At 56.0% G+C, this 46,218-nt stretch carries 49 protein-coding genes (1 of these 49 cut by a window edge); 23 read left to right on the forward strand and 26 right to left on the reverse strand.

Annotated features, from left to right (window positions below):
• A protein-coding gene (miaA, locus tag OZ410_RS12410; protein WP_277708295.1) for a tRNA (adenosine(37)-N6)-dimethylallyltransferase MiaA crosses the window boundary here: on the forward strand, positions 1 to 526 show its 3' portion. It extends 386 nt beyond the left edge of the window; the window shows 526 of its 912 coding nt (coding positions 387-912); its start codon lies off the left edge, out of view; the stop codon is at positions 524 to 526.
• Entirely contained in the window at positions 523 to 1,035 is a 513-nt protein-coding gene (locus OZ410_RS12415; RefSeq protein ID WP_277708296.1) for a gluconokinase, read from the forward strand. The genes miaA and OZ410_RS12415 overlap by 4 nt, the downstream gene beginning before the upstream one ends.
• 41 nt (positions 1,036 to 1,076) lie before the next feature.
• Here OZ410_RS12415 and OZ410_RS12420 read toward each other — a convergent pair whose 3' ends face one another.
• The 13 genes from OZ410_RS12420 to OZ410_RS12480 form a co-directional block, all read right to left on the reverse strand.
• On the reverse strand, positions 1,077 to 1,796 hold the full coding sequence (locus OZ410_RS12420; protein WP_277708297.1) for a response regulator transcription factor: 720 nt from the start codon (positions 1,794 to 1,796) through the stop codon (positions 1,077 to 1,079).
• A 9-nt stretch (positions 1,797 to 1,805) separates the two neighbouring features.
• A complete protein-coding gene (locus OZ410_RS12425) occupies positions 1,806 to 3,386 on the reverse strand; it encodes a sensor histidine kinase (protein WP_277708298.1) in 1,581 nt (526 codons plus the stop codon).
• Positions 3,387 to 3,441: 55 nt separating this feature from the next.
• Positions 3,442 to 4,050 (reverse strand): dephospho-CoA kinase, encoded by a 609-nt coding sequence (gene coaE / locus OZ410_RS12430; protein ID WP_277708299.1) that lies wholly within the window; start codon positions 4,048 to 4,050, stop codon positions 3,442 to 3,444.
• Complete coding sequence (locus OZ410_RS12435) at positions 4,047 to 5,000, reverse strand: CdaR family protein (protein ID WP_277708300.1); 954 nt, start codon at positions 4,998 to 5,000, stop codon at positions 4,047 to 4,049. Before OZ410_RS12435 ends, coaE begins: the two co-directional genes overlap by 4 nt.
• A 3-nt stretch (positions 5,001 to 5,003) precedes the next feature.
• Complete coding sequence (locus OZ410_RS12440) at positions 5,004 to 6,014, reverse strand: glycosyltransferase family 2 protein (RefSeq protein ID WP_338156658.1); 1,011 nt, start codon at positions 6,012 to 6,014, stop codon at positions 5,004 to 5,006.
• Positions 6,015 to 6,083: 69 nt separating this feature from the next.
• On the reverse strand, positions 6,084 to 6,896 hold the full coding sequence (locus tag OZ410_RS12445) for an enoyl-ACP reductase FabI (protein WP_277708302.1): 813 nt from the start codon (positions 6,894 to 6,896) through the stop codon (positions 6,084 to 6,086).
• Positions 6,897 to 6,976: 80 nt separating this feature from the next.
• Positions 6,977 to 8,632: a DNA repair protein RecN gene (gene recN / locus OZ410_RS12450; RefSeq protein ID WP_277708303.1), complete on the reverse strand. Its 1,656-nt coding sequence runs from the start codon at positions 8,630 to 8,632 to the stop codon at positions 6,977 to 6,979.
• Positions 8,633 to 8,687: 55 nt separating this feature from the next.
• Positions 8,688 to 9,602: a type IX secretion system protein PorD gene (gene porD, locus OZ410_RS12455; protein ID WP_277708304.1), complete on the reverse strand. Its 915-nt coding sequence runs from the start codon at positions 9,600 to 9,602 to the stop codon at positions 8,688 to 8,690.
• Positions 9,574 to 10,779: a bifunctional phosphopantothenoylcysteine decarboxylase/phosphopantothenate--cysteine ligase CoaBC gene (gene coaBC / locus OZ410_RS12460; RefSeq protein WP_277708305.1), complete on the reverse strand. Its 1,206-nt coding sequence runs from the start codon at positions 10,777 to 10,779 to the stop codon at positions 9,574 to 9,576. Before coaBC ends, porD begins: the two co-directional genes overlap by 29 nt.
• A 1-nt stretch (position 10,780) precedes the next feature.
• Positions 10,781 to 11,110, reverse strand: coding sequence for a DNA-directed RNA polymerase subunit omega (locus OZ410_RS12465; protein ID WP_277708306.1), 330 nt, complete (start codon positions 11,108 to 11,110; stop codon positions 10,781 to 10,783).
• 2 nt (positions 11,111 to 11,112) lie between these two features.
• Positions 11,113 to 11,955: an outer membrane protein assembly factor BamD gene (locus tag OZ410_RS12470; RefSeq protein ID WP_277708307.1), complete on the reverse strand. Its 843-nt coding sequence runs from the start codon at positions 11,953 to 11,955 to the stop codon at positions 11,113 to 11,115.
• Between the two features lie 95 nt (positions 11,956 to 12,050).
• A complete protein-coding gene (dapA, locus tag OZ410_RS12475) occupies positions 12,051 to 12,953 on the reverse strand; it encodes a 4-hydroxy-tetrahydrodipicolinate synthase (protein WP_277708308.1) in 903 nt (300 codons plus the stop codon).
• Positions 12,950 to 13,486 (reverse strand): DUF6913 domain-containing protein, encoded by a 537-nt coding sequence (locus OZ410_RS12480; protein ID WP_277708309.1) that lies wholly within the window; start codon positions 13,484 to 13,486, stop codon positions 12,950 to 12,952. The genes dapA and OZ410_RS12480 overlap by 4 nt, the downstream gene beginning before the upstream one ends.
• Positions 13,487 to 13,676: 190 nt before the next feature.
• Between OZ410_RS12480 and OZ410_RS12485 the strand changes: the two genes are divergently transcribed.
• From OZ410_RS12485 to OZ410_RS12495, 3 genes are all read left to right on the forward strand, one after another.
• Positions 13,677 to 14,321, forward strand: coding sequence for a 5'-nucleotidase C-terminal domain-containing protein (locus tag OZ410_RS12485; protein ID WP_277708310.1), 645 nt, complete (start codon positions 13,677 to 13,679; stop codon positions 14,319 to 14,321).
• On the forward strand, positions 14,318 to 15,232 hold the full coding sequence (locus tag OZ410_RS12490; protein ID WP_277708311.1) for a metallophosphoesterase: 915 nt from the start codon (positions 14,318 to 14,320) through the stop codon (positions 15,230 to 15,232). Before OZ410_RS12485 ends, OZ410_RS12490 begins: the two co-directional genes overlap by 4 nt.
• 83 nt (positions 15,233 to 15,315) lie before the next feature.
• Positions 15,316 to 17,208: an OmpA family protein gene (locus OZ410_RS12495; RefSeq protein WP_277708312.1), complete on the forward strand. Its 1,893-nt coding sequence runs from the start codon at positions 15,316 to 15,318 to the stop codon at positions 17,206 to 17,208.
• An 8-nt stretch (positions 17,209 to 17,216) separates the two neighbouring features.
• Here OZ410_RS12495 and OZ410_RS12500 read toward each other — a convergent pair whose 3' ends face one another.
• The 3 genes from OZ410_RS12500 to prmC are packed head-to-tail and all read right to left on the reverse strand — an operon-like array spanning position 17,217 to position 20,416.
• Entirely contained in the window at positions 17,217 to 17,519 is a 303-nt protein-coding gene (locus tag OZ410_RS12500; RefSeq protein WP_277708313.1) for a hypothetical protein, read from the reverse strand.
• Positions 17,520 to 17,528: 9 nt separating this feature from the next.
• Complete coding sequence (gene ligA, locus OZ410_RS12505) at positions 17,529 to 19,547, reverse strand: NAD-dependent DNA ligase LigA (RefSeq protein ID WP_277708314.1); 2,019 nt, start codon at positions 19,545 to 19,547, stop codon at positions 17,529 to 17,531.
• A complete protein-coding gene (gene prmC, locus OZ410_RS12510) occupies positions 19,544 to 20,416 on the reverse strand; it encodes a peptide chain release factor N(5)-glutamine methyltransferase (protein ID WP_277708315.1) in 873 nt (290 codons plus the stop codon). Before prmC ends, ligA begins: the two co-directional genes overlap by 4 nt.
• A 76-nt stretch (positions 20,417 to 20,492) precedes the next feature.
• On the opposite strand from prmC, the gene ribD reads away from it, so the two are divergent.
• Genes ribD through OZ410_RS12530 form a run of 4 tightly spaced genes read left to right on the forward strand, consistent with a single transcriptional unit; the run spans position 20,493 to position 23,622 of the window.
• Positions 20,493 to 21,545, forward strand: a complete 1,053-nt coding sequence (gene ribD, locus OZ410_RS12515; protein ID WP_277708316.1) for a bifunctional diaminohydroxyphosphoribosylaminopyrimidine deaminase/5-amino-6-(5-phosphoribosylamino)uracil reductase RibD — start codon at positions 20,493 to 20,495, stop codon at positions 21,543 to 21,545.
• Complete coding sequence (locus tag OZ410_RS12520) at positions 21,538 to 22,140, forward strand: HAD family hydrolase (protein ID WP_277708317.1); 603 nt, start codon at positions 21,538 to 21,540, stop codon at positions 22,138 to 22,140. Before ribD ends, OZ410_RS12520 begins: the two co-directional genes overlap by 8 nt.
• 2 nt (positions 22,141 to 22,142) lie before the next feature.
• Positions 22,143 to 23,000, forward strand: coding sequence for an EamA family transporter (locus tag OZ410_RS12525; RefSeq protein WP_277708319.1), 858 nt, complete (start codon positions 22,143 to 22,145; stop codon positions 22,998 to 23,000).
• Between the two features lies 1 nt (position 23,001).
• Entirely contained in the window at positions 23,002 to 23,622 is a 621-nt protein-coding gene (locus OZ410_RS12530) for an IMPACT family protein (RefSeq protein ID WP_277708320.1), read from the forward strand.
• Here the strand turns inward: OZ410_RS12530 and OZ410_RS12535 are convergent.
• Complete coding sequence (locus tag OZ410_RS12535; RefSeq protein WP_277708321.1) at positions 23,619 to 24,014, reverse strand: acyl-CoA thioesterase; 396 nt, start codon at positions 24,012 to 24,014, stop codon at positions 23,619 to 23,621. The two genes, OZ410_RS12530 and OZ410_RS12535, sit on opposite strands and share 4 nt — an antisense overlap.
• A gap of 203 nt (positions 24,015 to 24,217) precedes the next feature.
• On the opposite strand from OZ410_RS12535, the gene dnaA reads away from it, so the two are divergent.
• Genes dnaA through OZ410_RS12550 form a run of 3 tightly spaced genes read left to right on the forward strand, consistent with a single transcriptional unit; the run spans position 24,218 to position 26,834 of the window.
• Positions 24,218 to 25,642 carry a chromosomal replication initiator protein DnaA gene (gene dnaA / locus OZ410_RS12540; protein ID WP_277708322.1) on the forward strand — a complete coding sequence of 475 codons (1,425 nt, stop codon included), beginning with the start codon at positions 24,218 to 24,220 and terminating at the stop codon, positions 25,640 to 25,642.
• 4 nt (positions 25,643 to 25,646) lie between these two features.
• Positions 25,647 to 26,105, forward strand: coding sequence for a low molecular weight protein-tyrosine-phosphatase (locus OZ410_RS12545; RefSeq protein ID WP_277708323.1), 459 nt, complete (start codon positions 25,647 to 25,649; stop codon positions 26,103 to 26,105).
• A gap of 3 nt (positions 26,106 to 26,108) precedes the next feature.
• Complete coding sequence (locus OZ410_RS12550) at positions 26,109 to 26,834, forward strand: SAM-dependent methyltransferase (RefSeq protein WP_277708324.1); 726 nt, start codon at positions 26,109 to 26,111, stop codon at positions 26,832 to 26,834.
• A gap of 1 nt (position 26,835) precedes the next feature.
• Here the strand turns inward: OZ410_RS12550 and OZ410_RS12555 are convergent, their stop codons facing one another.
• The 4 genes from OZ410_RS12555 to dapF all read right to left on the reverse strand — a co-directional run bounded on the left by OZ410_RS12555 (position 26,836) and on the right by dapF (position 29,961).
• Positions 26,836 to 27,477 (reverse strand): hypothetical protein, encoded by a 642-nt coding sequence (locus OZ410_RS12555; RefSeq protein ID WP_277708325.1) that lies wholly within the window; start codon positions 27,475 to 27,477, stop codon positions 26,836 to 26,838.
• Positions 27,478 to 27,624: 147 nt separating this feature from the next.
• Positions 27,625 to 28,668 carry an endolytic transglycosylase MltG gene (gene mltG / locus OZ410_RS12560; RefSeq protein ID WP_277708326.1) on the reverse strand — a complete coding sequence of 348 codons (1,044 nt, stop codon included), beginning with the start codon at positions 28,666 to 28,668 and terminating at the stop codon, positions 27,625 to 27,627.
• Positions 28,658 to 29,200 (reverse strand): GNAT family N-acetyltransferase, encoded by a 543-nt coding sequence (locus OZ410_RS12565; protein WP_338156659.1) that lies wholly within the window; start codon positions 29,198 to 29,200, stop codon positions 28,658 to 28,660. Before OZ410_RS12565 ends, mltG begins: the two co-directional genes overlap by 11 nt.
• The gene (gene dapF / locus OZ410_RS12570; protein WP_277708327.1) at positions 29,191 to 29,961 is read right to left on the reverse strand and encodes a diaminopimelate epimerase; all 771 of its coding nucleotides are present in this window, start codon (positions 29,959 to 29,961) and stop codon (positions 29,191 to 29,193) included. The genes OZ410_RS12565 and dapF overlap by 10 nt, the downstream gene beginning before the upstream one ends.
• 122 nt (positions 29,962 to 30,083) lie before the next feature.
• Here dapF and OZ410_RS12575 point away from each other — a divergent pair, with 122 nt between their 5' ends.
• From OZ410_RS12575 to rplS, 6 genes are all read left to right on the forward strand, one after another.
• Positions 30,084 to 31,472 carry a trypsin-like peptidase domain-containing protein gene (locus OZ410_RS12575; protein WP_277708328.1) on the forward strand — a complete coding sequence of 463 codons (1,389 nt, stop codon included), beginning with the start codon at positions 30,084 to 30,086 and terminating at the stop codon, positions 31,470 to 31,472.
• Between the two features lie 121 nt (positions 31,473 to 31,593).
• On the forward strand, positions 31,594 to 33,042 hold the full coding sequence (locus tag OZ410_RS12580) for a glyceraldehyde-3-phosphate dehydrogenase (protein WP_277708329.1): 1,449 nt from the start codon (positions 31,594 to 31,596) through the stop codon (positions 33,040 to 33,042).
• Positions 33,043 to 33,176: 134 nt separating this feature from the next.
• Positions 33,177 to 33,785 (forward strand): tRNA (guanine-N1)-methyltransferase, encoded by a 609-nt coding sequence (locus OZ410_RS12585; RefSeq protein ID WP_277708330.1) that lies wholly within the window; start codon positions 33,177 to 33,179, stop codon positions 33,783 to 33,785.
• A gap of 9 nt (positions 33,786 to 33,794) precedes the next feature.
• Entirely contained in the window at positions 33,795 to 34,238 is a 444-nt protein-coding gene (locus OZ410_RS12590) for a GNAT family N-acetyltransferase (RefSeq protein WP_277708331.1), read from the forward strand.
• A gap of 5 nt (positions 34,239 to 34,243) precedes the next feature.
• Positions 34,244 to 34,924 (forward strand): tRNA (guanosine(37)-N1)-methyltransferase TrmD, encoded by a 681-nt coding sequence (gene trmD / locus OZ410_RS12595; protein WP_277708332.1) that lies wholly within the window; start codon positions 34,244 to 34,246, stop codon positions 34,922 to 34,924.
• A gap of 125 nt (positions 34,925 to 35,049) precedes the next feature.
• Positions 35,050 to 35,400, forward strand: coding sequence for a 50S ribosomal protein L19 (rplS, locus tag OZ410_RS12600; protein WP_277708333.1), 351 nt, complete (start codon positions 35,050 to 35,052; stop codon positions 35,398 to 35,400).
• A gap of 127 nt (positions 35,401 to 35,527) precedes the next feature.
• Here the strand turns inward: rplS and rocD are convergent, their stop codons facing one another.
• Positions 35,528 to 36,805, reverse strand: a complete 1,278-nt coding sequence (rocD, locus tag OZ410_RS12605; protein ID WP_277708334.1) for an ornithine--oxo-acid transaminase — start codon at positions 36,803 to 36,805, stop codon at positions 35,528 to 35,530.
• A 169-nt stretch (positions 36,806 to 36,974) separates the two neighbouring features.
• On the opposite strand from rocD, the gene rlmD reads away from it, so the two are divergent.
• Genes rlmD through OZ410_RS12620 form a run of 3 tightly spaced genes read left to right on the forward strand, consistent with a single transcriptional unit; the run spans position 36,975 to position 39,691 of the window.
• Positions 36,975 to 38,390 (forward strand): 23S rRNA (uracil(1939)-C(5))-methyltransferase RlmD, encoded by a 1,416-nt coding sequence (rlmD, locus tag OZ410_RS12610; RefSeq protein WP_277708335.1) that lies wholly within the window; start codon positions 36,975 to 36,977, stop codon positions 38,388 to 38,390.
• 13 nt (positions 38,391 to 38,403) lie between these two features.
• Entirely contained in the window at positions 38,404 to 38,934 is a 531-nt protein-coding gene (locus OZ410_RS12615; RefSeq protein ID WP_277708336.1) for a DUF6452 family protein, read from the forward strand.
• Positions 38,915 to 39,691 carry a DUF6048 family protein gene (locus OZ410_RS12620; RefSeq protein WP_277708337.1) on the forward strand — a complete coding sequence of 259 codons (777 nt, stop codon included), beginning with the start codon at positions 38,915 to 38,917 and terminating at the stop codon, positions 39,689 to 39,691. The genes OZ410_RS12615 and OZ410_RS12620 overlap by 20 nt, the downstream gene beginning before the upstream one ends.
• Here the strand turns inward: OZ410_RS12620 and OZ410_RS12625 are convergent.
• Positions 39,688 to 40,830, reverse strand: coding sequence for a THUMP domain-containing class I SAM-dependent RNA methyltransferase (locus OZ410_RS12625; RefSeq protein ID WP_277708338.1), 1,143 nt, complete (start codon positions 40,828 to 40,830; stop codon positions 39,688 to 39,690). The two genes, OZ410_RS12620 and OZ410_RS12625, sit on opposite strands and share 4 nt — an antisense overlap.
• 73 nt (positions 40,831 to 40,903) lie before the next feature.
• On the opposite strand from OZ410_RS12625, the gene OZ410_RS12630 reads away from it, so the two are divergent.
• On the forward strand, positions 40,904 to 41,587 hold the full coding sequence (locus OZ410_RS12630) for a ZIP family metal transporter (RefSeq protein ID WP_277708339.1): 684 nt from the start codon (positions 40,904 to 40,906) through the stop codon (positions 41,585 to 41,587).
• A gap of 59 nt (positions 41,588 to 41,646) precedes the next feature.
• Positions 41,647 to 42,558, forward strand: coding sequence for a ThuA domain-containing protein (locus tag OZ410_RS12635; protein ID WP_277708341.1), 912 nt, complete (start codon positions 41,647 to 41,649; stop codon positions 42,556 to 42,558).
• Positions 42,559 to 42,560: 2 nt separating this feature from the next.
• Here the strand turns inward: OZ410_RS12635 and trhA are convergent, their stop codons facing one another.
• The 3 genes from trhA to OZ410_RS12650 are packed head-to-tail and all read right to left on the reverse strand — an operon-like array spanning position 42,561 to position 45,907.
• The gene (trhA, locus tag OZ410_RS12640; protein ID WP_277708342.1) at positions 42,561 to 43,190 is read right to left on the reverse strand and encodes a PAQR family membrane homeostasis protein TrhA; all 630 of its coding nucleotides are present in this window, start codon (positions 43,188 to 43,190) and stop codon (positions 42,561 to 42,563) included.
• A 51-nt stretch (positions 43,191 to 43,241) separates the two neighbouring features.
• Positions 43,242 to 44,576 (reverse strand): amidohydrolase family protein, encoded by a 1,335-nt coding sequence (locus OZ410_RS12645; protein WP_277708343.1) that lies wholly within the window; start codon positions 44,574 to 44,576, stop codon positions 43,242 to 43,244.
• Positions 44,573 to 45,907, reverse strand: coding sequence for a hypothetical protein (locus OZ410_RS12650; RefSeq protein WP_277708344.1), 1,335 nt, complete (start codon positions 45,905 to 45,907; stop codon positions 44,573 to 44,575). The genes OZ410_RS12645 and OZ410_RS12650 overlap by 4 nt, the downstream gene beginning before the upstream one ends.
• Positions 45,908 to 46,218: the final 311 nt, after the last annotated feature.

Below are 46,218 nucleotides of genomic sequence, written 5' to 3' on the forward strand. Positions count from 1 at the left end.
GTGGGAGACGCAGGGGCTGGAAGCCCTGCAAAACCTTCTGGCGGAAAAGGACCCGGTATACCACGCCCAGGTAGACCTGCAAAACCCTCATCGCCTGATCCGCGCCCTGGAAGTATGCCTGAGCGGGGATCTACCCTATAGCGGATACCGAGGAAAGGCCACTCCTCCGGATTTTTTCCACCACCTGCCCCTGGCCCTGGAAGCCCCCCGCGAAATGATCTACCGGCGCATTGAAGCCCGGGTGGATGCCATGATGGCAGCGGGCCTGTTGGAGGAAGCCAGGAAACTCTACCCCATGCGCCATCTGAATGCGCTGCAAACCGTGGGGTATCAGGAGCTTTTCCGCCATTTGGAGGGAGAATACGACCTGGATACGGCCGTGGCCGAGGTCAAGAAAAACACACGCCGCTTTGCCAAGCGGCAACTCACCTGGCTGCGACGGGATGCGAACGCCCTCTGGGTACCGTACGACGCAGACCCGGAAGCCGTAATCGGAGCCATTCAATCCCGCCTGGAAACTTTATGAAAACAGCACAAAACCACCCTGGGATATATTGGATAATGGGGGTTTCTGCCTCCGGCAAATCCACCCTGGGCCTGGCCCTGGCGCGCGCCCTGGGCGTCCCTTTTTTCGATGGGGACGACTTCCACCCCCAGGCCAATATCGCTAAAATGTCCGCAGGTATCCCCCTTACCGACTCGGACCGGGCCGGCTGGCTGGATCGGCTGAACCGCCTGGCCCGCGACCACCGGGACAGCGGGGCAGTAATCGTATGCTCGGCTCTGAAAGAGGCCTACCGGCAACGCTTAGCTGAGGGTATCCCGGAAGGTATCCAGCAATGGGTAGTGCTCCATGGTGCCTTTGAAACCCTGCAAAAACGTATCCAGGCCCGCACCGACCATTTCATGCCCCCGGGGTTGTTGCAATCCCAGTTCGACACCCTGGAGCTCCCGTCCTACGGGATTCAACTGGACGTGGCCCTTTCCCCGGATCAAATGCTGCAAAGGGTGCTGGAAACACATCGGGCCGGCTAAAGCCGGCCCGTGGTGCATTGCAATAAGGTAATTTCCAGGTCTCAGGACTTTTCGGAATCCGTTTTCACAACCAGCCGGAAACCCTCTCCGTGGATGTTGAGGATTTCCACATCCTCGTCCCGCTTCAGGTACTTGCGTAATTTCGCGATATACACATCCATACTTCGGGAGGTAAAATAGTTGTCGTCCCGCCAAATCTTGGTCAGGGCCAGTTCCCGGGGCATCAGATCGTTTTCATGCAGGGCCAGCAGGCGCAGCAATTCATTTTCCTTGGGGGAGAGTTTAACCGGCTCCTCTTCTTTGTACTTGAGGAAACGCAGCTTGGAGTTCAGGTGGAAGTGCCCGAATGAGAATTCGAATTGCTTGCTGTCCGCCAGGTTATCCGATGCTTTGCGCTGCAGGATGGCCCGTAGCTTCATCAGCAGCACCTCCGAATCGAAAGGCTTGTTCAGGTAATCGTCTGCCCCGGCCTTGTACCCTTTCAGCACGTCTTCCTTCATCGTTTTGGCGGTGAGGAAGATGATGGGGACATTCTCGTTTTTCTCGCGGATTTCCCGCGCCAGGGTAAAGCCGTCCTTATAGGGCATCATCACATCCAGGATACAGACGTCAAAATGTTCCTTCTTGAATTTTTCGAACCCCTCCATTCCATTTTTGGCCAGGGTTACATCAAAGTCGTTCATGGACAGGTAGTCCTTGAGGACAATCCCGAAATTGGGATCGTCTTCTACGAGTAATATCTTCTTGTTTTCGGTTTCCATATTGCAATTTTAAATTAAGGGGAGCTTTATAAAGAAGGTGCTTCCCTTGCCCTTCTCGCTCTCTGCGTATACCTCTCCCTGATGATCTTCTACTATTTTCTTGACATAAGCCAGCCCCAGCCCATGTCCTTTCACGTTGTGTATGTCTCCGGTATGCTCCCGGTAGAACTTTTCGAAAATGCGCTTCAATACGGCTTTGGACATCCCGGCGCCCTGGTCCTGGATCCGGATCAGGATGGCGTTCTTGGCCATTTCCGTATACACATCAATCTTGGGTGCCTCCGGGGAGTACTTTACGGCATTGTCCAGGATATTGACAATAACGTTCCCCAGGTGCATTTCATTGGCCAGGACATCGCATCGTTCCGCTTCCAAATGGGACTTCACATACCCGCCCCTGTCTTTTACGATAAGTTCCACATGGTCTATGGAGCTACGTATTAGGTCGTGCAAATCCAGGCGTTCCTTACTGATATCCAACTGGTTCTTCTCCAGCTTGGAAATGCGAAGCACATTTTCTACCTGGGCATTCATGCGTTTATTCTCGTCACGGATCATCTGCAGGTACCGATTGGTTTTCTCCACATCCCCAATCACTTTGGGGTTCCGGATGGCCTCCACCGCCAGGTTGATGGTCGCGATAGGCGTCTTGAACTCGTGCGTCATATTGTTGATGAAATCCGACTTAATCTCGGAAATCTGCTTTTGCCGGATCAACTGGTAAATCGCGCTGGCATAGGCAATCATGATGATAAGCGTAAACAACAGGGAGAGACCCGCCATACCCAGCACGGATGCCAGGATAAACTTCTTTTCCCTGGGAAAGGAGAGCAACAGGGCATAGTCTGTATTGCCTTCACTGTCCCGGAATAAGGGGGCTTTATAAAAATTTCCCGCCTCGTACTTGAACCTGCGTGACTTTACCTTGGTGGGCAGGCCGCGGCTGTATACCCCATATTCGTAATCGATGTCCAGGTTGTGCGACTCCAGTTCCCGGCTGATCATCATTTCGATCTCCTCCCGGCTCACGCGTTCGTGGATCGGAAACTTTTCCGCATACTCCCGGTACACGTCGTCGAACATGGCTTTTTCCATGGCTCCCAGCCCGCCTACCTTCTCCCAGCGTTCTATCGGGTTAAGCCGGTAGGCCTTACCGTCCAGGCCAAATTCTTCCCGGTAAAGGGTTTTGGAGCGGCGGCTGGTATAGCTTTTAATGGTGGCCGAGTCCGTTGCCGTACCACTGTCAAAGAACGTGGATGCGATATTGTAATCCTCCTCGAGTATCCCGTGGGAATACACCAGAATTTCATTGGAATTCAAATCCCGGTCGACGAAAAAAATGTCACTCAGGTGGCGGCTCTGTAATTCCCCTATGCTGTCTTTCAGGTTCAGAAAGCGCTCGGAATAATCCTTCATCTCCCGTTCCTCGATCATATCGGAAACGCGGTTCAGGACATCGGTAACCACACTGGAAAACTGCTCTTCCTTGTCCTGCACCGAATTGCGAATCCAGTAGATCTGAACGGCGATAATCCCGATCAGCGACAGGCTCATCAGAATGACGAGCAGAACAAACAATTTTCTATTCATCGATAAGGTAAAAGTAAAAATTTAACATTTAGGCGATGGGGGGTTTAACCAAACCTTAACACTCGCTAAGCCCCGCAGAACCTGATAGTTCCAGCAATTCTCGATGGATTTCCCCGACCTGTTGCCGGGTGTGCGGAAGGGAATCGTTCCGGATTTCAAAATCCGCCAGGGCGCGTTTGCGGGCATCCGGCCACTGGTGTTTCATACGGGAGCGGACCGCTGCTTCCGCTGCTCCATCCCGGGCTACAACCCTTTTGAGGCGCTCCGTTTCCGGGGCGGTAACCAGGATCATTCGGTCCATGTTTTGGTACCCTCCGTTTTCAAACAGAATAGCCGCCTCCTGCAGTACGTAAGGCGAGTCCTGGTCTTCCGACCAGTGGAGAAAGTCCTGTCGCACCGCCGGATGGACCAGGGCGTTTACCGCTTCCAGCAAGGCCTTGTCTTTAAAAATGCGCGATGCCACCCAGGCGCGGTCCAACTGCCCTTCCCGATAGGTTTCCGGCCCCAATAGCCCTATCAGGGCATCCCGGAGCCGGGGATCCGTTTCCATGAGTATTTTAGCACGGGCGTCCGAGTGATAAACCGGGACACCCAGATCCTCAAAGAAGGCGGCCACCGTACTCTTGCCACTGCCAATCCCGCCGGTAAGTCCTACCGTTATCATTCTCTGCGTATAATGAATTCTACGGAAGCCTCCAGCAGGCTGCTGTTGTATACGCCCCCGGGCTGTCGTTCCAGGATCAGTGGCAGGCGGCCGGATTCCGGGTCCGGGCTGCCAAAATCCGCAACCACCCGGAAATCTTCGGGCTGAATCGTATTGAGGGCATCCACCTTTCCCCGGCAAAGGATACCTACGGTGGTGGGAAAGGTTCGGATATCCAGGCGTTCGGGGATATTGATCACTTCAATGGGGACATCCACCACGGTTTCCGAAAACCGGAAAATATTTGCAGATACCACCACTGCTTCACGGGAAAGGCGTGTGTGTTGCAGGTTCCCGGCTACCTCCAGGGGGACCTCCAGGCGAATGGAGTCCCGCACATCCTTCAGCACCACGGGCTGGGTGCGCAACACCCGTATGGTGTCGATCTCCTCCGGGGGGCCCAGCAGGTGTACCTGCGGTGGGTCAACCTTCACCTCGCCCTGCATCATGTAATTCTGGGCCAGTTCCAGTTCCAGTACAGGTTCTACGGATACGGTTCGGGACTGCAACCGCTGGAAGTTGAGGAATACCGTATCCTGTGGCAGGTCCAAAATGGCAATCCCGTTGTCCATTTGCCGGTCTATCTGGTCCCGGAACACCCGGGGTTGTATAAAATACCGGCCGCGGCGGCGCGAAGCCGCTGCCAGGTCAATCTCCAGGCGGCGCGGGCTAAGCTGGTATGCCAGCAGCTTAAAGCCACTGGCCCGCACCCGAACCTCCAGGTCCTGTGGGGGCGACTCTACCAGGATCAGGGAGTCCGGGGCCTGCCCATAGGCCACCTTGAATACTACGGGATAGGTATACGTCTCGGAAAGCCGGCTTACGAGCCAGGCAGCAATGGCGCAGGCCAGAAAAAGAAGGAAGGTCCTGGCCTTGGGCTTGCGGATGCCGGATTTGAGTTTGTCGATCACCTGTCAGGCCTTAAAGAAGAGGCCGGGAAACAATTCCTGCGGCTTCTTTCCACTAAAGGTAAGCAAGCTGGTGGATTTAAGAAAACCCCAGCCGTAACCCGCAAACTGGATAAGGGCCGCAGGGAGGGAAAGCAGGGCGATATACACAGAACCGTAGGTGGCCCAGGCTGCAAAGAAAAGGGCCAGCAGGTAGGCCCCTGCAAAGGCCAGTGGCGCCCATGAAAGCGGGTGTTGCCAGAACAGCGGCAACAGCAGGGCAAACAGCAGGCCCGCGCAAAAAAGGGTGGGGAACCAATAGGTGATCCTGGCCGTACCCGGGTGCCAGCGATTCAGGATGGGCCGGGTCATGCCAAATTTCTTAACCTGCCGGTAAAAGGACTTAAAGTCAATCCGGCGTTTATGGAAGACCACGGCTTCCGGGATGTATTTGAGTTGGAATCCCGCCTGCAGCAACCGCAGGCTCAGGTCCGGGTCCTCCCCGGGGTGGATGCTCCCAAAGCCTCCGCTGGCCTCGAAGGCGCGGCGGGAAAGCCCCATATTAAAACTCCTGGGTTGAAAGTTGCGCTGGGCCTTTTTCCGGCCCCGTATGCCCCCTGTCGTCAGGGGGGAGGTCATGGTAAAACTGATGGCCTGCTGGATAGGGCTGAAACTGGGATGGCCGGCATCCCGGCCCCCAAAGCAATCTGCAGGGTCTGCAAGCAGGGCGTCTCTGACAATTTGCAGGTAGTCCGGCGGCAGGATGCAGTCGGAATCCACCAGCAGGAAATAGTCCCCGCTGGCCTTTCGCATCCCGTAGTTCCGGGAATCGCCGGGACCCGTATTGGGTTTGGTGAAATACTGGATGTCCAGGTGGGAGGCATAAGCCTGTACCACGGAAGCCGAATCCCGCTGGGAGCCGTCTTCCACCACCACCACCTCAAAGGGAGCATTATACACCTGTCCCTTCAGGCTTTCCAGCAGTTCATCCAATTCCTCCGGCCGGTTGTACACCGGGACGACAAGTGAGAATTTCAAGGCTTCGGGCATGGTACAAAAAAGCCATCCGCGCGCTGGGGGATGGCTATGGGTATATTGGGATCCGGTTTATTCCGTAAAGTGGTCGATCACCTCCTGGCTTACGCCGGTGTTAGAGAAGCCTCCATCGTGAAAGAGGTTCTGCATGGTCACCTTCCGGGTGAGGTCCGAAAAGAGGGTAATGGTATAATCCGCGCAATCCTGGGCGGTGGCATTCCCCAGGGGCGACATTTTTTCGGCATAGGCGATAAACCCGTCAAAACCCTTCACCCCTTTCCCTGCGGTGGTGGGGGTGGGCGACTGGGAGATGGTGTTTACGCGCACCTGTTTTTCCTTCCCGAAAAAATACCCGAAACTGCGGGCTATAGACTCCAGGTAGGCTTTGTTGTCGGCCATATCGTTGTAATCCGGGAAGGTACGCTGGGCCGCCATATAGGTAAGGGCGACAATACTGCCCCAGGAATTCATGGCATCCCCCTGATAAAGGGCCTTCATGACCTTATGAAAAGACAGGGCGGAAACGTCCCAGCCCTTGGTGGTCCAGTCGTAGTTCTGATCGGTATAGGCGCGTCCTTTACGCACGTTTACCGACATCCCGATGGAGTGCAGTACAAAATCCAGCTTTCCGCCCAGGATTTCAACGGAACGGCTCACCAGCTCCTGCAGGTCTTCCTCGCTGGTCGCATCGGCCGGGATGATCTCCGACCCGGTTTTGGTGGCCAGCTCCTGGATCTGCCCCATGCGCATGGCAATGGGGGCGTTGGTCAGGACAAATTTGGCGCCTTCCTCATGCGCGCGCTCAGCAGTTTTCCAGGCAATGGAGTTCTCGTCCAGGGCCCCGAAAATAATACCTCTTTTTCCTTTCAAAAGATTGTAGGACATGTGCGGTCTGGTTTGGTTTTACGGCTCAAAGATATTCAAAATTTGGGGAACCTGGCCTGGATTTCACCCCGCCTAACTCCTTAATTGAGCAGCTCGCGGGCATGGCTCAGTGCGGCAGCGGAAATCTGGGTTCCCCCCAGCATCTGGGCCAGCTCCTGGATGCGCTCCTCGCGGGTAAGGGGTTTCATACCCGTACGGGTCTGGTCTGCCCCCACTTCCTTGTACACCTGGAATTGCTGGTGGCCCTTGGAAGCCACCTGGGGCAGGTGGGTGATGGCAAACACCTGCATGTGACGGCTCATTTCGAGCATGATCTCCCCCATGCGGTTGGAGATCTCCCCGGAGACCCCGGTGTCGATCTCGTCGAACATCATGGTGGGCAAGGCTTCATACCGGGCCAGGATGGCCTTGATCACCAGCATGATCCGGGAAAGTTCCCCCCCGGAGGCCGTTTTTTTGAGGATGCCGTACTGCCCCCCTTTATTGGCGGTGAATTGCAGTTCCAGCAGGTCACGGCCCAGGGGGCCAAAATCGTCCCGTTGGTGCAGCAGCCAGCGAAAGGAGGCATGGGGCATCCCCAGGCGGGCCAGTTGTTCGCCCAATTGGGCGGTGAACTGTGGCAGTACCTGCTCGCGGCGCTCCCGCAACTGCAGGGCCAGGGCGTGCAAGGTGGCTTCCTGTTCGGTCACACGGGCCTCCAGCCGTTCAATCGCTTCGTCCATGGACGCCGTATCGCTAACCTGCCGGGCCAGGGCATCCCGAACCTCGATCAGGCCCTGTACATCGCCCACATGGTGTTTGTGCTGCAGGTCGTAAAGGGTTTGTAACCGGCCATTGACCGTATCCAGGGCTGCCGGGTCGGATTCCACCTCCGAGACCAGGGCGCCGAATTCCTGGGTAATGTCGTCCGTCTCAATAAAAAGGGACTGCACACGGGCGTGCAGTTCGGCGTATTTGGGAGCCAGGGAGGTCAGTTTCCCGGTTAGTTGCTTTAAGCGGGCCTGCAGGGCCTGCAGGCCGTGCTCCTCCGCCTCGCATAACTGGTAACTCGCTTCCAGGTATTCGGCAATCTGCCCGGCATTGCTGAGTTCGGATTGGCGTGCCTCCAGGGTTTCCTGCAGGTCCGGGCTCAGGTTGGCCTGCTCCAGTTCCTCCAGCAAAAATTCGTTGTAGTCCTGTTCCCGGAAGGCCGCCTGCCGCCTTTCACGCAGCTGCTCCAATTCTCGCGAGGTTTCCTGGTACTCCCGACGCACCTCCCCATAGCGCCCCAGCAATTCACGGTTTTCCGCCAGGGCGTCTACTACCCGCATCTGAAAATCGTGTTCGGTGAGCTCCAGGGTCTGATGTTGGGAATGCACGTCGATCAGCAGGCGTCCCAATCCCGCCAGTACATCCAGGGTTACCGGGCTGTCATTGATAAATGCCCGGGATTTACCGTTGGGCCGGATCTCGCGCCTTAACAGGGTTTGGGGATCATAGTCCAGGTCTTCCCGCGTAAAGTACTCCCGGATGGCCGGATAGGATGAGATCTCAAATTCGGCCTCCACCACACAATGGTTCTGGTCGTCCCGGAGGGCCGAACGGTCTGCCCGGTTACCCAGGACCAGGCCCAGGCCTTCCAGTAATATGGATTTCCCTGCCCCGGTTTCCCCCGTGATGGTGGTAAACCCCTTGGAAAACGAGACCTGCAGGTCTTCGATAAGGGCGTAATTCCGGATGGAGAGTTGGGTAAGCACAGCGGATTTCGTTTACCGCGTAAAGATAGGAGAATCGACTGTAAAACCGATGCGCTCAGTAGGTGATTTGGCTCCAGGTACTGGCGTAGAAGGGCGCCACCCGGTTCAGGGTTTCCTTCAGCTGAACAAGGTCCACCTTGGGGCCGTCCGTAAAGATGTTCTGGATTTCTTCGGCCTTGGCATCGAAAAAGGTCTGGATTAAAAAGGCATTGGGCCGGCGCTGGATCAGGGTCTCAAAAAGCCGCAGGGACCCGGCAATGATCTGCTTGCCCGTACTGTTGTTGTCCGCCAGGATATCCAGGCCTTTGCGGTGGTAGTTGTACAGGGCGATCCGGTACTCCCTGAAGGTGTTGGAAAGCAGGTTGTCCACGAGCTGGAACCGGGTGCGGTTGTCCGTGGCGGTCTGGCCCCAGCCCGGGTATCCGGCGCCCTGTGCCTGGGTAACGATGGCCTGCGCTTTTTTAAAGTGGTCTGTGCCCCCTTCCAGCTGAAAGGTATCGGCGTCCAGGCCCAGCATCACATAGACGTAAAAGGAGATCACCCCCACCAGGTTGGAGTCGAAGACATTTTCATTGAAAACCAGGGGCTGGAACTCAATATATTCGAAATTGAACTGATTGTCCTTATAATTAAAAACGGGGGTTTCGTAAGAGGTATTGAACACCGGGCGGGACGACTGCAATTGCAGGGTGGCCTCGAAACGGCCCGACTCAAACCGGGTTACCGTAACAAACATGCGACAATTCAGGCGTTCCTGCTCTTTGTATACCCGGTTGGTCCACCGCGTTTTGTTAACCAGGTCGGTTAGGGAACGCTCCAGGGTCCGGAAAACCTGCTGGTTGGTCTGGGATACCTGTTCGGAGTTCACCGTAACGGTACAGTTGAGTTCCTGGGCATGCGTAACCTGCAGCAGGCCCAGGAGGCCGGCAGCCAGGAAGGTCTTAATGCCCGATACGAAGGTGGATCTCATCTAGAATATCGCAGGCGGTTTCTGCCTTGCTTTTTAAGGGAAACGGTTTAATCTCCGAATTCTTGTCTATAAAGGTGATTTTGTTGGTTTGCCCGCCGAAACCTGCGCCGGGGTCCCGCAGCGAATTCAGGACAATCGCATCCAGGCCCTTGCGGTTTAATTTCGCCTGGGCATGCTCCAGTTCCTTCTCGGTTTCCAGGGCAAAGCCCACCAGATACTGCCCGGATTTAGCCTGGGACAGGGTATGGATGATATCCGGATTGCGGACCAGTTTCAGCTGGAGGGCCTCCTCGGTTTTCTTGATTTTTTCGGGGGCTACCTCGGCAGGGCGGTAATCCGAAACAGCAGCGGCTGCAATCACTACGTGTGCGCTACTGAAGTGGGCCTGGGCCGCTTCCAGCATTTCCCGCGCGGTCTGTACCCGCAGGCAGGTTACCCCGGGATGGTCCATGGTCAGGGTAGAGGGCCCGGTAACCAGTACCACTTCGGCCCCGCGATTGGCCGCTTCCCGGGCCAGTTCAAAGCCCATGGTGCCACTGGAATGGTTGCCGATAAAGCGCACAGGGTCGATGGGTTCGTAGGTAGGGCCTGCAGTAATGAGCACCTTGCGGCCGCGCCAGGGCAACCGGGATTCCAGCCAAGCGGTTACCTGTTCCAGGATAGCCTCGGGCTCCGCCATGCGCCCCTCCCCTTCCAGGCCGCTGGCCAGTTCCCCACTGGCCGCGGGAATGAGGACGTTTCCAAAGCCCTCCAGGGCTTCAATAGCAGTACGGGTAGCCGGGTGGCGAAACATGTCCAGGTCCATAGCCGGGGCAAAAAAGACCGGGCATTTGGCAGACATATAGCACGCCATCAGCAGGTTATCGCAGGTGCCAGAGGCCATTTTGGAAAGGGTATTGGCCGTGGCCGGGGCAATGATCATCAGGTCTGCCCACAACCCCAGTTCCACATGGTTGTTCCAATCCAGCTCCCCGTCTTCCTCCCGTACAAAATCCCGCATCACCGGGTTCTTGGACAGGGTAGCCAGGGTAAGGGGAGAAACAAAATGGCCGGCGCTTTCGGTCATCACAATACGGACCTCGGCGCCGGCTTTAATCAGTAAACGGGTAAGGAAGGTGGTCTTGTATGCGGCAATACCTCCGGTAACACCCAAAAGGATGCGCTTAGACCTTAACATCCTACTCCGTGTCTTTCTCGGTATTTCTATGGTAGATCTTGTCCTCCAGCCATTCCTGAACGGCAAGGGCGTGGGGCTTGGGAAGCTTTTCGTAGAATTTGGACACCTCGATCTGTTCCTTGTTCTCAAAGACTTCTTCCAGGCTGTCGCTGTAAGTGGCAAACTCCTCGAGTTTCTCCAGCAACTCCTTCTTGATGTCGGAATTGATCTGACCGGCCCGTTTGGCTACGATGGAAATGGCTTCGTAGATGTTGTCCGTCTGGGCGTCAAATTCATCGCGGTTAATGGTCACCGTGGTAACGGGGGCCTGGGTGTTTTTCAGGTCGTTCATGCTTATCGCGTTAAGGATTCTTCAAAAGCGTTAAAGGCTTCGGTTTCTTTTTCGATGTCGGAATGGAGTTTTTCCGCATCTTTTACAAATTCGCTTTCCGGGTAGTAGCGCATAAAGGCGTTATACGCGTCCATGGCGTCTTCCAGCCGCTCCCGTTTTTTGTTGTAGGTGCTGTTCACGGCCAGGTTGGTGGCCGCAGACAACTTCAGGTAATAGGCCTCTTCCCGGAACCGGGATCCCGGGTGGTCAGAGATAAAGTTCTCGAGGCTGGTGATGGCCGAGATGTTGTAATCCAGGGTATAGGATTTTCCCAGCTTTACGAACTGCTTGGCTATTTCAAACGCTTTCTTTTCTTTTTTCTCCGTCAGCTCCCGGGCCATCTGGTTGGCCTCGGCCATAAATTCGGATTCCGGGTAGGCGTTGATAAAGATCTGCAGCTTCCCGAGGGCCTTGTCCGTATCGGTCTGGTCCAGCGAGTAGCGGGGCGAAAGCAGATAATAGCTCTTGGCCCCCAGAAAACCAGCCTCTGCAGCCTTGTCGCTTTTAGGGTAGGATTTCAGAAAGCGCTCAAACTGATAGCCGCTGAAATTATAGTCGCCGATTTTAAAGTAGGAATCGGCCAGGAAGAACAGGACGCGCTCGCCCTGGGGTTTGCCCACGTAACGCGGGGCAATCTGTTCCAGCAGCCGGTTGGCCCTGCGGTAATCCTCTTCCTCATAGAGGCGTTGGGCCAGTTCGTATTTCTTGCCCAGGTCCGACTCCTTCAAAACCTTCTGGTATTCACTGCAGGAGAACAGCAGAGGGAAGAGTAAAAAGAGCCCGAGATGTTTGATTTTCAAAAACATTGCGCAAAAGTAGCGATTCTACACCAGATTCTAAAACGAAAAATACAGCATCCGGGTATATCGCAGCGCCCCGTGCGGTGGAATTTAAACAAACTTTAACGCCCCACAGGCTGCCCGGCCTCCAGGGTTTTCAGTTCACGGGCCAGATGCTCGGTAAGCCCCGCAGAAGCCGCCACCAGCGGCAGGCGCACCGCCGGGGTACAGATGCCCTTCAGGTGCAGCAGGGCTTTGATCCCGGCAGGGTTGCCCTCCCGGAAGATGCCCTGCATCAGTGGGGTTAGCGCCTGGGATTGTTGTTGGGCCGCTTCCCGGTTGCCCGCAGCAGCCTGCCGCATCATCCCGGAAAATACCCGGGGCAACCCCTGCCCCAGAACGGAAATGACCCCTGCCCCGCCTGCCAGGACGGTATCCACTGCCGTGAAATCATCGCCGGACAACAGGAGAAAATCTTCGGGTAGCTGGGCGGCCAGGTCCCGGATTTGGGCCATATCCCCGCAAGCCTCCTTGATCCCGATCAGGTTGGGGCATTCCCGGGCCAGGCGAAGGGTGGTTCCAGCCAGCATATTGCTGCCGGTTCGGGCGGGTACGTTATACAGGATTAAAGGCAGGGGGGAACGCTCCGCCAGGTACCTGAAATGCCGGTAAATACCTTCCTGAGTGGGGCGGTTATAGTAGGGGGAAACGGACAGCACAGCGTCGAACCCCTGCAGGGGCGTCTGTTGCAGCTCCTCCCCCACGGCCAGGGTATGGTTGCCTCCAATCCCGACCACCAGAGGCTTTCGGCCGGCATTGGCCTCAAGGACCGTTTGCATAACCTGCTGCTTTTCCGCTCGGGAAAGGGTGGCGGATTCGGCCGTGGTCCCCAGGGCCACCAGATAGTCCACGCCCCCTTCAATCACATCATCCACCAGGTGCCTCAAGGCATCCAGGTCCAGGCTCAGATCTTCCCGAAATGGGGTTACCAGGGCAACTCCGGTGCCCTCAAAAAGCGTTTTCATGCGATTTCCTTCAACACGTTGAGGTACTTTTTCAATTCGGAGGTGAACAATCCGAAATCCGAAATGTCACAACTGAATATCAGGTCGTTGTAAGCCGGATCCACCCCATGCAGACCGGCCCGGATCCGGGCGCGGGCCTGCAGGCTCACCAGCTGCATCAGCAGGTTATCCCCCTGAAAATAGTTGATCAGCAGGTCGTATTCCCTGCCTAGGAATTCAAGCACATAGCTATTTTCGACGGCTCCCTTCCAGCCCAGGTCCTTATCTGAGAATACGGGCGTGGCATAGGGGGAATTCTTGTCGTAGAACGATTTATATCCCAGCACCTTCACCGCATTCGGGTGTATTCCCAGTACTTCAGTGAGCCCGAAAAGGGCCTCCACATCAGAGAAGGCGTCCAAATCAGCCAGGATGCCTACCGCCTGTATCCCGGAGCGGCCTTCCGGCCGCAGGCGGGGCTGTGCCACCTCCTGCCGCAGGTATTTCAATCCGGAATTATGCTTAAATTTATCCTTTAGTCCTTTCAGGATCATGTACCTTCGCGTTTCAAGCAAAGGTAGCTAATATCACTGCAAATGCTCCACAAAGATAACCGGGATGCGTAATTTAAAAATGCAACTAATTGTTTTATTTATAACAATTAGTTTCGTCGGGTGCAAGCCCGAACCCGTATACCTGAGGGCCCTTCATGCCCACCAAACCCCCATTGACAGCACCCTCCCTTTGGCCGATTCCCTGGAGGCCTTTGTAAAACCATACCGGGAACATGTGAACGCCGTGCTCGATGCGCCCCTGGCCTATGCCCCCAGAACCCTTTCCAAGGATGAGCCCGGACTCAATACCGCCATTGGCAACCTGATGGCGGATATTGTGTTTCAAGCTGCAGATTCCCTGGAGCATATGGCCGGGCGGAAAGGGGCAGACCTGGCCCTTCTGAACCACGGCGGCATCCGGTCCATCATCTCCAAAGGACCGGTAACCGAACGCACGGCCTATGAGGTAATGCCCTTCGAAAACACGATTTATCTGGCCACGCTTTCCGGCACCCAGATCCGGGAATTGGTGCGCTACCTGGCCGACCAGGGTAAGGCCCATCCTATAGCGGGTATGCAGATCATCCTGGGAGGCGGGGGATTCCTGGAATCCGTGAGCATTGGCGGGCGGCCTTTTGACGAGCAACAGTCCTATCGCGTGGCCACCTCCAGCTACCTCATCAGCGGGGGCGACGGCATGACTTTTTTCCTGGAAGCCGCAGAAACGCGGGATACCGGCTACCGCATCCGCAACGCCATGACCGACTATTTTAAAGCAACAGACACCCTTCGGGCCGTACAGGACCGTCGTTTTGTCAAAGAACAAACCCCATGAAACGGAGAAGATTCCTGAAAACCAGCGCGGTTGGCGGGCTGGCGGCGGGTGTGGGAAGCCTGGGTCTGCAGGCCTGTGCCTCGCGCCGGGAACAGCGCATTACCGTGCTGCACACCAATGATGTCCACAGCCATATCGATCCCTTCCCGAAAGACCATGGCATTTACCCAGACCTTGGGGGCGTGGCCCGTCGGGCCGGCCTGATACAACGCCTGCGGCAGGAAAACCCCAATACCCTCCTGCTGGATGCAGGAGATATTTTCCAGGGGACCCCTTACTTCAATTTTTACGGGGGTGAACTGGAATTCCGCCTGATGAGCCGCATGGGCTACGACGCCGCCACCCTGGGGAACCACGATTTCGACAACGGCCTCAGCGGCTTACTGGCCCAGATGCCCTATGCAGATTTTGCCTTCCTCTCTGCCAACTACGACTTTACCGACACCGTCCTGCACGGGTATGTGCAACCCTCAAGGGTGTTTGAGCGCGGTGGGGTACGCATCGGGGTATTCGGGATTGGCATCCGCCTGGAAGGGTTGGTAGATCCCGCCCTGTACGGGGAAACCCGTTACCTGGACCCGCACGAACTGGCCCTGGATACTGCGCGCCGCCTGCGGGAGGACGAGCAATGCGACCTGGTTATCTGCCTCTCCCACCTGGGCTACCGTTACCGGGATCCCCAACGCTCGAGCGATATCACCCTGGCCCGGCAAACCGAAGGCATAGACCTGATTATCGGGGGGCACACCCATACCTTTATGGAACGCGCCCAGGTAGAAACCAACCGGGCCGGGGAACGCGTCATCATCAACCAGGTAGGCTGCTACGGCATCAACCTGGGGCAGGTGGATTTTACGCTCCGTCCCGGGCCTCAAAAGCCTACCGGCATGGGGGTTTCCATAGAGGTCTGAGCTGCTGACATTCCGGCTGCCTCCCTTACGGAGTTTCCCATTTCTTTCCATTGTATTAGATTTGAAAGGGTAACCCGATTCACATGACCAGACCTACGCTATTGTTCCTCGCCCTGCTGGCAGGGCTCTTTGCCCGGGGGCAGAATCCTTTTGGCATCACCCCCCAACGCTCCGACCAGCCGGGTGCCTGTACCCATTTTGAAGCGGCCTTTGCCCAGAAGCCCCGCGAAATCCAGTTCCGGGCGGTAGCGGATGCCCAGAACACCCTGTATTTCGAGGTCTCGGACCCCGCCTGGTTCAACAGCCTGTTCCCCACGGATGATTTCGGGATCAGCGTAGACCTGGTTACCAAAGACCGTTATGCCTGCGAACAGAACCCTCCGGAACCCTCCTTCCCCAGGGGACAGGTCCTGCGGCCGGTGTACGGGGACCAATTACGCCGCACCCTCAAACCCGCAGCGGGAGAAAGTTATCGGGTGCGCATCGGGAAAGTACCGGATGGGTACCGGGGGATGGAAGTGGAATACAACCTCCTCTTCCTGAGGGGTAGTACCCTGTGCCGCTACCAGTCCTTTTTCGAATTGCAAGCCTACTCCTGGGACCTGCTGGATATGGGGATGTACCTGGATTCCCTGACCTACCGCACCCAGCTTTCCGCCCTGGAAGACACAGACCGGTTTACCCTGCGCTACAAGACACTCACCTTTACCGTCCCCTTCGAAAAAAACAAGGCGGAATACGCCCCGGAGGACCTCAGGCCCCTGTATGATTCCCTGCGCCTGACCGATTTTAACATCCGCAGGATTGACATCCGTGCCTATGCCTCTGTGGAAGGCGATGCCGGCCGCAACCTGGAACTGCAGAACCAGAGGGCCCAGAGCATGGTGCGCGCCCTGCAGTCCTTCCAGCAACCTTCCATTGAAACCTCGGTTTCCACAGCTGAGAACTGGGTGGAATTCCTGGAGGACCTAAAAAATACGGAATACGCCAACCTGCGGCCTTTGCCCCAGGCCGAAATCAAAGCGGCCCTGAATGGTGGGGCAGCCGCCCGCCTGGAGCCCATCCTGAGCCGCCACCGGAAGGCAGTAGTGACCCTGGAACTGGAAAGAAAGGATCGGTACCGCGACCAGACGGTAGCCCAACTGGTGACCCTCTTTAACCAGGCTATTGGGGAAGATGCCCTAGAGAAGGCCTCCGAGCTCCAGGCCTCCATCTTTGAGCGGCTGAAAAGCGGGGAAGCCCCAGTGGAAACGCTGAGTGACCTGGAAATGCCGCGCCAACAGAAATACGTGCCTTTTTTTAATAAGAATTCCGCCTTTCGCTACCTGATGGACGAGCGCAACATGCTGATCGCCTTTAACGAACTGGAAAGCCTGGACCACCTGACCCCTGAGGACCCGAAAATCCAATACAACCTGGCCGCCCTGAAACTCAAGCTCTGGCGCTATAACGCCCAACCCATCGCGGACGGGGAGGTCAAAAAGAATATTGAGGCCTTGCGCAGGCTGGGCATTGCCGAAAACCTGGTGCAGCGGATGCTGATTAACTACCACATTGTGCGCAGCGAATACCTGATGCGGCAACGGGATTACGCCGGGAAGGATGCCTCTGTTCAATACATTGCAGAACACTACACCCAGGCCCCTTTACGGGATTACGATTACCTGAGCCTGGCCCAGTACATGGCTTATTACGCCAACCTGGAAGAGGCGGTAACCCTGGTGGAACCCCGGATGCGACGCATCGAGGTAAGCGAGAACCTCCTGTTTTATTACCTGAACCTGACCCTGGTGGACCGAAGCCTGACCCAGGACCCGGATTACCGTACCATTATGCTGAATGCCATTGGCAAGAACCCGGAGCGTTTCTGCCGTTTATTCAACCCCATACCCAATGGGGGGGTAACCTTCCAACTGCTGGAGAACCCGTATTTGCGAGAAACGTATTGTGAGAATTGTACCAGCCCAAAGCCCTGATTCCGGCCTTATGCTCCGGATTCCAGAAAGGCTTTGACCAGCGTCCGGAATTCGGCTTCCAGGCTGCAGTCGGGAAACGGATACCCCGCTCGGTCGTACCAGTACCCGGCATTCCATCGATCTCCCTCCTTACGGTGCAGGTAGGCGTGGATGCGGCTTCCTGCAACACCGGGCATGTCCTGGGCAATGTTGTGGGATGCCTCCCAGTCACCTTTCCCGTCGAACCACAATGCCTTAAGGGCCGGGGAAAGTGAGGGGTCCGGCGATTCGGCCCGCAGGCTGTCCATAAAGTCGGAAAAAGAAAGGGCCATGGCTTCAGATCAGGCGCCCGGGGAAGCCTCCCCAAGCAGTTCCAGGAATTCGGTTTCGGACAGGATGGGCACCCCCAGGTTTTCGGCCTTGGCCCGCTTACTGGGCCCCATATTGGCCCCGGCCACCAGATAGGTGGTTTTGGAGGACACGGAGGAGGCTACCTTGCCGCCATTGTCTTCGATGCGCTTCTTAAGTTCATTGCGGTCCAGGGTTTCAAAGACCCCGGAAACCACAAAAGTCTGCCCTTGCAGCAGGTCGGTTTGCCCCTCCAACTGCTCGGCGCTCAGCGAAAACTGCAGCCCATAGCCCCGCAGCCGTTCCACCAGCTCGCGATTAACGGGGTTCGCGAAAAAGTCCAGCACGCTCCGGGCGATCCGCTCCCCGATTTCGTCCACCGCCATCAGGGCCTCCTGGCTGGCTGCCATCAGGGCATCGATATCCCGGAAGGCCCGGGCCAGTTTTTTGGCTACGGTCTCCCCTACATATCGGATCCCTAATGCAAAGAGCACCCGTTCGAAGGGTATTTTCACGGATTCCCGTACTCCCTGGACCAGGTTGGTTGCGGATTTTTCAGCCATGCGTTCCAGGGGGGTCAGTTGTTCGGCTTCCAGGGTATAGAGGTCGGCATAATCGGCGATCAGGCCCTCTTTGAAGAGTAGCTCCACGGTTTCGCCCCCAAGGCCTTCGATATCCATGGCCTTGCGGCTGATAAAGTGCTGTATGCGTCCCGTGATCTGGGGCGGACAGCCGGTGTCGTTCGGGCAAAAGTGTTGGGCCTCCCCGGGTTTGCGCTCCAGGGGGGTGTTGCACTCCGGGCAGTTCGAGATATATTGCACCGGAGTACTGTCCGGCGGACGTTGGCTTAAATCTACCGCAGTGATCTTGGGGATGATCTCCCCGCCTTTTTCCACAAAGACCATATCGCCCAGGCGTACATCCAGCTTAGCGATCTGGTCTGCGTTGTGGAGGGAGGCCCGCTTGACCACCGTACCGGCCAGTAGTACCGGTTGGAGGTTCGCCACCGGGGTAATGGCCCCGGTACGCCCCACCTGGTAGCTGATGTGTTCCAGGCGGGTAAGCGCCTGCTCGGATTTGAATTTATAGGCCATGGCCCATCGGGGCGATTTGGAAGTAAACCCGAGCTCTTGCTGTTGTTGCAGGCTGTTCACCTTAACCACTACCCCATCGGTTTCAAAAGGCAACTCATGGCGGCGGGTGTCCCATTCGGCCAGAAAATCCAGCACCGCCTCAATATTCGGGCACAGACGGGCCGTTTCGGGGACCTTAAAGCCCCAGCCGCGCATGCGCTCCAACATTTCCATCTGGGTATCGACCCCCAGGTTTCGCCCTACCATCCCATAGGGCAGGCAATCCAGCGGCCGGGTCGCCACCAGGCTGCTATCCTGGAGTTTTAGGCTCCCGGAGGCCGTATTGCGGGGGTTCATATAGGGGTCTTCCCCATTTTCCACGCGCTCCTGGTTCATCCGGGCAAAGCCCTCCAGGGGCAGGATAATTTCCCCCCGTACATCAAAGCGCTCCGGCACCACCCCTTGCAGTCTAAGGGGTATGGAACGGATGGTTTTGACATTGGTGGTAACATCGTCGCCCTGTACCCCGTCGCCGCGTGTCACGGCCCGGATCAATACCCCGTTCTCATAGGTCAGGTTAATGGATGCCCCGTCGTATTTGAGTTCGCAGGTAAAGGCGATCTCCACCCCTCCCAGCAGGCGTTGCAGGCGCTGTTCCCATTCCACGAGTTCCTCCCTGGAATACGAATTGTCCAGGGAATACATGGGGTGGTCATGTACCACGGTATCGAAGGCTTTGGTGATGCCGCCCCCTACCCTGTGGGTTGGGGAAGCCGGGTCGTCAAACTCCGGATGCAGAGCTTCCAGCTGCTGCAATTCCTTGAGTTTCATATCGAACTCGTAGTCGCTGATTACGGGCTCGTCCAGGACGTAGTACCGGTAATTGTGTTCCTGCAGGGCTGCCCGAAGGGCTTTAATGGTCTCTTCTACCTGATTCATAGGGGTTGATGGGTTTCTCCGGAAACGGGTTTCCTCCCGCGGAGGAAGCGGTCGTTTCCAAAAATATCCTTTTTCATTTGTATTTCCTGCAACCCACCGGCCCGGAGCAGGTCCGCTATGGGTGCCGCATAATCCCGGTGGATCTCGAGGTACAACCACCCCCCGGGCCGCAGAGACTCCTTTGCCCGGGCAAGCAGGCAATGGTAATAGGCAAGGGGGGCGTCTTCCGGGGCAAATAAGGCCGCCCCGGGTTCCTGATCCCGAACATGGGCATCCAGGCTTCTCCGTTCGCCCTCAGGGATGTAGGGGGGGTTAGACACCATGAGATCAAAGGGAGCTGCCCCTTCCAGGGGCTGGCACATATCGGCCAGGCAACCTTCCATTTTGACCTCCTGGTTCCGGGCGTTCTCCAGGGCTACCTCTAGGGCAGCCGCCGAAAGCTCCAAGGCACAGACCTGTGCCCCGGGCCAGTGCCGGGCCAGGGCAATGGCAATGCACCCACTGCCCGTACCCAGGTCCAGCAGGCGCGAATTGGAAAAATCGTGGGAATGGGTAATCCAGGCCACCAATTCCTCGGTTTCGGGCCTGGGTATCAGCACGGCAGGGGTCACCTTCAGGGTCATCCCCAAAAAGTATCCACGGCCCGTTACATATTGTACGGGAACATGCTGCTTTAAGCGGGAAAGCGCTTCAAAGAGCGGGGTTTCGGCCTCCTTGGCCAGGATTTTACCGGGCTCCAGCCCCAGCACAAACCGGGGCAGGCCGGTAAATACTTCCAGCACCTCGTAGAAGACGCTGTCTATCTCTTCCGCAGGGTAGTGTTCCCGGAGTTCCTGGTGGTATATGGATTTGATTTCGCGCAGCAGCATTTGGAGTGGCTTTAACACGCCGGTAAAGGCCCTGTCCCATTGAGGGGCATTCGGGGCAATGTGCTATTTTTGCCGGGTGAAGATACACGAATTCTACCTTTCCCGTTGCCTGGAACTGGCAAAAAAAGGCCGCGGTTCCACCGCCCCGAACCCTTCTGTGGGTGCTGTGGTGGCCGGGCCCGGTGGCATCCTGGGGGAAGGCTTCACCAGCGCCTATGGCGGCCCCCATGCCGAAGTCAATGCCATTAGGGGCGTATCCGATCCGGAAAGGCTGAAGGAGGCCACCTTGTACGTCACGCTGGAACCGTGTAACCACCATGGTAAAACCCCGCCCTGTACAGACCTGATTTTACAAATGGGTATCCCCCGGGTTGTGATTGGGCTGCAGGACCCCCATGCCCTGGTGGATGGCAGCGGGATCGCGCGCTTGCGCGGCGCAGGCTGCGAAGTTATTACCGGGGTGCTGGAAGGGGCATGTGCGGAACACCACCGCCGCTTTTTGACCTTTCACCGGGAAAAGCGCCCTTACATTATCCTGAAGTGGGCCCAAACGTCAGACGGCTATCTGGCCCCGGAGCCGGCTGCCCGGCAGGGGGAACCTGCCCCGGTCTGGATCACCGGGCCACGCTCCCGACAATTGGTCCACAAGTGGCGCAGTGAGGAACAGGCTATCCTGGTGGGAACCCAAACAGTGCTGGCGGATAACCCCGGGTTGGATACCCGGCACTGGCACGGAAAAAACCCGCTCCGGATCCTTTGGGACCGGCAACTGCAAGTCCCCACGGATTACCGTATATATGATAACCGGGCGGAAACCTGGGTTATTCACGGGCAGGAGTCTGCCGAAAAGGCCCCTGCACATGTGACCTACCTGGCCCTTGGCAGGGAAGCGGATCCCCTTGGGGCGCTTATGCGGGAGCTCCACGCCCGGAACATCCAAAGCCTGATTGTGGAAGGTGGCGCTCGGACCCTGGAAACCTTTCTGCAGCGCCGGTTGTGGGATGAAGCCCGGGTCTTTACGGGGCCGGTCACCTTTGGCAAAGGCCTCCCTGCCCCGCAGGTAAAGGGACGGTTGACCGCCACCCGTAAAGTTGGGCAGGACCGATTAGATTCCTGGCGACGTGAGTAAGGCCATTATTTTTGATTTTGGCGGGGTATTGATCAACCTGGATTTTGAGGCCGTACCCCGGGCCCTGCGCGAATGGGGAGCCGATCCCTCAGATGCCTTTTTACAGCAACTCAGCCGGCAATACGAGACCGGGCAAATCCCGACAGCGGGCTTTCTGGAAACGGCCTCCGGGAGGCTGGGAGGCGTTTCCGGCGCTACGCTGGCCGAGGCGTGGAATGCGATGATTCTTGACCTGCCAGAATCCAGGGTAGAATTCCTGGAAAACCTGAGGGATGGCGGAGGCTACCGCCTGTTCCTGCTGAGCAACACCAACGCCCTGCACATGGCCCGGGTGCGCGAACGCCTCGGAGGCCCGGCTTACCAGCGATTCACGGCTTGTTTTGAAGGTTTTTACCTGTCCCACGAAATTGGACTGCGCAAACCGGATCCTGAGATTTTTCGGTGGGTTACCGGGCGCCACGGCCTGACGCCCGGGGATACCCTTTTTATCGACGATACAGCCGAACACATCCTTGGGGCACAGGCTATTGGCCTGCAAACCTGGCATTTCCAACCGGGAAGGGATAAAATCACCGAACTTTTAACCCGTAGCTGACCATGTGGGACCTGGTATGGAGTATAGCATGTTCAAGTCTGATCTTTGTGGTCTTCCGCCTGTACAAAACCTATGGGATCCGCACCTATCACGCCATAATCATCAATTATTTTACGGCATGCGGCGTAGGATGGATCATGGCTCCGGCCTCTGAGGCTGCAGAAACCCTTATTTCCCGACCCTGGCTGCCGGCCGCCCTGTTACTGGGCGTCCTGTTTGTGACCATTTTTAACCTCATGGCCAGGACTTCCCAGCGCATGGGGGTTTCCGTGGCCTCGGTGGCCACCAAAATGTCTTTGGTCATCCCGGTGGTATTTGGCCTGCTCTGGTATGGGGAGCGCCTCACCACCTGGAATGCCATAGGGGTACTCCTAGCCCTGGCTGCGGTGTATTTCACCTCCCGCAAGGGCCATGGCCCCCTGGTGCATGCCAGGTCCCTCACCCTCCCGCTACTGGTATTCCTGGGCTCTGGGATTATCGACACCAGTTTAAAATTCATGCAGGCCCACTGGGTTCCAGAGGCCGAATTCCCCCGGTTTTCGGGTACTATCTTTGCAGCCGCCGGCCTGGCCGGTTGCCTGGGATTATTGCGCCATCCTCAGGCCTTTAAAGGGTTTACGGCCAAAAGCGCCCTTGGGGGGCTGGCCCTGGGCATCCCCAATTTCTTTTCGGTGTATTTCCTATTGAAGGCCCTGCAGGCCCCGGCCTGGAGCAGCGCCACTATTTTTACGCTCAATAACGTGGCCATCGTGTTGTTGACCACCCTGCTGGGCGTGGTCCTTTTTGGGGAGCGCCTGCAGGGGGCCAATCGCCTGGGCATCCTCCTGGCCCTGCTCAGCATTATCCTGGTAAGCCTCTGAAATGGAAAAATCGCCCCAACCCTACCGTACCCTGTCCGCTCCCGCCGGTCCTGTGAACTATAAGGAACGGAAAAGTCGATTTATGGGCTATGCCTACCCCTGTGCCACCGCCGAGGAGGCCAACACCCATGTTCAGGCGTTGCGCAGCCAGTACCCCGATGCCACCCATGTCTGTTATGCCTACCGGCTGGGGCCCGGTACCGGGCAGGTGCGGATGCAGGACGATGGCGAGCCTTCCTATTCGGCCGGGGCGCCTATCCTGGGGCAGATAGAAGCCTATGACCTTCACTGTGTATTGCTCTGCGTTGTTCGCTATTACGGGGGTGTTAAACTCGGGGTAGGCGGCCTGATCCAGGCCTACCGGGAAACTGCGCGGGAAACCCTGGAAGCCGCTGAAACCCGGGAGGTGGTGCCCCGCGTACGGGCATTCCTGGAGTTTGGTTACGAAGTTTTGGATGCGGTGATGCGCTGTATTTCACAACACCAGTTGGAATTGCTGGAGCAGGAAATGGCATTACGGTGTGCGGTAGTGGTGGGGATCCCTGCTGAAAAGGCGGAAGTGGTCCGGCAGACCCTGGAGGCCATTGCGGGGGTGGAGTACCAGATCCGGACCGGGTTTTAGGCGAGTTTTTCCATCAGATAGGAGGGGCAGCGCATGGGCCTGCGGGTCTGCTGGTCCAAAAAGGCCAGCGTGGTTTCCGCCGTGGCCAAAAGCCCTCCGGATTCGTCCAAAATTTCATACTCAAAATCAATCCGAACGGTAGGTATTTTTTTAAGGCGGGTGACCACGGTTATCTCCTGGTCATAAACGGCCGGTCTTTTGTAATTCAGGTTAAGGGAAACTACAGGAAGGATACACCCGGAATGCTCCATTTCCGCATACGAAATTCCCAGGGCCCGGAGCCACTCTACCCTTCCCATCTCAAGGAATTGCGGGTAGTTCCCGTGATAGACCACACCCATCTGATCGGTTTCGCCATAGCGGATGCGGAAAGAAATTCGATGTTCGAACATAAAATATCGGTGAAAAAAGGTTACCTTTAAAAGGAAGGCTGAGGGGCCGAGAACTTCTGAAAAAAAAAGCAAAAATTCAACCCTGTATCCATTTTTTTTTTAGGTTTTTTGTCCACATATTTGTCTCACTCAGGAAGGGCGGTTGTACTGTCCTTTTTTCTACTAGTCAACTCACTCTAACCGACCGATAAGGAACCTAATCAATGAATGTTTCTGCCGATTCCGTATGGAAAAATTGTTTAGCTTTTATAGAGGACAATATTCAGCCGCAGGCATTCAAAACCTGGTTCCTTCCGATCAAGCCGGTTAAGCTCTCCGAAAAATCCCTCAGCATACAGGTGCCCAGCAAATTCTTTTACGAATGGCTGGAGGAACATTACGTAAAGTTGCTCAAGGTAGCCCTGACCCGGGAACTGGGAGAGGGCGCCAAACTGGTCTACGTGATCAAGATGGAAAACACCTATGGCAACCGGGAGCCTTTTACCGAAAAGATTCCAAGTGCCAACCGGGGGCAGGTAGGCCCCCAGGAAATGGATGTGCCCATCAAGTCCAAGAGCCCGGAGCTCAAGAACCCTTTCGTGATCCCCGGCATCCGGAACATCAAGATCGAGTCCCAGCTGAACCCCAGCTACAATTTCGAGAACTTCCTGGAAGGGGATTCCAACCGCCTGGCCCGTTCCGCGGGGCTGGCCGTGGCCAACAAGCCGGGAGGCACCTCCTTTAACCCCTTGTTGATCTTTGGTGGGGTGGGGCTTGGAAAAACCCACCTGGCACATGCCATTGGGGTGGAAATCAAGGATAAGTATCCGGAACGCACCGTGTTGTATATCTCGGCGGAAAAATTTACCCAGCAGTATATAGAGTCGGTCAAGAAAAATACCCGGAACGACTTTATTCACTTCTATCAGCTCATCGATGTGCTGATCATTGACGACGTACAGTTCCTCTCCGGCAAATCCGGCACTCAGGATGTCTTTTTTCACATCTTCAACCACCTGCACCAGAACGGCAAACAGGTGATCCTGACCTCGGACAAGGCGCCCGTGGACATGCAGGACATCGAGCAACGGCTCCTTTCCCGTTTCAAATGGGGGCTTTCCGCAGAACTGCAGAGCCCGGACTACGAGACCCGGGTGTGCATCCTGAAAAACAAGCTTTACCGCGACGGGGTGGAAATGCCCGAGGATATTGTGGATTATGTGGCCAAGCACATTAAAAGTAATATCCGGGAGCTGGAAGGCGCCATCATCTCCCTGATCGCCCAGTCTTCCTTCAATAAAAAGGAGGTTACCCTGGACCTGGCCCAGCAGGTAGTGGAGAAATTTGTGAAGAACACCAAGCGCGAAGTCTCCATCGACTACATCCAGAAAGTCGTTTCAGACTACTTCGAAATGGATGTGGCCACCCTGCAGTCTAAGACGCGGAAACGGCATATTGTACAGGCCCGCCAGCTGGCCATGTTCTTCGCCAAGAAATACACCAAGGCCTCCCTGGCCAGTATTGGCTCCCAGATCGGAAAACGGGACCACGCCACCGTACTCCACGCGTGTAAAACGGTAGACAACCTGGCCGAAACCGACAAGCAATTCCGGAAGTACATAGACGACCTGAACAAGAAATTCTCCTGAACCCATGCCGGTAAAGGTTTTGATGGTATGCCTGGGGAACATCTGCCGCTCCCCCCTGGCCGAGGGCATAATGGCATCCCTTTCGAACCCCGACCGGGTTGTGGTAGACTCTGCCGGGACGGCCGGCTATCACGTGGGTAACCCTCCCGATCCCAGATCCATAGCCGTGGCTGCTGCACACGGGATTGATATCGGCAGGCAACGGTGCCGTAAATTCCAGGCTTCAGATTTTGAGGAATTTGATTATATTTTTGCCATGGATCTGGAAAACCTGGCCCACATACGGGAAATGGCCCGCAATGCGCGCGAGCGGCAAAAGGCCTCCCTATTGCTGGAAGCCGGGGGTTTTGGTAAAATGGAGGTTCCGGACCCCTATTACGGAGGGGAGGACGGGTTCCAGTACGTGTATGACCTGATTGAACAGGCCTGCCGGAAGATCCTGGAACACCTAGAAAGGAACTGAGCCGTGGAAACGACCCAAAACACCGCCCCCGGAAAACTCTACCTCATCCCTACCCTCCTGGGGGAGAATGAGCCCCTGGAGGTACTGCCGATGACCATCAAACAGGCGATCGAAAACATCGACACCTACATTGTGGAAAACGAGCGAACTGCCAGGCGTTTTATCAAAAAGATCACCCCCCGTAAATCCCAGCCGGACCTACAGTTCTTCCTGTTGAATAAATATACGGATGCGGAATTGTTGCCGGAATTCCTGCAACCCTGCCTGGAAGGCCGGGATTTGGGCGTGCTGTCGGAAGCGGGCTGCCCGGCCATTGCAGATCCCGGTGCCGTCATTGTGGCCATGGCCCATGAGTTGGGCATTCAAGTGGTACCGCTGGTTGGGCCTTCCTCTATAATCCTGGCCCTGATGGGCAGCGGCCTTAACGGCCAGTCTTTTGCCTTTAACGGGTATCTCCCTATTGAACCGGCCGAGCGGCGCAAGGCGCTGAAAGCACTGGAAAAACGGTCTGCCGACCTGGGTCAGAGCCAGATATTCATGGAAACACCCTATCGGAACGACAAACTGGTGCAGGAACTACTACGCGCCTTAAAGCCAGGAACGCGGCTGTGTATTGCTGCAGACCTGACCCAGAAAACGGAATACATCCGAACCCACACGGTGGCGCAGTGGAAAAACGGGGCGCCCGAGCTGCACAAACGCCCGGCCATTTTTGTACTGCTGGCCTGACCTAACGGACTTTGGGGTTCTTCAGGGCTTCAATATGGGAAATGTCGTACCCCCGGAACTTTTTGAGGTAATGTGAAATGCTGGTGCCGTAGGCATCCACCACATCCCATTCGCCCCAGGAACGCAGGTACTTCTTGACATTGCCTGCCCCGGCCAGGTGTGCCGCAGCCAGGATCCCGGATTCGGTAACCTCTACCCCCCTGATGCGTTTGCCCACAAAGCGGGGAATATCGCGCCTCAGGATCCACTTGTTGCGGGCCAGGTTGGTCTCGAAGACCTTTTCCTGCAACTGGGGAGATTCCAGAAACCGGGTGGCATTGTATACCCCCATTAACTGCAGGGTGCCGATGCCAAACTGGTACTTCCCGAGGTAGCCCAGGGTATTTGTCGTGAAATAGTCCCCTCCGGATTCCTTAAAGCCCAGGGCCTCCCTGAACCCCATAAAAGACGTGCCTATAAACGGGGGGACAGGTTGGGCAGGGCTGAAATCAGGGGTCAATTGGGGCTGTAAAACTTCAACCTGGGCCGTAACGCGCAGGGATTCCGGAACCCGGAACCGCCCGGAGCGGTTGCTGGCGAGATTGAAGTTCAGGAAGGTAAAGAGCATGATAAGAGGACTACTAAAGCCAATCCACCTTTTCATATATGTGTTTTCTTAAGACTGACAAGGCCTGAACCTTTGCTTAAATTTCTCGGTACAAAGATAGGGGCACCCCAATGGGGAACCGCCAAGATTTTCTTAAAAAGGCCTAAATTCTAGATAAATGGTGTGATTTCTCCGCTGAACGACTTATCGGCGGATATTTTGCTGGTCGATCCAGCGGATGTATTGCGCTTTATTCCGGTTGTGTTGAGCCAGGGTTTCCGCAAAAATGTGATACCCGAAATTTTCAACATCCGCCACAAAAAAGAGGTAATTGTGGCGCTCCGGGCGCAGCACGGCATTCACGGCCGAAAGGTCGGGCATAAAGATGGGCCCGGGGGGCACCCCTTTGTGCATATAGGTGTTATAAGGGCTGTCCAGCTCCAGATCCTTATAGAGGACCCTTTTGATGACCGTGTCCCAGCGGCCGGTGGTTTTCTTAATGGCAAAGATCACCGTAGGGTCTGCCTGCAGGGGGATCCCCTGCTTCAGGCGGTTCAGGTATACCCCTGCTACCCGCGGGCGTTCTTCGGGCCGGGCAGTTTCCTTATGCACCACTGCCGCCAGGGCTATGGCCTGTTCGGGCGTAAGCCCCTGGGCCCTGGCCAATTGTTTCCGCTCTTCGGTCCAGTATCGGTCGTACTCCTTAAGCATCCGGTCCCGGAAGGCTTCGGCATCCGTATTCCAGTAGAACTCATAGCTGTTGGGCAGGTAAGGCAACAGGGCCTGGTCCTGTGTCCATCCCCGTGCCTTCAGGAATTCCGGGTCGGTCATGGCTTGCAAGAGGGAGGCGCTGTCCGCCTCGATCTGGGCCCCGATGCGGCCCGCAAGGTCTTCCAGGCGCTCCTGGTTGTTGAAGGAAACCGTGAGCGGGGTATTGCGGCTGCGCAGGGCATTGACGATTTCGTTGTTGTTCATGCCTCTTTCCAGGGGGTACCTCCCGGGGCGTACCCGGTCTGCATACCCCTTCCGCCTGGCCACGGCGTCAAAAGCATCCGAATCTTTCAGCAAGGGCTGCAGTTGCTCCAGCACAGCGGCATAAGATGCATCTGTTGGCACATATACGTAAACGGTTTCTTCGGTGAAGGCCGTGTTGGCGTTGAAAAAAGTACGGTATACCATGGCGGCAAAAAGCCCGCCCCCGATGATGCCCAGCAGGACTATGATCCCCAGGATGCGCTTAATGTACATTTGGATTGAATTTTTGAAAAAAAACTTCGTCCCGGAACCCGTCGGCGGTCCGCAACCAATCTTTCCGGATGCCCGTCTGCTCAAAGCCGAGCTTTCGGAACAACTTCAGGCTGGGGGCATTGGTGGCCCCTACCCCGGCGTATACCTGGTGCAGCCCCAGGGTGTCAAAGGCATAGGCGCACAACAGCTCCAGGGCTTCTGCCCCATAACCCCGGTTGCGCGAAGCCGACTCGGCAATGACGATCCCCACCCCGGCCCGCATGTGCCTGGGGTCAAAATCGAACAGGTCGATCAGCCCGATACCCGGGCCCTCTGCCTCCCGGCCAATGACCAGGCGTAACTGCTTCACTTCGTAGATATCCCTGTGGGCTCCCTCCAGGTATTGTTGGAGTACCTTCCTGGAATACGGGGTCAGGGTCCCGCTGATCTCCCAAATCTCCGGGTCGTTTTCCAGGGCGTACAGGAAATCCAGGTCGGCAGGTTCCAGGGCCCGCAATACGAGATGTTCACCTTGCAGGGCCTTCACGGACATTCCCCTTTAAAGACCTGCGTTGCAGGCCCGGTTAACCAGATATCCGTATATCCCCCATTTTCGCCGGGTTGAAAAGCTACCTGCAATTCCCCGCCCAGGGTTTCCACCCGGGAGGCCATCTGCTGCAGGCGTCCGCCCGCGTGCATGGCCAGAACAGCAGCCGTAACCCCGGTACCGCAGGAATAGGTCTCATCCTCCACGCCTCTTTCATAAGTGCGCACCCGAAACCCCCCGCCGGCGCCCTGGGTCACAAAATTGATATTGCTGCCGGCCTGTCCGTACAGGCTGTACCGCAATCTTTTTCCCTCCCGGAATACATCCAGGTGGTCCAGGTCCTCTACCCACTGTACGTGGTGGGGCGAACCCGTATCCATAAAGGTGTACTGGGGTTTCATGCGCACCTGGGCCACATCCCCCATCTTCAGGGAAACGCCGGAGGCGGTAAACACCGCCTCATGCAGGCCGTCCGAAGCCAGGAAACGGCATTGGTCCCCCACCATGCCCAAAAAGCGGGCAAAGGCGGCGGCGCAACGCCCGCCATTTCCGCACATGCTGCCGGGATGGCCGTCTGCATTGAAATACACCATTTCGAAATCCACGCCCGGAGCTTCCCGCAGCAGGATAAGTCCGTCTGCGCCAATCCCGAAGCGGCGGTGGCAAAGCCCGGCTACATACGCCGCATCCGTTTCCGGGAAGGCGTTAAGGCGGTCGTCCACCATGATAAAATCGTTGCCTGTGGCCTGGTATTTGTAAAATTCCATAAGGGTCGGAAATCCCCACAAATATACACTTTATAGGTGCCCCGGTTGCCGTTAAAATGGCGTTAAACCAAAATAAAATGCGCGCATAACTTGTAATTTAGGGGGTCAAAACAAACAACCGTATGAAAAGAATCGCCGGATTATTTTTCATTGCCCTGCTCTCCGGGGCCATAACCCTGGGGGCCTATATTTTGTTTTTTGAACCCCATAGGCCCATCCTGGCCGAGGCCTCAGAGGCCCTTCCGGTATGGCAGGCCAGTACGGCCTCCCCGGCAGCGACTGCTGCGGCCGACGGGGTAGACTTTACCTATGCCGCTGAAAACACCATAAACGCTGTGGTGCACGTCAAAAACCTGACCCTGAGCCGGGGTTCGGTAAACCTGTTCGATTTCCTTTACGGGTATGAAGAGCGGGCCCGCCCACAGGTCGGGACCGGCTCCGGGGTTATCATTTCCCCGGAAGGGTACATCGTGACCAATAATCACGTCATTGCCCGGGCCACCCAACTGACCGTAACCCTGAACAACAACAAGACCTACGAGGCCAACGTGGTGGGAGTGGACCCGAATTCCGATATCGCCCTTTTGAAAATACAGGTGGATGAACCCCTGCCCTACCTCACCTTCGGGGATTCGGACCAGGTACACATCGGGGAATGGGTCCTGGCCGTAGGGAACCCCTATAACCTGACTTCTACCGTAACCGCGGGCATTGTGAGTGCCAAGGCCCGCGACCTGGGGCGCAATCAGTCTTTTATACAGACCGATGCCGCGGTGAACCCCGGGAACAGCGGGGGCGCCCTGGTCAACACCAAGGGCCAGCTGGTGGGCATCAACACCGCCATCACTTCCCAGACCGGTTCCTATATCGGGTATTCCTTTGCCGTACCCAGCAATATTGCCCGCAAAATCGTGGAAGACCTGCTGGAATACGGGGATGTGCAGAAAGGCATCCTGGGGATCGAATCGCCCCGCCTGGATACGGAATACGCCATCAAAAACGGGATAGACGAAATTGACGGGGTCTATGTAGACGGCATCGAGGAAGATTCCGGGGCCCAGCGGGCCGGCCTGGAACGCGGGGATGTGATCCGAAGCATCGATGAAGTCCGGATTCGAAAATGGTCGGACCTGGTGGGCTATATAGCCACAAAACGCCCGGGAGATACCGTGGCTGTTGCCCTGGTGCGCAACGGCAACAAAATGGTAGTACCCGTGGAGGTGCGGGAACGGCAAACCGCGGTGCTTCCGCGCCTGGGGCTTACCGTCAAAAACCTGTCGGACCGGGATAAGGAACGCTACGGGGTGAACTCCGGGGTAAAAGTGATCGGTGTACCCGAGACCTTCCGCCGTTACGACCTCACCGACAAAATTATCCTGGCCCTGGACGGGCAGCCGGTAAACAATATCGAGGATGCCCAGGAACTCTTCAGCCGCATCTCCCGATACAGCAATACTAGCATCACTATGCTGGACGAAAATGGGCAGCGCGAGCGCTTTATTTTTCAATAGCCCTTTACGATATTCGCAATATGACCCGCCCTATCCGGCGGGTTTTTATTATTCTGAAAATTTATATTACGAAAACGTTTGAAATGTATAATTTTGCCCCGAATTTCAAACGCCTTACCCTATGAGCCCGAACAGCTATGAAAAGGAGCTGGCCTTCCAGGCAGACCGCCGGAAAGCGACCACCGAATTCATCAAAATCGTAAGCGACCTCTGGTACGACAAAGCCATTGAGGTAGTCCTGTTCAAAAATCAGATTATTGACCGGAATGTCAGTGAGATCATCAACCTCCATGAATACGCCGGGCAGTTTGTGCAAAAACCCATTTCCATCTTTGATTCGGTGGAAATCCTGCGCGCCATAGGGGACATCCAGATGCCACCCTCCAAGCTGGACATCGGGAAACTCACCTACGAATACCATTCGGACGACAACAGCAATTACCACGACGCCAAGGCCTTTGTACTGGACAAGCTCAAGGATGCCTCACAGACCCCTGAAATTGCCCCCAAGGATGTGATCCTCTATGGCTTTGGGCGTATCGGGCGCATCCTGGCCCGGGAACTGATGGCCAAGACCGGGAAGGGCAGCCAGCTGCGGCTTCGGGCCGTGGTGACCCGCGGCAGCCTGGATAAGGAAATCCTGGAGAAACGCGCCATGCTGCTGCGTACAGATTCCGTGCACGGCCCCTTCTCCGGAACGGTGGAAGTGCATCCGGACATCCCGGCCTTACAGATTAACGGGACCACGGTCCATATGATCTCGGCTTCCGACCCCGCAGCGATCGACTATACGGAATACGGGATTGCCGATGCCTTGCTGATTGACAATTCCGGGGCCTTCCGGGATGCGGAGAGCCTGGGACGCCACCTGCAGGCCAAAGGGGTTTCCAGGGTATTGCTAACCGCCCCGGGGAAAGGTATCCCCAACGTGGTCCACGGGGTAAACCATATGGAGGTAGACCCCCAAGAAACTAAAATCGTATCCGCGGCCTCCTGTACCACCAACGCCATCACCCCCATCCTGAAGGTGGTGGAAGACTCCCTCGGAATCCGCAAAGGCCACCTGGAAACCATCCATGCCTATACCAACGACCAAAATCTGGTAGACAACATCCACAGCAAATACCGCCGCGGCAGGGCGGCCGCGATGAATATGGTGATTACCGAAACCGGGGCCGGCAAAGCCGTGGCCAAAGCCCTGCCTTCCCTGGAAGGCAAGCTCACCTCCAATGCCATCCGGGTTCCGGTTCCCAACGGCTCCCTGGCCATCCTGAATCTGGAAGTAAAGACTAAAACCACTGCGGAAAGCCTGAATACGATTATCAAGAAATACGCCCTGGAGGGCGACCTGGTGGAACAGATCAAATATTCCCTGAGCAACGAACTGGTGTCTTCCGATATTATCGGCACCTCGGCCCCGGCCATTTACGACAGCCGGGCCACCCTGGTAGCCCCGGATGGGAAGGGCCTGGTACTCTACATCTGGTACGACAACGAATTCGGATACGCCCACCAGGTGATCCGCCTGGCCAAGTATATTGCCAAAGTGCGGCGGTATACCTATTACTAAGGGTTGCGGGGATTTGGCGGAAAGTATTGGCGACATGAACCAAGCGGGCGAATTCCTCGTATATGTTTTAGAAATTGCACCGAATGAAGTACTTTAGCCCCACCTTGAATCGCAAAACCCCAGTTTTTTCCGCCATGAAATTCAGCACCTTATTCCTATTTGCGGCACTTTTCGGAATGACCCTGGCACAGGCCCAGGATGCGGACGACACCTCCCTGGACGGGGGCACCATTGAAAGCCAGTTCGAATATATCTTTGACCGGTCGGGCAACTACAGTGCGGAGGGCAGGCGATATGAGGTGGTACGCGCCATTTCCCTGGACAAACTGCGGAACAATGTGCTGGACAGCCTGAATGCGGCCCGCCGCGGGGCAACGGAATTGCAGGCTACCATCAGCAACCAGCAGGCTACCATCACCGACCTGAATTCGAAGCTGGAGGACACCACGGCCCGGCTTACGGAGGTTACGGAAGAAAAAGACAGCATGTCCTTCTTCGGGGCCCAGTTGTCCAAGGCCACCTATAATATCATCTTGTGGACCATCATCATAGGGCTGACCCTATTGTTGTTTTTCTTCATCTACAGGTTCCGCAGCAGCAATACCCTGACCCAGGAGGCCAAGTCCAAACTGGCAGACCTGGAACTGGAATACGAAAACCACCGGCGCCGGGCACTGGAGCGGGAGCAACGCATCAGCCGACAGTTGCAGGACGAGATCAACAAATACAAGAAGGGGAAATAATCCCGCACGATGCGCATAGCCCAGGCCACCCTTCAGGATTTGGACCTCTTGGTCCCCCTGCTGGACGGGTACCGGGTGTTCTACAAGCAGCCGTCCGATAAACGGGCCGGCCGCAGTTTTCTCCGGGCGCGGCTTCAGGCCGGAGATTCTACTATATTCCTGGCACAGGATGGCAATGCAGCCATCGGGTTTACACAACTCTATCCTTCTTTTTCCACGGTGAGCCTTTGCCCGGTCTATATCCTGAACGATTTATTTGTCCTGCCAGGTGCCCGCGGCAAGGGTGTTGGCGCAGCCTTACTAACCTACGCCCAGCAATGGTGCCGGCAACGGGGCGGAAAAGGCCTGGCCCTGGAAACCGCTGTGGACAATCCGGCCCGGCAACTCTATGAGCGCCTGGGGTGGCAGAAGGATACGCATTGTTTTCACTATTTTTGGATCGCCAACCCGTAGTGTCCATGCGCATCGATATTGTTACCGTCCTTCCCGAACTCCTGGAGAGCCCATTTTCAGCCTCCATTATGCAACGCGCTATCGACAAGGGCTTGGTGGAAGTGCATTTCCACCAACTGCGCGACTATGCCGCCAATGCCTACAAACAGGTAGACGACTACCCATTTGGTGGCGGGGCCGGGATGGTCCTTATGGCGGAACCCATCGATAAATGCCTTACGGAACTCACCGCCCAGCGCTCCTACGACGAGATCATCTATATGACGCCCGATGGGGAGCCCCTGAGGCAACCTTTGGTGAACCGGCTTTCCCTGACCGAAAATTTGCTGATCCTCTGCGGGCACTACAAGGGGGTGGACCAGCGCATCCGCGATTTGTGGGTAACCCGTGAAATTTCCATTGGGGATTATGTGCTATCCGGCGGGGAATTGGGGGCGGCCGTGCTGAGTGATGCCATAGTGCGCCTGCTACCCGGGGTACTGGGAGACGAAACCTCCGCCCTGACCGATACCTTCCAGGACAACCTGCTGGCCCCGCCCGTCTATACCCGCCCCAGGGTCTTTAAGGGGATGGAAGTCCCGCCTGTACTGACCAGCGGGCATGCCGCCAAGATCGATGCCTGGCGGGAGCAACAAGCCTTTGACCGCACGCGGGAGCGCCGACCGGACCTGCTGGATGAGGCCTGAGCCCTTCCAAAATCTTCCGAAAATGCTTGCGGGTTGCGAATTATCGCTTATTTTTGCACACGATTTCGGATCAACCTCTGACGAGGTACGTGCATGTTGATTCGGATTAACCTCAATGAGATAACATGGAATCCTTAATCAATTTTGTAGAGAGCGAATTCATCAGCCGGAAAGATTTCCCGGAATTTTCTGCCGGAGATACCATTACGGTGTACTATGAAATCAAGGAAGGCGAAAAGACACGGACCCAGTTCTTCCGCGGAGTGGTTATTCAGCGGCGCGGCAGCGGAGCTACCGAAACCTTTACCATCCGTAAGATGAGCGGTACCGTGGGTGTGGAGCGGATCTTCCCGATCAACATGCCCGCCCTGCAAAAAATTGAAATCAACAAACGCGGAAAAGTACGCCGGGCGCGTATCTTCTACTTCCGCGGGCTCACCGGGAAAAAGGCACGTATTAAAGAAGTGCGTTCCTAATCCGGGTTCAATCAAATTCAAAAACCCTGCAGCCAAGCTGCAGGGTTTTTTTGTGGATGGTTACAGGGGCACCCCCTCCCGCCCGCAGACAAGATCGGAAACTCCCCTGCAAACGGCAATCAGGATATCAGGGCTTTTTAAACTCAAGCAGGGTCTTGCGGATAATACCCACACATTCCTCCAGCTCTGCCTCCGTCATAACCAAGGGCGGGGCGAACCGGATAATGTTGCCGTGGGTAGGCTTGGCCAGCAGCCCGTTTTCTTTCAGGGCCATGCAAATTTCCCAGGCGGTGGAGCTGTCTTCGGTGTCGTCTATGACAATGGCATTCAACAGGCCTTTTCCGCGTACCAGCCTTACCCAATGGGTTTCGGCAATGATTTCTGCAATCTGTGCCCGGAACTTTTCCCCTAGTTTTCGGGCCCGTTGGGCCAGGTCTTCATCGCGGACTACGTCTAAGGCAGCCATGGCCACGGCACAGGCCAGGGGGTTCCCGCCAAAGGTAGAACCGTGGTTGCCGGGGCGGATGACTTCCATAATCTCCTTTCGGGCCAGGACGGCGGACACCGGGAACACGCCTCCGGAAATAGCCTTCCCAAGGATCAGGACATCGGGTTTAACCTGGGGCGTGCCGCTGCATTGCCCTTTGGGGCAGCTGCAATTCCCACAGGAGGCCAGCAAACGGCCGGTACGGGCAATACCCGTCTGCACCTCGTCCGCAATAAGCAACACATTGTGCGCCTTACAAATCTTGTGCGCCTGTTCCAGGTAATTGTCGTCCGGCACATAAACCCCGGCTTCCCCCTGAATGGGTTCTACCAGGAAGGCGGCCACATGTTCGTCCATAGCTGCCTCCAGGGCTTCCAGGTCGTTATACCGGATGGAGACCATCCCGGGGGTAAACGGCCCGAAATTCTCGGTCGCCACAGGGTCGTTGGAAGCGGAAATGATGCTGATGGTGCGCCCGTGAAAATTATTCTGGCACACGATGATCTTGGCCTTGCCGGCCGGGATGCCCTTTTTTTCGTACCCCCATTTCCGGGCCAGTTTGATGGCGGTTTCCACAGCCTCGGCCCCGGTGTTCATGGGCAGGACCTTATCGAAGCCGAAATATTCACAAAGATACTTTTCGTATCGCCCCAGCTGGTCGTTGTAAAAGGCGCGGGAGGTCAGGGTAAGTTTTTGCGCCTGGGCAGTCAGGGCCTCCACAATACGCGGGTGACAGTGCCCCTGGTTTACCGCGGAATAGGCCGACAGGAAATCGTAATACCGGCGCCCTTCCACATCCCAGACAAAAACCCCTTCGCCCCTGCTGAGTACCACGGGCAGCGGGTGGTAGTTTTGAGCCCCGTACCGGGCTTCCAAAGCCATGGCTTCGGCTGAATGTTGTTTTTCCACAACTGACATAACGTTGCTTTTTCAAATTAAACCATAACCATTCCTGCTTAAGGAGAGAAATCATCCGGGAAGTGGGCTAAAGGTACAAATTCTCCCCGGGATCGCGGTATCCCCAACATGTATTGAATGCGAAGCTTTCCAGCCTGCTGCGTCCCAAAAAAGAACGTATTTTTGCGCCATGCGTAAACGAAAAAACCTTCCGGAATTCGGGAAGCTACAAGTAACCGGGGCTGGAAGCCGGGGCAAGTCCATCGCCAAAGCGCCAGATGGCCGGGTGGTATTATTACAGGGTGCCGTACCCGGCGACACGGTCCGGGCCCAGGTTTATAAAAAACGGAAAGGGTTTTACGAAGCCCGGGTACTGGAAGTCCTGGAACCCTCTCCCCACCGCATCGCCCCCAGATGCAGGCATTTTGGTACCTGCGGGGGTTGCAAGTGGCAGCATATGGCATACCAGGAGCAATTGCGGCACAAGGCGGAGGAGGTCGAAAACAACCTGAGGCGTATCGGGAAGGTGGATCTCCCCGACATCCTGCCTATCCTTCCGGCCCCGGAAACCTTCCATTACCGCAATAAAATGGAATTCTCCTTCTCCTGCAACCGCTGGCTGGAGCCCTGGGTAGTGGAACAGGGCAAACCCCTGGAACACCGCAACGGCCTGGGGTTGCATATTCCGGGTATGTGGGACAAAATCCTGGACCTTGAAGAGTGCTATTTACAGGCCGCACCGTCTGACCACATTCGCCTGGCCATCCGAAATTTTGCCCTGGAGCACGGCTACAGCTTCTTTGACCCCCGCAGCCAGCAAGGCCTGCTGCGCACCCTGATGATCCGCAATACCGATGCCGGGGATTTTATGGTGCTGATACAGTTTGGGGAAGACGACCCGCAGCGGCGGAACCCCCTGCTGGATTATCTGGTGGCTGCTTTCCCGGAGATCAAATCCCTGTATTATGTGGTCAACCAAAAAGGCAACGACACCCTCTATGACCTGGAACTGACCTGCTATCATGGAGAGCCACATATCACAGAGGTCATGGAAGACCTCCGGTTCCGTATTACGCCCAAATCGTTCTATCAGACCAATTCGCGCCAGGCCCTGGAGTTGTACCGGGTGGTGCGACGCATGGCCGGCCTGAGCGGGGAGGAATGGGTGTATGATCTGTATACCGGCCTGGGGACCATCGCCCAGTTTGTGGCCCGTCAGGCCCGGGGCATAGTTGGCATTGAAGCCGTGCCCGAGGCGATTGAGGCGGCCAGGATCAATGCAAAGGAAAACGGCATTGAAAACATCTCCTTTTTTGCCGGGGATATGAAATCCCTGTTCACCGATGCCTTTGTGGCCGAACACGGGAAGCCCGACGTCGTCATCACAGACCCCCCAAGGGACGGGATGCACAAGGATGTAGTGGCCCAGTTGCTTAAGCTGTCCCCCAGTCGTATTGTGTATGTGAGCTGTAATAGTGCCACACAGGCCAGGGACCTGGCCTTAATGGACGAGACCTACCGGGTGGTGGAAGTGCAACCCGTGGATATGTTCCCCCACACCCATCACGTGGAAAATGTTGTACTTTTACAACGCAAGGCCCCCTAAAACCTGCTTATCTATGCGCCTGAAAACGTACAGGGCCACGGCCCTGAAAATGTTTGTTTTTTTGTTCGCCCTGCTGGCCCTCCCGCTTTTTATGGGGTGTGAAAAGGACGATATCTGTGTGGATGGGGACACCCCCTTGCTGGTTATCCGGTTTTATGATATGGCAAACCCCGGAACCCCCATGGCGGTAAACCGGCTCCGGGTAGTAGGCGCCGGGCAAGCCGACCCCGTAGACACCTTTACAGACCGCTCCAATCTGGATTCCATCGCGATTCCCCTGCGTTTGGATGCCCAGCGTACCAGTTTCGCCTTTATCCAGGATTCGGAAGACAGCGACGGCCAGGACCTAGGCAATCCGGACACCCTGCACTTCGATTATGAACTCCTGGAAGTTTATGTGTCCCGGGCCTGTGGTTTTGTAGGGCAGTATGAAGGGTTAAGCGCTACCCTGGAAGCAGATGGCACCCCCTGGATCGATAGCGTACATGTCAATATCCCCTCGGTTACAAATATGCAGCTAGCTCATGTCTCGATTTTTCATTAACCTGATATGGATAGGGGCCTTACTGCCCCTGGGCCTTTTCGGGCAGGAGTCTTCCGGGGCAGACAGCCTGGGTCGCAGCCAGAAATACGGCCTGCGCGTTGGGGTGGACCTGAGTCGCCCGGTTCGCGGACTGCTGGACGACACCTACCAGGGGCTGGAACTTACCGGGGATTTCCGGCTTTCCTACAAGTGGTACCTGGCCGCAGAGCTGGGCAATGAATCCTGGGAAGTTTCGGAATTGCTGGACAATACGGACCAGGTAAACATACAGAACCTGTATACCTTCACCAGCAGCGGGAGTTACCTGAAGGCCGGTTTTGATTACAACACCTACGAGAACTGGTATGGGATGAATAACAGCATCTTTGCCGGGGCACGGGTTGGTTTCAGCTCCTTTAGCACAGATCTGGATTCCTACTCCCTCTACAACAGTAACCGCTACTGGAACCCTGAAGGATTTCCCGCCGGATCCGGGGCTCCTCAAAATTTGAGCGGGCTAAATGCCGCCTGGGTAGAAATGTTGCTGGGGGTTAAGGCCGAACTTTTTGCCAACCTGTACCTGGGTGCCAGCGTGCGAATAGGGATGCTGGTGAGCCGCAAGGAATCAGACGTTATGCCACACATCTGGATCCCCGGGTTTAACCGGGTTACGGAAGGGAGTAGTTTCGGGGCCGGCTTCAATTATACCCTCAGTTACCTGATTCCCTTGTACCGCAAAAGCAAAAACCGGGATCCCGAGGCGGGTGAACCCCCCTAAACATCCTGGTATTTCGCTTTTTTACTGCCCGAATAGATGTCGAACCGGGCCAGGCGGGTTTCAATACTGCCATTATAAAGTTTGATTTTTCGGGAAGCGCGTAGACCCACGTGCTTCACATGTTCCGGGTCGCCCAGCAGGAACCAGGCTACCGTTCCGGGGTAATGCTGTTTCAGGGTATCCCCTACCCGGCTGTAAAAATGGACCGGATCTACTGTTAGCCGTTGCCCGTAAGGCGGATTGCATACCAGGTGGAGGGGGTAATCGCTCTGTTTTTCGGTTTTGAAGAAATCGGTTTGCTCCAGGTGGATGTAATCCTCCAGGTTGGCGTTTTTTACATTTTCCCGGGCTTTGACAATAGCGGAGGGAGCCTTATCATACCCCTGTATCCGAAAACGAAAATCCCGGACCTTTTTGATGCTGGCGTCATAGATGACTTTAAACAGGGCCGGGTCGTAGTCCCTCCAGCTCTGGAACCCGAAATGCCTGCGGTTGATCCCCGCCGGGATGTTGCAGGCAATCATGGCCCCTTCGATCAGCAGCGTTCCGCTACCGCACATGGGGTCCAGCAGGTCGCATTGGCCCCGCCATCCGCTCAGCAAGAGCATCCCGGCAGCCAGCACCTCGTTTAAGGGGGCTTTGTTGGTTATGGTCCGGTACCCGCGTTGGTGGAGGGAATCTCCGGAACTGTCCAGGGACAAGTGGGCATTCTGCCCCTGGATGTGCAAGTGGATGCGCAGGTCCGGCCGGGCCACGGAAACGCTGGGGCGCCCGCCGGTTTTTTCCCGGATCTGGTCCACAATGGCATCCTTTACTTTCTGGGAAACAAACAGGGAATGGGAATAGAGGTCGCTCTGCAGGACCGTGTCGACTACAAAGGTCATCTCCGGGGTCAGGTACCGGGTCCAGTCGGTTTCCCGGATCAGGTCGTACAGGGCTTCCGGGCGGTGGATTCGAAAATCCCGGATGGGCATCAGCACCCGCAGGGCCGTTCGCAGGTTCAGGTTGGCCTTATACATAAAGCCTAAATCCCCTTCGAAAAAGGCACAACGTACCCCGGTGCGCACCTTCCCAGCCCCGAGGGCCCGCAATTCACCTGCCAGTATCTCCTCAAACCCGTACAGGGTTTTGGCTACCATCCTGAAATTTCCCGCCATATCACATGAATCATAAACCCCAAAAATACGCTATTTTTACCGGGAACATTTTCCCATGTACGCTATCCCCTGGCCCCTTATCCTTCCGGTCCTTGCCGTGGTACTCAGTTTTGCCTGGCTGTACGCCTTTAAACAGCGCAACCCGGGCAATTATGCCCTGCTGCTGGCGTTCAGCGGTGCCTTCCTGCTGGCGGTAACCCTGTTCGAACTGCTGCCGGAAGCCTATGCCTCCGGTTCCCCCCGAACGGTCGGGCTGTTTGTTGGGGTGGGCATCCTGCTGCAGATTGTACTGGAAACCTTCTCCCAGGGGGCCGAACACGGGCACGTGCACGGGCATGGCCGCAACGGCCCGTTTCCCTGGCTGCTTTTTGGCAGCCTTTGTCTGCATGCGTTGTCGGAAGGCCTCCCCTTAATGCATGCCAAGGGATTTTTATGGGGCATTGTAGTCCACAAGATTCCTGTAACCCTGATCATTGGCGGGTTCCTGTTGCGTAAAGGGTGGCCCCGCACGCATACCTGGGGCTTTATCGGGTGCTTTGCCCTGATGACCCCCCTGGGGGCTTTGCTGGGCGCACACCCATTGGTCGCATCGGCTTATGCCTACCTCCTGCCCCTGGTAATCGGGATTGTCCTTCACGTTTCCACGATAATCCTCTTCGAAAGTTCGGAAGGCCATGCCTTTAATTGGCGTAAGCTCGGGGTGATTATCCTGGGGATGGCCCTGGGCTACCTGATCTGATCAGAGCCGATTGTTCGGGAAGCCGTATCTTGGAGGATATATCCAAAAACTCGTATCATATGGCCCTACGACTCCGATTGTTGCTGTTGCTCCTCTCAGCAAGCCTGGCCGCCCAGGACCTGGAACCTTTTGAACTTACCCCGCAGTGGCTGGCCAAGATCGAGGCTCTGGCTCCGGAACCCGGGGATTCGGGGGAGTCAGGCCAACGCATCCTGATTTTTTCCCTGGCAACGGGATACCAGCACTGGGCCATTCCCCATACGGAGGCTGTAGTCCGCATACTGGTAAAGCGTTCAGGGGTAGCCACCTGTACCACCACCCGGGACATCGGATATTTCGAAGCAGACCAACTGGCCGGGTTTGATGCCGTGGTGCTGAACAATACCTGCCCGGAGCGGGATTACCGGGATATGTTTTACGATGTGTTCCGCAAAGACAGTACCCTGAGCGAATCGGAGCGCAGGGCCAGGGCTGCATCCCTGGAAGCCAACCTGATTGACTATGTGCGCAAGGGCGGCGGGTTGGTACTCCTGCACGGAGGGACCACCATGCAACTAAACTCGATGGCCTTCAGCGAAATGACAGGCGGCAGTTTCGATTACCACCCGCCCCAGCAACCCATGACCCTTCGCGTGGCGGATCCACAGCACAATATCACGACCCCCTTCAGTTCCGGGTCTTTTACCCTTATCGACGAACCCTATTTCTTTAAAAATGCCTATGCCCAAAAGGCGTTTAAACCCCTGCTGGCCATGGATGCCGGCACCCTGACCGGGGTGAAACAACCGGTAACAGACCCCGTGCGTTACGTTTCCTGGATCAAAAGGTTTGGTAAGGGCCGGGTCTTTGTGAGTGCCCCCTCCCATAATGCACAGGCTTTTGAAAATCCGGAGTTTCTGGCTTTCCTGCTTCAGGGTATGCGGTATACGCTGGGGCAAATCTCGGCGAACGATGAACCCCTTAGGGATTAAGTCTATTCCGGAAGAATCCGCCAGATCAGAATCCAGTGGCACGCCGCCCCGCAGAGCACAAAGAGGTGCCAGATCATATGGTTGAACGGGATTTTGCGAATGGCGTAAAATAAGATACCCAGGGTATAAAACAGGCCACCGCCCATAAGCCAGAACTTCCCCCAGTATCCGATGGCTTCGGAAAGGGCATTCAGGTCTATTACGATCAACCAGCCCATTATCAGGTAGAGCAGGAGGGAAAAGATTTCAAAACGCCCGGTAAAGAAAAGTTTAAGGATGGTCCCCAGGCCTGCAAGGCCCCAAACCAACCAAAGTAACAGGGGGCCCTGGCTATCGGCCAGGGTGATCAGGGCTACGGGGGTGTAGGTGCCGGCAATGAGGTAATAAATGCTGATGTGGTCCAGGATACGCAATTTGCGTTTGCGGGCCGGGTGTGCCACGGCATGATAGGTGGCCGAGGCGCTGAAGAGCAGGATTACGGACAGGCTGTAAATCCAAACCGCTGTGGCCGCCACGGAACCCGCCTCTACGCGGCCCAGCATCCAAACGGCTCCGGCCACCCCAAGCAGGGCGCCCAGCAAATGCGTGCCGGTATTCCAGTGTTCTTCGTCCCTGTAACTGATCTTAAACATAGGCCTTTGTTGTCCTTCGCCCAATACGCCTGCAAAGGTACTACTTCCGGCCTATTTGTAGCGGGTACCGTGCTTGATAACCAGCTTTACATCCTGCAGCAGACTGATGTAACGCAACACGTCTCCGTCCACCGCAATGATATCTGCATATTTGCCCGGGGTAATGGTGCCAACCTGGTCTGCAACCCCCATCCACAGGGCGGGCCAGTAGGTAGCCGAACGAATGGCATACATAGGGTCGATGCCGAATTCGTTCACCCACACGTCCAGTTCATTCCAGGTAGACTGGCTGTGGAATTTCATGGGGATCCCGCTGTCCGTGCCAATGAGCAGGACTACCCCGGCATCCAGCAATTGCTGTACCTTGGTTTGTAGCGTTGGTTTGCGGGATGGGGTGAGCTGGAAATAGGGCAGGCGGTCCGGGTGGGCAAAGCTCTGGCGGATATCGGCTATGATACTGTCGGGCAGCCCCAGGTGCCAGGAATCGTTGTCGAGCTTTTCGGGGTTGTCCCGCACGTATTCGTAATTGTAAAGTCCCTCCACGGTCGGGCACCAGAAAAGGGGGCCTTTATTCATCTGGGCGGTGCGCTCACGGATCATCTCCATGATGTCGTCCGGGTAGTAGGGCGCAGAAGATAGCCCGGTGTGCTCAAAACAGTCTACCCCAACCTGCAGGCCCCGGCGAATTTCTTCCGGCCGATGCCCATGGGCCACTACCTTCAGGCCTGCTTTGTGGGCCTCGCTGACCACGGCTTCCAATTCCTCCATACTCATCTGGTCCTGGTCGATCAGCTTGATTACGTCCACCCCGGCGCGCGCCAGCTGGCGGATCTTCTTTCGGCCGTCGTCCGCACCATAAACCCCCCACCGAAAGGCCTCCGTCCCCGGGTAGGGGCGATGTTGGATAAAGGGCCCCGAAACGTATAGGGTAGCCCCGGGGATCTCCCCCCGGTTAATGCGGTCCCGCACCGAAATACTCTCCTCCAGGGGGGCACCCAGATCACGGGCGCTGGTTACCCCGGCCATCAGGAGCTGGTGGGCGGAAGACGGCATAATCACATCCCCGAAAAGGGGTGGGTAGGTCTTATCCCAATGGTCGTAGTCTGCATGGCCGTTAATCATAGTGTGCACGTGCATATCCCAGAGACCGGGCAGCACACTCATCCCTTCGGTTGAGATCACTTCTGCCCCTTCCGGGATGGACAGGGTTTCTACCGTTCCTACCGCACGTATACGCTCCCCTTCTATAAGAATTACGCTGTTCTGTATAGGGGTAGAGCCAAACCCGTCAATGAGGGTGCCCCCCACCAGGGCCTTAACGGGTTGGGGCTGGGCACCAACCCAAAGGACTGCGAGCAGCATCGGGACTAAAATCTTGTTTTTCATGGAGTAATATGTTGGATGGGTACGGGATTCGGGTAATACCAAAATGGGATTCGTATAATCGTCCGGAGATAAATACTGTCGCCATCGTGGTCTTTGCGTTGTACGCGTAACAGGTGCTTTCCCCTTGGGACTCCGGCCAGGTCCAGATAGGTTTCGTATCCCATCTGTTTGCGGGCATTCACGGCAAAAACCAACTCCGGTTTGTAGTCTGTACTATCTACAGAAAGGGTGTACATGTCTTCCAGGGTTTCCAGGTAGGTGCGCAATTTGTTGCTGCGGCCATTTACGGTCCCTTCGGAGAATATAGAATACAATCCTCTGAGGTCTTCCTCAGGCTTCAGGTCTTTCTGAAAATAAAAGACATCGTCTTCCACAGAACTGCCGTATACGATAAATACATTCAGGTAAGGGTCCGATATCACCTTGGAAGGGATGGAGGCCCGATCCACAAAAGCGGTTTCATCATCCAGGGTATCCAGGTAATTGGCCTTACTGGCAGAATAGTCCGTAGCATTTAACTTCCGGTCCAGATAATTCGAGGTGCTGAAGCCGGTACCGGCAAGGATTACAATTCCCAGGTACAAGGGGACCACAAGCCAGTTCAGGCGCTTCCCAAACCGGGTGTCCAGGAAGTTATAGACCATAGGACGATATAAAAAGGAGAGGGTCAGGTATTTAAACACCCAATAAAACGGATAATAGATACGGGCAATCCATGTTATCCGCTTTAGCCAGCCCTGGGTAGCAAAGTCAATAAAAGTCAGTATCATCCCCAGGGCCAGAAAAATAATCATGGGTATAATGACCCAGGACCTCAGGGCATTGGAAAGGTCGTCCTGATCAAGCCATAATCCCAGCAGTGTAAAACAACACACCAGGATTAGTAATCCAAGCAGGTAAAATACCAGTAAAAATGTCACCGCGAAGATTACACTGCAATATTTTTCCAGCGTCGCTACATAGTTGTCGAAGGAACCCACCCGGCGCTGAAGGTGACGGGTGAATTTTGGGCTGTAACGCAGTTTGTCGTAATCAATTTCACCGGACACGTATCGCAACCCTATGGCACCGATCCACAGTCCCCTGAGTATTACATGTGCTATAAGATTTATCGTAATGATATACCAGGAAACTTCCAGCCCCTGAAACAACAGTTTACGGTACAGGTTGTTGTCGTTGTCGGCCTCCATCCCGGCAAGCTCTATGGGGCCGATAATGGCAAACAACCCATAGATGGCAAATCCGGAAATGATAAGCTCCAATTGCCAGCTCTCCTGCTGTAAGACATCCAGCCACTTCTTGAATTTGGCATCCTGGGGGTTATTGCTCATCGCCCGTCATTTTGATACGACTAAAGATAGCAGAAAAAAGCAGCTGTTACGAGCCTGCGATCCAGAGCAGACCTGTTAGGTGGATTCTTGCGACAGCAACAGCCCATTGCTGCAGCGGGTTTTCATTTTGGGGAGGTAGTTTCCCCCCGGGGGCGGGGTGCGCTGCTGGGATATTGCAGCCCTGGTGGCTACCTTGGGCCTTAAGGGGGCGGGGGCGTACCCCGGAACAATTCATAATGTGCTTTATAACATTACATTGCACGCTCCTAAACCCTTCCCTTCTGCGCGTAACGCATGCACCGCATTGCTTT

The organism is Robiginitalea aestuariiviva (assembly GCF_029537735.1).
GTDB lineage: Bacteria > Bacteroidota > Bacteroidia > Flavobacteriales > Flavobacteriaceae > Robiginitalea > Robiginitalea aestuariiviva.

Coding starts and splice junctions, on each gene's coding strand:
- OZ410_RS12615 (WP_277708336.1), top strand. CDS start 38,404: ATGCGCCTGAAAACGTACAGGGCCACGGCCCTGAAAATGTTTGTTTTT.
- OZ410_RS12585 (WP_277708330.1), top strand. CDS start 33,177: ATGAAATTCAGCACCTTATTCCTATTTGCGGCACTTTTCGGAATGACC.
- OZ410_RS12500 (WP_277708313.1), bottom strand. CDS start 17,519: ATGGCCCTTTCTTTTTCCGACTTTATGGACAGCCTGCGGGCCGAATCG.
- OZ410_RS12590 (WP_277708331.1), top strand. CDS start 33,795: ATGCGCATAGCCCAGGCCACCCTTCAGGATTTGGACCTCTTGGTCCCC.
- prmC (WP_277708315.1), bottom strand. CDS start 20,416: ATGCTGCTGCGCGAAATCAAATCCATATACCACCAGGAACTCCGGGAA.
- trmD (WP_277708332.1), top strand. CDS start 34,244: ATGCGCATCGATATTGTTACCGTCCTTCCCGAACTCCTGGAGAGCCCA.
- OZ410_RS12620 (WP_277708337.1), top strand. CDS start 38,915: ATGTCTCGATTTTTCATTAACCTGATATGGATAGGGGCCTTACTGCCC.
- OZ410_RS12470 (WP_277708307.1), bottom strand. CDS start 11,955: ATGTTTTTGAAAATCAAACATCTCGGGCTCTTTTTACTCTTCCCTCTG.
- OZ410_RS12425 (WP_277708298.1), bottom strand. CDS start 3,386: ATGAATAGAAAATTGTTTGTTCTGCTCGTCATTCTGATGAGCCTGTCG.
- dnaA (WP_277708322.1), top strand. CDS start 24,218: ATGAATGTTTCTGCCGATTCCGTATGGAAAAATTGTTTAGCTTTTATA.
- OZ410_RS12625 (WP_277708338.1), bottom strand. CDS start 40,830: ATGGTAGCCAAAACCCTGTACGGGTTTGAGGAGATACTGGCAGGTGAA.
- OZ410_RS12420 (WP_277708297.1), bottom strand. CDS start 1,796: ATGGAAACCGAAAACAAGAAGATATTACTCGTAGAAGACGATCCCAAT.
- OZ410_RS12445 (WP_277708302.1), bottom strand. CDS start 6,896: ATGTCCTACAATCTTTTGAAAGGAAAAAGAGGTATTATTTTCGGGGCC.
- trhA (WP_277708342.1), bottom strand. CDS start 43,190: ATGTTTAAGATCAGTTACAGGGACGAAGAACACTGGAATACCGGCACG.
- OZ410_RS12545 (WP_277708323.1), top strand. CDS start 25,647: ATGCCGGTAAAGGTTTTGATGGTATGCCTGGGGAACATCTGCCGCTCC.
- OZ410_RS12635 (WP_277708341.1), top strand. CDS start 41,647: ATGGCCCTACGACTCCGATTGTTGCTGTTGCTCCTCTCAGCAAGCCTG.
- OZ410_RS12465 (WP_277708306.1), bottom strand. CDS start 11,110: ATGAACGACCTGAAAAACACCCAGGCCCCCGTTACCACGGTGACCATT.
- OZ410_RS12495 (WP_277708312.1), top strand. CDS start 15,316: ATGACCAGACCTACGCTATTGTTCCTCGCCCTGCTGGCAGGGCTCTTT.
- dapA (WP_277708308.1), bottom strand. CDS start 12,953: ATGAAAACGCTTTTTGAGGGCACCGGAGTTGCCCTGGTAACCCCATTT.
- OZ410_RS12530 (WP_277708320.1), top strand. CDS start 23,002: ATGGAAAAATCGCCCCAACCCTACCGTACCCTGTCCGCTCCCGCCGGT.
- OZ410_RS12565 (WP_338156659.1), bottom strand. CDS start 29,200: ATGTCCGTGAAGGCCCTGCAAGGTGAACATCTCGTATTGCGGGCCCTG.
- porD (WP_277708304.1), bottom strand. CDS start 9,602: ATGAGATCCACCTTCGTATCGGGCATTAAGACCTTCCTGGCTGCCGGC.
- mltG (WP_277708326.1), bottom strand. CDS start 28,668: ATGTACATTAAGCGCATCCTGGGGATCATAGTCCTGCTGGGCATCATC.
- rocD (WP_277708334.1), bottom strand. CDS start 36,805: ATGTCAGTTGTGGAAAAACAACATTCAGCCGAAGCCATGGCTTTGGAA.
- OZ410_RS12575 (WP_277708328.1), top strand. CDS start 30,084: ATGAAAAGAATCGCCGGATTATTTTTCATTGCCCTGCTCTCCGGGGCC.
- OZ410_RS12525 (WP_277708319.1), top strand. CDS start 22,143: ATGTGGGACCTGGTATGGAGTATAGCATGTTCAAGTCTGATCTTTGTG.
- ligA (WP_277708314.1), bottom strand. CDS start 19,547: ATGAATCAGGTAGAAGAGACCATTAAAGCCCTTCGGGCAGCCCTGCAG.
- rplS (WP_277708333.1), top strand. CDS start 35,050: ATGGAATCCTTAATCAATTTTGTAGAGAGCGAATTCATCAGCCGGAAA.
- coaE (WP_277708299.1), bottom strand. CDS start 4,050: ATGATAACGGTAGGACTTACCGGCGGGATTGGCAGTGGCAAGAGTACG.
- dapF (WP_277708327.1), bottom strand. CDS start 29,961: ATGGAATTTTACAAATACCAGGCCACAGGCAACGATTTTATCATGGTG.
- OZ410_RS12480 (WP_277708309.1), bottom strand. CDS start 13,486: ATGATCCTGAAAGGACTAAAGGATAAATTTAAGCATAATTCCGGATTG.
- OZ410_RS12415 (WP_277708296.1), top strand. CDS start 523: ATGAAAACAGCACAAAACCACCCTGGGATATATTGGATAATGGGGGTT.
- OZ410_RS12555 (WP_277708325.1), bottom strand. CDS start 27,477: ATGAAAAGGTGGATTGGCTTTAGTAGTCCTCTTATCATGCTCTTTACC.
- OZ410_RS12535 (WP_277708321.1), bottom strand. CDS start 24,014: ATGTTCGAACATCGAATTTCTTTCCGCATCCGCTATGGCGAAACCGAT.
- OZ410_RS12630 (WP_277708339.1), top strand. CDS start 40,904: ATGTACGCTATCCCCTGGCCCCTTATCCTTCCGGTCCTTGCCGTGGTA.
- OZ410_RS12490 (WP_277708311.1), top strand. CDS start 14,318: ATGAAACGGAGAAGATTCCTGAAAACCAGCGCGGTTGGCGGGCTGGCG.
- rlmD (WP_277708335.1), top strand. CDS start 36,975: ATGCGTAAACGAAAAAACCTTCCGGAATTCGGGAAGCTACAAGTAACC.
- OZ410_RS12580 (WP_277708329.1), top strand. CDS start 31,594: ATGAGCCCGAACAGCTATGAAAAGGAGCTGGCCTTCCAGGCAGACCGC.
- coaBC (WP_277708305.1), bottom strand. CDS start 10,779: ATGTTAAGGTCTAAGCGCATCCTTTTGGGTGTTACCGGAGGTATTGCC.
- OZ410_RS12650 (WP_277708344.1), bottom strand. CDS start 45,907: ATGAGCAATAACCCCCAGGATGCCAAATTCAAGAAGTGGCTGGATGTC.
- OZ410_RS12645 (WP_277708343.1), bottom strand. CDS start 44,576: ATGAAAAACAAGATTTTAGTCCCGATGCTGCTCGCAGTCCTTTGGGTT.